Below are 57671 nucleotides of genomic sequence, written 5' to 3'. Positions count from 1 at the left end.
ATTTCATCGCCCTTATTAAAGCTATCACCCTCTTTAATCAACCATTGGGCGATCGTGCCTTCTTCCATGGATAATCCCCATTTCGGGATCTCCAGCGTTTTAATTTCGCTCATCCTAAGCCTCCAATGTTTTTCGCACAGCTTGCTCAATACGCTCTACACTTGGAATCCATTCTTTTTCTAAAACTGGAGAGAATGGAACAGGCGTATGTGGTGGCGTTACGAGTTCAACAGGTGCTTTCAAATAGTGGAAACCTTTTTGGGCGATCAGCGCAGCCACATCATGACCAAAGCCACAGCGTGCTGCTGATTCATCCACAATAACTACACGCCCAGTTGATGCAACAGACTCTAAAATTCCTTCTTCATCCAGAGGTGAAATTGTGCGAGGGTCGACCACTTCAACCGAAATGCCATCTTTTGCTAGTTTATCTGCTACTTCATTGGCACGGTGTACCATCAAGCCTAAAGCAATAATGGTCACGTTTGTCCCTTCACGGGTGTAATTTGCTACACCAAAAGGAATGGTATAGGCATCATCTGGAACTTCGCCTTTAATGTCATAGAGCATTTTATGCTCACAGAACACCACAGGGTCGTCATCACGAATGGCCTGAATTAATAGCCCTTTCACATCATATGGGCTAGATGGAACCACAACTTTTAAGCCCGGAACCGCGGCAAATACGTTATATGGTGACTGAGAATGCTGAGCTGCCGCAGAAAAACCTGCGCCAATCATGCCACGTACAACCATTGGCGCTTTTGCTTTCCCGCCAAACATATAACGGAATTTAGCGGCTTGGTTATAAAGCATGTCATGACACACGCCATAGAAATCCATAAACATTAAATCAGCAACAGGACGTAAACCTGTTGCAGCCGCACCGGCGGCCATACCGATAATTGCAGACTCGGTAATTGGGGTATCAATAACACGTTCCGAACCAAACTCTGTCCATAAACCTTTGGTTACGCCCAATACACCACCGAAACCTTCTAACTGATTTTCTTCAGTGTTCTTACCACCGTGCCCACCGCGAACATCTTCACCAACAACAAATACAGTTGGGTCACGACGCATTTCTGATTCAATGGCTTCTTTAATTGCATTACGAAAACTTTTATTTGGCATCTTTACTATTCCTTTAGTAAGAGACATAGACGTCAGTAAGGAGTTGTTCTGGTTTTGGGTATGCCGCAGCACGAGCTTTAGCAACGGCATCATCAACATTTGCCTTAGAAGATGCATCAATCTCGTCTAGTTTGGCTTCATCAATTTTGCCTTTGACTTTTTCGCGGAAAATTTTCAAAGGATCTTTATTTTCCTTGATGAACTCGACTTCTTCTTTAGAACGAATCAAGCCAGGGTCACCTTCGAAGTGGCCATAAAAACGGTTTGTAATGGTTTCAATTACACTTGGACCTTCACCACGACGTGCACGTTCAATGGCAGTTTGAGCGGCTTCATAGACGGCAAAGAAATCGGTACCATCAACTTTAACTGCAGGTAAACCAAAACCTGCTGCACGACCAGCAATGTCCTTACTTCCTACAGCGTAATCATGCCCTGTTCCTTCACCAAAGCCGTTATTTTCGAAAACGAAAATTACTGGAAGTTTAAGTACAACAGCCATATTCATCGCTTCAAAAGTAAGGCCTTGGTTTGAGCCACCGTCACCTGTAAAAGACAGTCCGACCCCACCAGTCTTTAAGGTTTTCGCTGTCAACGCCGCACCAATTGCTAAAGGAGGTCCACCACCCACAATCCCGTTGGCACCGAGCATACCTTTATCTAAATCGGCAATATGCATAGAACCGCCTTTTCCACGGCATAGCCCGTCATCTTTACCGAAAATTTCCAGCATCATGGCGTGAATGTCACAACCTTTTGCAATACAGTGTCCATGTCCACGGTGTGTTGAAGTGATATAGTCTTTGTCGGTTAAATTTTCGCAAATCCCGACTGCTACAGCTTCTTCACCACTGTATAAGTGAATAAAGCCTGGAATATCACCATTGGTATTTTCTTCGTGAAGTCGATCCTCAAATTCACGAATATCACGCATGCGTTTATATGCTGCGAGTAATTGCTCTTCCGTTAATTGCATATCCTTTTCCTTTATTATCTTGATTATTAAAAATCAACCAAGTTTCAGCGAGAGTTATATATTTCGCTATAAATAATAAAGCTCAATTTAATTTAATATGCTATTAGACTAAAAAGTTTTAAATAGTTTTTATAGCTATTATTTTTTATTTTTCAAAAACTTGAACAGCAAAAATAAAATTAAAAAATTTTAATACATTTCATTGGCTTGTGAAACAAACCTTTAACCAACCTTTATTAATTTATAATATTAGCTGTGTACTACGCTCATTAATAAACTCCATGTACTTTATTTAAATTATAAGGATTTTTATTATATAGAGTTTAGTTGAAAATTATTTAATATAAAATGGAATTTTATATATGGACTTAAAAAGGCAAATAGAAACTGGTATTAAATTAAGAGGAGCGGATAAAGTTGCTCGCATTCCGATTAAAATTTTACCTACAGAAGAGTTACCGACTAAACCTGACTGGATTAGAGCAAAAATAACCGATTTTGAAGAAATTAAACGCATAAAAAATTTGCTGCGCCAACAGAAGTTACACAGTGTTTGCGAAGAAGCGGCGTGTCCAAATTTACCGGAATGTTTTGGTGGAGGTACGGCAACATTTATGATTATGGGCGATATTTGTACTCGTCGCTGCCCATTTTGTGATGTCGCTCATGGTCGCCCAAAACCGCTAGATGAAGATGAACCTAAGCATTTGGCAGAAACAGTCGCAAATCTAAACTTAAAGTATGTCGTGATTACCTCTGTAGACCGCGACGATCTACATGATGGCGGTGCTGCACATTTTGTAAAGTGTATTGAAGAAATTAGAAAACATTGTCCAGAAACATTGATTGAGATTTTAGTACCAGATTTTCGCGGTCGTTTAGAGACAGCGCTTTCAACTCTAAGCTTATCTCCTCCAGATGTGTTTAACCATAATATTGAGACGGTTCCTCGTTTATATAAAGCGATGCGCCCCGGTTCAGATTATCAACATTCGCTTGAGTTACTTAAACGCTTTAAAGCATATTGTCCCGATATCAAAACCAAGTCTGGCCTGATGGTTGGATTAGGAGAAATAGAGGCTGAAGTGCTTGCCCTACTCAACGATTTAAAAGACTATCAAGTCGATCTTGTCACGATTGGTCAATATCTTCAGCCTTCAAAATCACATGCGCCTATTCATCGGTTTGTAAATTTACAAGAATTTGAACGATATACCCGACACGGTAAGCGATTAGGTTTTAAAAATATTTGGAGTGCACCTATGGTTCGTTCTAGCTATTTTGCTGATCGACAATATTTCGGAGAAGAAGTGCCAAAGCCTTTCAGCCGACAAGATGTCTTATCTTAATGATTAGGCAATTAACAAAACTTATCCAATAGGATAATGGTCAAGACTTATAAAATTATTTAAGGTAAGGAGATAACTAGGAAATAGTCACAATAAGAAAGTTATAACTGTTGAGCGGCTACGGATACGCCATTTCAATGATAAAGGAATTTCGATATGGATATGTCAGAACAATTATCATCGCCTTTAATAGACACTAGTCCGTCCTTATTTCGGTCGGAATCCTCATCTCATTCTAAACAATTAGGAAAAAAACCATCACTTGACCTTGAAGCAGCACCTTTGTTTGATCTGGGTGAGGAATGGGAACACTCATTATTTGGTCGTTCAATCCAAGAGTGTCATAGAAATTTGATGCATATTGCCGAAGATGCCGATATGGCCATTGGTGTGACTGATCCTCATGGTACTCTACTTTGGACATGGAGTAGTCACCCTATGCGCTCATCGGCTGAGCAAGTACACTTTGTTGAAGGTGGTCAGTGGTCTACTCAGGCAGTAGGTCAAAACGCCATTGGTCTAGCATTAAATACACATTCTGCAAGCTGTGTTTACTCACATGAAAACCAAATGAATAGTGTCAGAGACTGGGTCTGTTATGCAGCACCGATTACCGATACAAATACAGGTCAGTTTTATGGAATTATGAATTTATCGACTAAATATCAAAAACATAATTCACTTGGAGTTTTAGCAGTAGAGCGTTGTGCTGACATTGTTAAACAAGCAATTCAACTTCATCAGAAAAATATCCTATATATTAAAGCTTTCGGCACTCCTAAAGTTCAATATAACCAACACAGCCTTACATTGACTCAACGTCAAATTGAGATTCTGTGTATTTTAACTCTTTGTCCCGAAGGGATTAATCTTGAAGAACTTCACTATGCTTTATATGGTGATCGGCCTGTAAGTACTACCACTTTAAAAGCAGAACTTTCTCAACTCAGAAACTTAATACCTGACGTTATCGAGTCGCGACCATATAGACTTAACTGCGAAATTCAATGTGATTTTTTAATGGCCGAACAAGCATTAAACCTAGGCTTCACATCAACTACGCTTACACTCTATAGAGGAAGTTTCTTAGCTAAATCAGAAAGTCCTTTTTTATGCGCATGGAGAGATTGTTTTGACGCTCGTTTGAGTCATGTGATTTATCAAATTGAAGATATTGATCAATTATTGCGAGTAGTCAGTCGCGTACCAGACCGTGTAGATGCTGTTGAACGTTTACTTGAATTATTACCCGAAGAAACACCTTATCGAACTAAACTCTTAAAATTGCTCGAATAAAATAAAAGGGAGAATATCCATACAATATTCTCCCTTTTTAAGGCTAGATCAAGCAGAGGCTTGAAGCTGTACCCTATAGCAGTCGTCCAAAGCTAATTCATAATATCGCAGCCCTTCTTCAGCAGCATGAAATGCTTTTTGCTGCCAGTCAGGACGGTCATTACATAAGCGCTTAATCAATTCCATAGCTTCATATGGATGAAGATCATCGTAATGTGCATGAGCGCGCAACCAAGCTAAAGAACGTTTATCAATCGTGACTTCAGGATGATTAGTATAGGTATGAATACCTTTATACACCTGAATAGACCAATCTCCAGTTGCCCATTCAATCGCCAAATTTGTTGCAGCCAGACATTCTGCCAAATTACCTCGATGACTCATATTCCATAGAAAATGGTTTACAGCATTCATAGCAGCGGGTGGTCGTACATGATCAAGTTCTTCAACTGTTAAGCCAAAACCTCCAGCCCAATCGCGATACCATTTTAAGTGTCGCTCTTCTACCTTAATATTTTGAATTAACCAATCTCGCGCTTCAGTAACTCCCGGTTCAGAAAATCCAGTCGCTTTCCCCAAGGCTCCAGCCATATATGACGGGAAATGGGCGACTAATGGATAGAAATTAAGTAAAGCATAACGGAAACTATCTAGGCTCAATCCCCCATTGGCCATTTCCGTAAAAAACGGATGTTTACTCACCCGTTCTTTAGCTGGTAACAGGTCGTCCCAGAACCGTTGTGACCATCCATTATGCGGCGTAATTTCTAAATTCATTCCATATTGATTTAGAGCAGTCATTGCTAATTTTCCTATTTATATGACAGCAATCATCTGTATTTCACGCTATAAGTCTATCCGAAAATGATAAAGATACAATCGTTAATCGACCATTTGTAACTTTTTTCGATGGATTGGGGAACTTTAGATAATTATTAGGCTAATCATTGAAATGTCGTGATTTTTATCACATTTAACATAGATAAAAATCATTACTTTTTTAAAAAATCTGTATTATTATTTTGAATAAACCACACATTATATAATCAATATTTTTAGATGGAACTTTACTTAAAATAAGTCTCATTTTATGACAACTTCCAATATAGAGAGCATTAATTATGAAGTTGCAGGGTTCCAATATATTGGGACAGGAACAAATAGATTTATTAACCACACGAGGATTAAACTTTGTATGGTTTCCAAAGCAGCTTGAAACGATTTATCGTTTTCAATACCAAAACGGTGCTGCCTATGAGTTCCGCTACAGAGCGCCTATTATTTTAATATTATATATATTTTTAAGCTTTGGTATATATCAAGTTTTACCAAGTGAACAAGTTTTATCCTGGTTTAGCTATTATTCTTGGGTTGGTGTAATTGTTCTTATCGCTTGGATTTTATCATTTATTAAAAAATTAAATCAGTATTTTGATTATTATGTAGGAGTTGGCTCGGCTTTAGCGGTAGCAATTACTTTTATTTTAATTAACGTTATTGAGAATGGACAAGATAATGTTCTTTTTCATGCTGCGATGATGTATGCAATCGTTATTATTTATGGTGCTGTTGGTATGCGCTTCTATACAGCCATATTTGCTGGATGGATGGGAGGACTAGTTGGAATTTTAGTAAGTAACTACTTAAATGGTGTGATCGACTGGACATTCTTAAACCGAACTTACACTTTTAGTAGTTTTTTGGGAATGACCCTCGCCTATGCAACGGACCGTCAACATCGAGAAAACTATTTACAAAACTGTATGATTGAGCTGAACCGCATTGAGCTCATGCAACAAGCGCAGCAGTTATCCTTACTTTCGCAGCAAGATGCACTTACTGGTTTAGCCAATCGACGTTATCTAGATGAAACCTTGGATAATGAATGGCGCCGTGCATTACGACACGAAACCCCACTCACTATTATGATGGTCGATATCGATTATTTTAAAGCATACAATGACACGCTAGGACATCTCAAAGGTGATGAATGTTTAAAAGAAATCGCAATTGCTATTTCTTCTATTGCTGCTCGTAGTGGTGATTTAGTTGCTCGTTATGGTGGTGAAGAGTTCTTACTACTATTCCCAATGACAAATTCTCAGCAAGCTTTGATACAGGTCGAACGTTTAATGAATGCGATTAATAAAATTGCGATTAAACACCCATGTAGTGATGTTTCACCACATGTCACTATTAGTGTAGGCGTTGCGACCACAATTCCACGTCTAAACGATTCTATTTCTGCTTTTGTTGCACGAGCTGATCATGCATTATATAAAGCAAAAACCAATGGACGTAATCAATATAAGATTGCTGTAAACGAAGAACAAATTGTAGATTTAACTTAATAATAGCAAATAACAATTGAGGATATATTTTGGCTAGTGATTACATTATTTGTTTTTGATATTATCCTTTTGAATTAAAATAATGAAAGAATTCTCTATTTAGCTTTTCCATCCGTGGTAAAGCTAAAATGTAATCTAGATTTAATATATACAAAATATTGTTGTTTAGTTCTTAATATTAAATTAAGAATGGTTTAGTTAAGATTAATACATACCTACTCTAACCTAAAAAATTCCAGTTCATCAGAATTCTCCTTTTAACTTCTTCCAAAGTTTATTTATAAGATAGAGCAATAAGTTTTGCTCCATCCTTGGAGGTGTTGTCTGAACAACTTCATTTGAAAACGGCAATATCGAGACAATATTCTCATGTATAGTTTCATAGTTCGGATGAGCCTCTTTTTTAATAATCTCTATAATTTTTTGTATTTCATCTACAGATAAGTTCAAGAATTTTTTAATTTCTTGGACTGTCTTTGATTCAATAGATAATAAAGCACAAACTCTAGTGACATTAACAATCTGCTCTGCATGAATATTTTTAAAGTTTGGATAACAAACAAGTTTATATAGAATTTTTGTCTCAAATGGATCTGTAGCAGTTATATTTTCTATTCGTTCTCGATAAGATTTTTTAAAATATTCATTATTTTCAATTTCTAATAAAATTTTTAATAGTTCCTGATACCTTAAGGGTCTTTTTAGACCATATTGATAACCTTTTAAAAGCTCAGGATTATTACTTAATACAATTTTAATTTTTTTAGGAATAAGAATATTTGTATAGCCACTGTCTAAATCAATAATATATATATCTGGATTATCATCACTATATATCCAGTTTTCAGATAGTTGAGAGGATAAAGATAAGTCATGAATAACTTTTATCATTGCCTCTAAGTTTTTAGGCAATAGTTTATCCTTTGACATACAGCCAATTCTATATGTACATTGATTCATTGATATTTCCCCAATTTCAATGATGACTTTGAAAATTATTTGTTTAAAGTAATAAAATTTAAATATGTAATAAACTTATATAAAACTAATTTGAATAAAATTAGTTTTAAGATATAAATATCTTGTGCAAGTAAAAAATTAATAAGATTTTAATTTTTTACTTAAGCAGATAAATATATTCAGAAATAAATCGCGGGTATTATATTTATATAGAGATTATAAGACAAGGAAATAATTTAAAATTTAATAGAGCCGAATGTGATAAAAAATTAAAGCCCCCAAGTTTAAGTTAAATATGGGGGCTTAATTTACTACAGTCAAAATTATGACTATGGTTCAATTGGTGCAAACGGTGAAACAACATCTGCATTTTGTGCACGATGGCGTAGGAAGTGATCCATTAGGACAATAGCCAACATTGCTTCTGCAATTGGAGTTGCTCGCACACCTACACATGGGTCATGACGACCTTTAGTCAATACATCAGTATCTTCACGGCTTAAATTAATCGTTTTACCTGGTGTTGTAATACTTGCAGTAGGTTTTAATGCAATGGCAACTCGAATCGTCTGACCACTCGAAATACCGCCCAAAATACCACCTGCATGGTTCGCTAAGAAGCCATTACTCGTCAACTCATCACGTGTTTCATGACCAAACTGCCCAGCAACTGCGAAACCATCTCCGATTTCAACACCTTTAACCGCATTAATGCTCATCATGGCATGAGCAATGTCAGCATCTAGACGGTCAAAAACAGGTTCACCCCAACCTACAGGAACTTTTTCAGCTAAAATTTCTAGCTTAGCCCCGCAGCTTGTGCCTTGTTCACGTAAAGACGTAACCAATGCTTCAAAACGAGGAACAGCATCTACATCACCACAGAAAAATGGATTATTTGGAACTTCATTCCAATCCAGTTTTTCAGCAACTTCATTACCAATTTGTGTGACGTGACCGCGAATCAATACACCAAATTTTTCTGCTAAATATTTTTTAGCAATAGCACCCGCTGCAACACGCATAGCAGTTTCACGTGCACTCGAACGACCGCCACCACGATAATCACGGAAACCATACTTTTGTGTATAGGTGTAGTCCGCATGACCCGGTCTAAAAGTCTGAGCAATATTGCCGTAATCTTTCGATTTTTGGTCAGTATTACGAATGAGTAAACCAATTGGCGTACCAGTAGTTTTGCCCTCAAACACACCAGAAATAATTTCAACCTGATCAGGTTCTTTGCGCTGAGTCGCAAATTTTGATGTACCCGGCTTACGGCGGTCCAGATCTTTTTGTAGATCTTCTTCGGTTAACTCAAGGCCAGGTGGCACACCATCAACAATTGCCATTAAGCCAACGCCATGAGACTCACCACATGTCGTTACACGAAAGAGTTGTCCAATACTGTTCCCTGCCATATGTACAACTCCTTATGCTTGTTGCTGTTCAAATAGTTTTCTATAACGACGACATTGTTCTGCGGTTAAAGCAAAAATGCCAGAACCACCTTTTTGGAAAGTAAGCCAGTTGAAATCAATCGTATTGAAGTTTTGGCGCATAGCCCATTCAGAGTTACCCACTTCAATGACAATTAAACCATCTTCAGTTAAATAATCTGCCGCTTGAGCAAGCATTTTACGCACGAGGTCTAAACCATCTTGGCCTGCTGCCAATGCAAGCTCAGGTTCGTGTAAAAACTCTTCTGGTAAGTCAGCCATATCTTCAGCATCAACATACGGAGGGTTACTTACAATTAAATCGTACTGGTTTTCAGCTGGAATCTTGGCAAATAAATCAGATTCAAGTAACGCAACTTGATATTGCTTATTGTGGTGTTCAACATTAATCGATGCTACTTCTAAAGCTTCTTTAGAGATGTCCGTTGCATCCACTTCCGCATCTGGATATGCATAAGCCAAAGCTACAGCAATACAGCCAGAACCTGTGCACATATCTAAAATACGTTGTGGAGTTTTAGGTTTTGCATTTTCTGGCAAATTATTGAGAGCTTCACGCATTTGACCATTTTCATCTAAACAATATGGTGCAAAACGTTGCTCAATTAATTCTGCAATTGGTGAACGCGGAATAAGTACGCGCTCATCCACATAAAATGGCTTATTAAAGAAGTAAGCTAAATTTAATAAATAAGAAGTCGGAATACGGTCATTAATACGACGTTCTAACAAACTTAAGAATTCTGCTTTTTCACTTGGCAAAAGCTTAGCATCTAAAATCTCTGAGTCTGCTGACCATTCAAGAGATAAGGTTTGTAAAACTAATGCAGAACTTTCTGCAAAATAATCTTCAGTACCTTGTCCTAAATGTGCATCATGTTGACGTAATGCTGATACCCCAAAGCGAATAAAATCTCGAATTGTAGATAAATTTTCAGCAGCTTCCTGTAAATGTTCAGGGCTAATCGTCGGTCGCTCCACTTAGGCGTCTCCAAAGGCAAATTTTGCAAAGTGACTATTCTACTGAGTGAGACAAAGCAACGCAACGCTTTGCCTTGTGAAGCAGTGTTTTACACACCTATCTCTAACAATCACAGCTTAAAATCAGAATACTTTGTTTTAATTAAGAAATAATGAACTTTTAATCAGGTATAGATTTCGTCTATGAAATAAAGAAGCGGTCAATATTTAAAGACCGCTTTTTGTGTTTAGTTGGTTTAAAGCTTAAGTTTTTCTGCCACATAATCTGAATCTTTGTCTCCACGACCAGAAAGATTAACCACAATCATGGTTTCTTTCGACAGCTTTGGTGCTTCTCGTATTGCCCATGCGACAGCGTGTGAGCTTTCAAGCGCAGGAACAATTCCTTCTACACGAGATAAGGTCATAAAAGCATTCAAACATTCTTGGTCAGTTGCAGTGCTATATTCCACACGGCCTAAATCTTTTAAGAAACTATGCTGTGGCCCAACACCAGGATAGTCCAATCCTGAAGCAATAGAATGCACGGGTAACGGTTCACCAGCTTCATTTTCAAGCACGTAACACGCCATACCATGAATTTGACTTGGTTTACCTAAGGTTAAAGTTGCCGAATGCATGTGAGTTTCTAAACCATGTCCTGCTGGTTCAACCCCAACCAATTTCACATCCGAATCATTTAGAAATGCTGTAAAGGCACCGATTGCATTTGAACCGCCACCAACACATGCGACAACATAATCTGGGTTTTTACCAAAACGATGATGCGTCTGCTCTTTAATTTCATTACCAATAATCGATTGAAAATCTCGAACCATTTTTGGAAATGGATGTGGTCCAACCACAGAACCAATTGCATAAATAAAGTTTTTAGGGTCTTTTAAATATTCTTCAAAAGCGCTATCAACTGCATCTTTTAAGGTTGCTGTACCACGTGTTACTGAAACTAAATGAGCACCCAAAATTTTCATTTTGACCACATTAGGGTGTTCTTTTTCAATATCGACTTGTCCCATATGAATTTCACATGGAATACCAACTAAAGCACAAGCCGTGGCTAAAGCAACGCCATGCTGTCCCGCACCTGTTTCAGCAATAACTTTCTTTTTGCCCATATATTTGGCAAGAAGAGCCTCACCTAAACAGTGATTAATTTTATGGGCACCCGTGTGATTTAAGTCTTCACGTTTTAAATAAATTTGTGCACCGCCTAACTGCTCAGAAAGACGTTTTGCGTGAAATAAAGGACTTGGACGACCTACATAATTTGTAAAGAGGTCTGATAGTTCATTTTGAAATTCTGGTGTATGGCGAATTTCCTCATAAGCAACATTAATTTCATCCATTGCTTCTTTTAAATGCGGAGGAATAAATTGGCCTCCATATTCACCAAAAAATCCCTGTTCATTTGGCAAAGCAATACCATTAATTTGATGTTGCATATCATCCCTCTTTTTAAATTATTAAAGTTATCAAGTTTATCGAGAAAGGTAGCGTGTTAAGTCCTCAATGCCTTTTAAGGTCATTGGATACATATGGTTTTCAAAAATCTCTTTAATCCAACCAATGGTTTGAGTGTAATGCCAATACCCTTCAGTTTCAGGGTTTAACCATGCTGTTTTATCAAAATATTGACGTAGGCGACGTAACCAAACCTCACCTGTTTCATCATTCATATATTCAACCGAGCCACCTACCGATTTCAGCTCATACGGTGCCATACTGGCATCACCTACGACAATTACACGATAGTCGCGTCCGTAAGTATGGAACAAATCCCACGTATTCATGCGGGTTGCTGTTCTTCGGTAGTTATCTTTCCAAACATAGTCATAGAGACAGTTATGAAAATAAAAGTATTCGAGTGTCTTAAACTCACTTTTAGCAGCACTAAAAAGTTTTTCACACTGGGCAATGTGCGCATCCATCGAACCACCCACATCAAACAACATGAGTACTTTTATTCGATTACGACGCTCTGGCACCATTTGAACATCCAAGATACCTTGTTTGGCTGTTTCTCGAATAGTTCCATCAACGTCTAACTCTTCAGCTGCGCCTTGGCGAGCAAATTTGCGTAAACGTCGTAACGCAATTTGCATCTGACGAGTTCCAAGAACTTGGTCGTCATCTAGATTTTGGTATTTCCGCTGTTCCCAGACTTTAACCGCCGAACGTTTACGCCCCGGCCCACCAATTCTGACGCCTTCTGGATGGTCACCAAAAGCTCCAAAAGGTGAAGTTCCACCTGTGCCAACCATACGGTTACCACCTTGGTGTTTCTTATGCTGTTCGCGTAAACGCTCTTCTAGCATTTTCATCAGTTCTTCTAAAGAACCTGCTTTCTGAAGTTCAGCTCTTTGCTCTGGGGTTAAATGCTTTTCGAGAAGTTCTAAATCGAACCAGTCTTTTGGTAATTTATGAACTTGCTTAAGCAACTCATCGATATCAAAAGTTTCAATGCCATCAAAGTAATCTTTCATGGCACGATCAAACTTATCAAAAAATCGCTCATCTTTAACTAAAATAGTTTTAGCAAGCTGATAGAACTCTTCTTGGTCGGCAAAAACCAAACCTTCACTCACCGCACGGTTTAGATCAATGAGTTCACGAGTGGTAACTGGAACACCATATTTACGTAAGGTGTAAAATAACCGCACAAACATGGGTTACTCCCTCCCTTAACGTCGAGACATGAAAGCCAAGCGTTCGAGAAGTTGTACATCTTGCTCGTTTTTGATGAGAGCACCATATAAAGGTGGAATAGCTTTAGAGGGATCTCGATTACGTAATACATCTTCAGGCATATCATCTGCCATGAGCAAGCTTAACCAATCAATTAACTCAGAGGTTGATGGTGGTTTCTTCAAGTTAGGAATTTCACGTAGTTTAAAGAAAACCTGTAAAGCTTCGTTTACTAGTGTTGCAGAGATATTTGGAAAATGAACCGCAATGATTTCTCGCATTGTGGCTTCATCTGGAAACTCAATATAATGGAAGAAGCAACGACGCAAGAATGCATCTGGTAATTCTTTTTCATTATTTGAAGTAATAATTACAATTGGGCGTTGCGTTGCCGTAATTGTTTCATTCGTTTCATAAACATAAAAAGACATTTTATCGAGTTCATGCAACAAGTCATTTGGAAACTCGATATCGGCCTTATCAATTTCATCAATTAATAATACGCAACGCTCTTCACTGGTGAAAGCTTCCCACAATTTACCGGGTTTAATATAGTTCTTAATATCGTAAACTCGGTCATCACCTAACTGGCTATCTCTTAAACGAGAAACTGCATCATATTCATACAACCCTTGCTGTGCTTTAGTTGTAGATTTGATATGCCAAGTAATCAATTTTAAACCTAAACTTTGTGCTACTTGTTCAGCAAGTAAAGTTTTACCCGTGCCCGGTTCACCCTTAATCAGTAAAGGCTTTTGCAAAGCACGAGCTGCTTTTACAGCAAGCTTAAGACTATCAGTCGCGATATATTGATCTGTACCGGTAAAATGTTGGGTATCAGCAGACATGTAAAGACCTTATTTTTCTATTTCAATGGTTAGATGGAACGCATGCTTTTGTTTGTTGAATATTTTGACCAACAATATCCAATTACCAAACCTAGACCAACTACAAACAGAATTAAAGATAAATTTGACCAAATCAACGGACTATCTTTAGTTAAAACACCAAAAAGGAGTCCAAAAATAGCAGGTGCTACAGATGCATTCGGTCCTTCAGACACTGTTGGTGTAACTAAAATAGCAAATACAATCAGCCAGCTAATTGCACCAAAGGTGGTAGGAAGACGGCGCATTAATCGCCACCAACACCACAAAGCAATAATAGCGCCTATTCCATAAGCTGTTAAAGCAATAACACCTTCAGGAATAACATCCAAAAAAGAAAATAATTGATTCATTATTCCAGTTTGATCTTCACGCACCACGTAAGCCCTCTGGTTCAACTGCATTCGGGTTAATTAACCCTTCTGGCGGCATCTGAATAAAGAAACCTTTTGTTTGTAATGAGTCTAAAACATGTAAAACATTAACACGCGCCAATTTACGTGTTGGAGCCAACTCTAAATGCATGACAAACGTTGCACGACCAAACGCTTGTAAAACAGCTTCAGGAACATTTTCAAACGGATCAGCTTGTTCCGTATTGTCAGGATAGTTTGGACGAGCAATATACATGTACATTTCATCTTTTTTGCTCGATCTATAAATATCACAGTGCATTTCAAATCAACTCTTGAACTAAGGACAGCATACATGAAAAAAAACGACACACACACGCAGGTTTGTTTACGCATCAGTCGTTTTTTTAATTCTTGAGAAATATTAACCTACAACATTGATTAAGGTCGATAATAACTTTGTTCCAAACAGGTGTTAGCTTTTGTAAAAACAATATAAGTTTATGATTTTAAATATTAAAATGCAAAATCTATTTTATTAAAATAAAACCGGTTTTAGGACTTTTAAAAAAGTATTCATCATCAAATACTTGATAATAGTGTTCTTGCAAGATTTATACTTAAGCTATCAAAATAATAAATTTCTTTTTCACCTATTTAAGAATACACACTTGAGTAAAACTTTTAACTACTTCACTACACATCACCAGATGTTACTTAACTCATTTAATAGCGAGATATGTTTCAATAATAAGTATCTTGTTCATAGATATGGAGGACAAAATTATGCCTCGTGGTGATAAAACTGCTTATACAGCCAAGCAAAAACGTCAGGCCAAACATATTGTTGAGAGTGAGGTTGATAGAGGCCATTCTCAAGAAGAAGCCGAACGAATCGCATGGTCTACCGTCAACAAACAAGATGGTGGCGGTAAGAAAAAGTCCCATTAATTTATAAAAATAAATACTTCTTTAGCCCAAACTAAAGAAGTATTTCTTATTTAAGAACGTGTTAATTTTTTTCTAAAAGACGCGAGTGCTTTTTATATAGTCATCGCTTACTTGATTTAAGGCACTCAAAATAGCGCTATCAACTTGACTTAATAAAGCTTCATTAAGACTTTCCATATAAGCAATGAGTTGGGTTTTAGAAGTATGGGCGAATTCGGTCGTTACAGCTTCATCTTCATATAAGATTACATAACTACGTGCAAAACCGTAGATTAGGTAAACTGCTGCTTTTTCTTTTGTATCTTGAGATTCTTTAAGAGACTGCTCACATGCATTTTTTAAGTCTTTAAATGCATCTGTACCAGTAGATTGATTTTTGAAAGATAAAAGTATTGTTTGGAAGTTCATATCCATATTCCACTCAAAAAGTAAAGCTACAGAAGAAGATGGAAGCTGTCAAATAATATCCTGATTAATATAAGTTTAATTGTAAATAAATTTATATTTAACTTCTTTTAGATCACGATAAATCATGTAATAAAAAACCACTCTTGCTTTAAGAATGGTTTAGTTAAAACCTATCAATGATTAGAAGCTTATTTCAATTGTGATCGTAGTACCTGAGTGCTCAATATCAGTTGAGACATTAAAACCTCTACTTTTAAGCTCCTCTTCAACCAATGTAAGATGATCAGGACTTATAGCATCAACAGGAAACCAGAAAGTTGCTTTTCGTTTCCCCTCCTTAGATTCAGACTCAGTACCAGTTAAAATTTTTTCCAATATGACGTCTTGATTTATTTTAAAGTTTTTAGCATTTTGACGAGCTTCTTCAGCATTAAAGTTGTTAAGCATATTTATCTCTCTAATTATTAATTTATCTAATTTTATATCATAAAAAGGCTATATAAGTTTTAGTGTTATGTAGTTAAAACTAATTAGAGATATAGGTTTATTGATTAAATAAACTTTCTATCCATTCAATAAATTTTCTGGTATTTCTATTTTTAAGATCTTCCTTATTTGGAATGTAGTAACACAGCTTTGATTGAACGGCTTTAGTTTTAAACTCCCGTAAAAGATTCGCCTTAACAAACCTTTGGGTAAGTGTAGTAGAGCAAAATACTAATCCATTGGCAGATAAAGCCTCGTGTATTCCAAAAATTTCCTGATCAAATTTCTTAATCGCCACCCTATCTTGGTTCCATTCATTTTCCTCAAGCCAAGCCTCTAGTGGTGGGCTTGGTAACGCCTTATTTTTCCATTCTGTCGTAAATAACGTTATTGGTTCACTAGAACATTTAAGCAGATCAAGTTTGGATGAACCAAATACATTAAAAGACTCATATTTAACGATATCTTGAGACTGGACCAAAGATACGTCACCATAACGAATAGGTAATGTATATAAGTGATTATCTAAAGTTTCACCTGTAGAAAACTCAACAGAGATATCGGGGTACAATTGATAAAATTCATTTATTGAAGGAATTAGCAGCATTGCAGCTAGTGAAGAAGTACTAGCGACTCTTACTATGTTTCCATTTACTGTTATTTCATCTAGTGCATCTTCAATTTTACGAAATCCTTCAGAAATTGCTCCAGCAAGTCTTTGCCCTGTCGTTGTAAGGGTTATTTTCCTTACCTGTCGATGAAACAAATCAACATTTAATCTGCTTTCTAGATTCGCAACATGATGTGAAATTGCAGTCGGTGTAAGCGAGAGTTCTTCAGCAGCCAATTTAAAACTACCCAATCGAGCGGCTGATTCAAATGCTTTAAGTGCTTGCAAAGAAACTTGCATGTCTCCTCCCCATTTACAATTATAGATGAACTAAAATCATCTATAATTGTAATTTTCTCGTTTGTCTACTTATGTTTTAAAACTCAAAATAAATTAAATCCTAACCTTTCTGGAATTAATGATGAGTAAAATATTACATATAGATGCTAGTGTCAGAGCTGCAATTAACGCTAATCCAAATCATAATTCTATTTCAAAAAATATTGCCAGTCGTTTGATCAACTCTTGGAAACAACAATTGCCTATAGATGAGTATATCTATCGTGATGTAGGAATGAATCCACCACCCTTTATTAATCAAAATTGGATTGATGCTGTATTCACATCTAAAGATAAAAGAACTCAAGCTCAATGTGATGTTTTATCTATATCAGATCAGTTAATAGCAGAAGTTTCGAGCTCAGATATTCTTGTAATTTCTTCACCTATGTACAATTACGGCATGCCTGCTCAACTGAAAGCATGGTTTGATCAAATTATTCGTATCAATAAAACCTTTGATTTTGACCTAGCTCGTGGAGACTTTCCCTTACAACCTCTTTTAGCTGGAAAAATTTTAATTATTATCACTTCCAGCGGTGAATTTGGCTTTGAGAAAGATGGGATTCGGCATGATATGAGTCATCTTGTACCCCACATTCGCACACTGAGCAAATATTTAGGCGTAGAAAAAATTTATGAAATTACTTGTGAGTATCAAGAGTTTGGAGATCAAAGGCATAGAGAGTCATTAGAAAATGCTTTTCGAAAAACTGAAGAAGTTGTGTCTAAACTTGCTGATTCATTTAGGTAATATCTGTAGATTTTAATACTCATTTTTAAATTTCATAAATTAAGTCACTTTAACTGATCCATATCATTAAAAATAAAAAAGCCTACCCAATTGGGTAGGCTTTTCATTTCTGCACCGAAACAAACTTATAGTTATATATTATATAAATTGAAGTTGTTTTTCTTAAATCCAAGAATATACAGACCTGTATGTTTAATCAATTGAATTTTTCTCATTATATAAGTTAATTTAATTCATTATTGAAATTTCAAATTATATTTACTTTATTACATTATTTTATGAATTTTATTAGACTAAATAATTCTTTAGATAAACTACAGAAAATCTATTTTTTGTATACTTAGATATTATAATTAGCTCATTTTAAATAGTAATTAATTAAAAATTTAACAGAATGGTTATGCTTTAGTTAAAAAGGCTCATCATATGATGAGCCTTTAAATTTCTAATTATTTATTCATTTTAAATAGATAAACTTTGTTTTTCCTCTTGAAACAACTGGATTAATGGTTGCGTTAATAACTCATAACGCCATCCTAACAGATAGTCGGGTAAATCCTGTTCATCCCCTTGACATAGAACATGTTGATGAATGGCGTTTAACCATTTTTTTCTCAACAACACTTCTTTAGGAATAGAAGTCTCATTTATTGCATGAGCAAGCACCATATCCATTTTATTTAAAGTCTCTTTAGACGTAATCTTAAATGGTTTTGCAATCTTTGATGGCCATCTGCTTTCGACTGGCAAATCTTTAAGAAGTTCTAAAATCGTTTTGCCGTACTCGCGAACCACATTTGGACGAATATCTTTCACTTGCGACAGTTGAAAGCTATTGCGTGGGTTCTTTTCAACCATATCAATCATAGTTGAGTTTCTAAGAATAAAACTACGTGGCTGATTCGTTGCTTTCACAATGTATTCACGCCATTCGCTTAAATTTTGTAGCTGCATTAGCTGACGACGTGAGTGACGATAATTTCCCACATCGGTATATAGTAATTCGTTAGGGGTTTCTCTAATGATTTCTTTAGTTAGACTACTACAGTCCTCAAGAACATAATTATAAAGCCCTTTCTGCTTAAGCTGCTCTTGAATATGATGAGCTAACTTCATTAGATACAAAACATCATTAGCAGCATAACAAAGTTGTTGAGGCGATAACGGTCTAGCTAACCAATCAGATCTGGTTTGATCTTTTTCAATATCAATATCAAGACAAAGTTTTAAAGCACCTTGATAACTCACTTGCAGGCCATGACCTAAAAAAGAAAGCCCCACTTGAGTATCAAACACATTAAGCAAATCTTCTTGATCAGCATAATGATAGATTAAATCAATATCTTCTCCACATGCATGAAAAATGTTTTGCTGCGCGAGGAAAATCTTTTTCCAAAACTGACTTAGATCTAATGAAACACCATCCAACAGATAGACATCACCATTTACATTGACTTGGCATACTCCAAGTTTAGGCCAGAGTGTGTCAACCTTAATAAATTCTGTATCAAGTCCATATATTGAACATTGATCCATTTTTTGAAGAACATCAACCAATTCGGTTTGCTGTTGGATAAACTGAAACATGCTTTCTCAAGTATTGCAAAGAGTGCTTTAAACTCTGGTATATATAACATAGAAGCAGAAAAATGCCACTTAAACCTTTATGAATACTCTATTTTTGAACAATTTTTCGAAAATAGATAATTTTTTGATCTTTTATTTGTACTTTTTAAATTTATCTCCAAATGTTCTTTATTTAAAATTTATAAGATCTTTTTCATTCTTATATTCATATTTTATTTAAACTATCTTTAATAATAAAAGACAGAATAATATTTATGTTTAATAACTGAATTTAATTAATAAATTTAATCAAATTGATAGTACATTCATTAATGAAATAAGCATCGGAATGCTTATTTCATTCTCATGCGGTTATGCACTGCCTGACTTAAAGTATGGCTATCTACGTATTCGAGTTCACCACCCTGCGGGACACCTTGAGCAATACGCGTCATTTGTATTGGTAAATGTTTAGTCGCCTCTACCAAATAATGGGCTGTCGCTTGTCCTTCTACCGTCGCATTGGTTGCCAAAATGACTTCTTCAATAGTACCTTGGCTTAGACGCTGAATGAGATAAGGAATACCAATTTCTTCCGGACCAATACCATCTAATGGGGAAAGATGGCCACCTAAAACATGGTATTTTCCACGAAAGCTACCGCTTTGCTCAATCGCCATCACATCCGCTGGTGATTCAACCACACACAATAACTGATCATCTCGGTCAGTTGAGGCGCAAATATCACAAATTTCATGTTCAGTCAGAGAATGGCAGACACTACATTCATGTATATAACTTGAAGCCTCATGTAAAGCATGCGCTAATGCAAATGCCCCTTCTCGGTTTTTCATCAAAAGATGTAAAGCCATACGTTGAGCCGACTTCGGACCAACGCTTGGCAATATACGTAAAGCTTGAACGAGTTGTTCAAATCTATCGCTAAACACTGAATTTCCTTAGAACATGCCCGCTAAGCCAGGTGGTAAACCCATACCAGAATTTGCTTTTTGCATTTTTTCTTCAGAAATCACTTCTGCTTGACGCACAGCATCATTTACTGCAGCAGCAATTAAGTCTTCAATCATGTCTGGTTCATCTTGAAGTAATTCTGGATTAATTTCGATACGTTTTACGATATAACGGCCAGTCATTGTGACTTTAACCAAACCACCGCCCGCTTCAGCATGTACTTCAGTTTGAGCAAGCTCTTCTTTAGCCTTTTTTATATTTGATTCCATATCTTTTTGCATGCGCTGCGCTTGCTGCATAAGCATATTGATATTCATAAACCTAACTCCGTATCTCTATCAAATATTTCAAGTATTATTGATAGTCACATAACACTGCAAAACTTAAACTCTTTCTATTCCCCTATAGATCATCAAGATCATTGAGGTTAGTACGTTTAAATCAAAATTAATCCGTAATTCTGACACAATAAATCAATGTTTTCTATTGGTATCTATGAAACTATTTTCTATGGTCAATCCACTATAAAGCTTTTATGTAGAAAACTTTTGATGAGTAGAAAAAAGTAAAATTTAGAAAAGTTACTGGGCAGCCTGTAGACTTTTATTGTTTGTTTTATATTCACTTAAGGGAACTTTTTTGAACGAAGTATTGGCTTTTTCTATTGAAAGATCAGCATCTTGAACAGATTTGTTTGCATCATTAATTAATAATACAGTTTCACTCATCTGTGTTGGTTCATCTTTTTGGGCAAATACTCTATATCCAACCAGACCAATTGCCCCTATCGTAACTAAAATAATTATTGGTTTAAGCATGACTAAAGACTCTCTTTGTTATTTTTATTAAATTTAGAACTTTTATACGTTGAAATTTTAGACTGATTTATAACAAAACGTAGACTTTTTATTGCTATTGTTGTTTATAAGTAACAGAAAAGCCACATTAAAATCTATGTGGCTTTTCCATAACAAACATAACTTAATTAGATTAAATCTAACCCACGCGAGATATCGCCAATAATATCATTAATATCTTCTAGACCAACAGAAACACGAATTAGACCTTCTTGTATACCAGCTGCTTCTTTTGCTTCAACAGAAAGTTTGCCATGAGTTGTGGTTGCTGGATGGGTAATTGTCGATTTCACATCACCTAGATTACCAGTAATCGAGATAAACTTAGTATTATCAATAACCTTCCACGCACCTTCACGCTCGCCTTTAACAACGAAGGATACAATACCGCCAAATCCATTTTGCTGTTTAGCAGCAAGTTCATGACCTTCATGAGCTGGTAAACCAGCGTAGTAAACCTTCTCTACCTTTTCATGAGTAGATAACCATTCTGCAAGAATTTGAGCACTCTCACAGTGTGCTTTCATACGTAAACGTAAAGTTTCTAGACCTTTTAAGAAAACCCATGCATTAAATGGGCTCATTGATGGTCCAAGCGTACGAACAACACCAAAAACTTCTTCTAACAACTGATGATTGCCAACAACAGCACCGCCTAATGCACGGCCTTGGCCATCTAGGTATTTAGTCGCAGAGTAAATCACAAGATCCGCACCAAACTTGAGTGGTTGCTGCAAAACAGGTGTACAGAAACTGTTATCAACCGCAAGTAATGCGCCATTCGCATGGGCGATATCTGCTAGCGCTTGTATATCTGCAATCTCAGCTAGAGGGTTAGAAGGTGACTCAACAAAGAAAAGTTTGGTTTCAGGACGTACAGCATTTTTCCACTCGTCTAAATCACACAAATCAACAAATGTAATGTCTACACCAAACTTAGCTATATATTTTTCAAACAAAGCAACAACTGAACCAAAAACTGCTCTTGAACAAATAACATGATCACCCGCTTTTAGGTATGCCATAGCAACTGACAAAATTGCGCCCATTCCAGAGCTCGTCGCTACAGCTCGTTCAGCACCATCTAAAGCTGCTAAACGTTTTTCGAACATCGATACAGTCGGATTAGTAAAACGAGAATAGATATTTCCTTGAACCTGACCAGAAAATTTTGCTGCAGCTTCAGCCGCATTTTCATATACAAATGATGAAGTCAAAAAAATCGGTTCGCCATGTTCGCCTTCAAAACTACGAGTATGTCCGGTACGAATGGCTAAAGTATCAAGTTGGTATTCTAAATCATCAGACTGGTTCATTAAATGTTCGCCTTTACTGGTCATGTACTAAAAAACTATCATCATTTTGAGTGTCTAGGGTATTTAAGGTCAAGGTAAACCTTAAAATTATCGCTTAGACTTTATTCAACTTTAGTAAATAGTTGGTAAAAGCAAGATGAAACGCTTAAAGTCCCTTGTCTCTGAACAAAGTCAAATCAAGCACCTCTCTACCCGACTATTTCGTCCTCAAACATTAGTATTGTCACAAAGCACTCCCTTTGAAGTGATTGGTGAATTCAATCAAACCCGTATTCGTTATTACGCAGCTACCCAAAAACAATTTAAAGAACCTTTGGTATTTGTTGCACCACTCGCTATTAATATGGCGATATATGATTTATATCCTTATCGTTCTCTTATTAAATACTTCCAAAATGCTGGTTTTGATGTCTATTTGGTAGATTGGGGCCGTTTAAAGTTTAAGGACAGACATCTTAACTTTTTATCATTTATTGAAGATTTCATTCCTAAAGCCATACAACTTGTCAGAACACACTCCAGAAGTGAACAAATCTCGCTTCACGGATGGAGTATGGCAGGTATATTCGTCACTTTATATACAGCGCATAATCATCCAAATTATGTTAAAAATCTTATTGTTCTTGGTAGTCCAATAGACAGTTATGCTTCTGGTTATATTGGAAAACTCTACCGAGCCATAAACAACGCGATTGGTCGCAATAAAAAAATTCAAGAACGTATTTACTCTGGACTACCAAAACGTTTGATTCATAGCCCAGGAATTTTAAATTCTTTAGGTTTCAAAATTCTCGACCCTAAAGGCTGGCTCGATAGTCATATTCAATTACTTAAAAACCTTAATGATCTTCAGTTCGTACAAGAACATGCCACACTAAGTAGCTTTTTAAATAATATGATTGATTACCCGGGTGGAATTAATCAGGACATGTTGTTCAATGTTTGGTTGCAAAATCCATTGAAGCGCGGCTTTATTGAGTTAAAAGATAAAAAAATTGAATTAAAAAATATCGACTGCTCTCTCTTAGTAGGCGCGGGTCGTAGTGATCAATTGGTTACCGCTGATGCAGCTCAACCATTAAGCCAGTTAACCAGTAGCCAAGATGTTACGTTTACTCTCATCCCTGGCGGACATTTGGGCCTCATGTCGAGTCAGGCAAGTGCATTGGAGTTCTGGCCACAACTAGCAAAATGGCTCACCGAACGATCAACGCAAATTTAAGAATGAGGCCATAATTCAATCCATTGCTTTTATTGGCTTGGCTACAATAAGCCCTCGTGTACTGGTGCATTTACCAAAAATATTATTGTTTTAATAGAAAATTATTATTTTCCCTATGAAGGCACTTTATTAACTTTTTTATAATCAGATGATTTAAAGTAATTTACAATCATCTGTGCACTTTTTTCAGAAGAGGTCTTGGCCTGCTCCAGTTTTGTTACATAAGGATTAGTCACTATACAGCTCGGAAGTAAACTATTTGTAAGCGGTGGAAACTTTTCTCTTCCACCTAGAGTAATTTTTTCGATAAAACTCGCTAACCACATAATGTACTCACTTTTATTCTTATAAATTGGCATTAAGCTGATATCGAGTTTAACTGAACATTCCTTTGCAGGTTTATTTAAACATTCTTCAAAATCAATAAAGTTATATTTTAATTTGTATGAAGTGTCTTTTATCTCTTGCCGTATAATACTAACTAAGCTATTCAAGTGCCCAATTACATCCTCGGAGAAAAGCTTTTCTTCTTCGAACTTTTTATAAACTTTTTCAGCAATTAGTAAAAATTGTGACATCACCTATTCCTTTAATATTTAGTCTTAACGAACGACTGATCCTTTAAGGAAGTATGATGAATATACTATTACTATGTGTAAGGGTATGAGGGTAGAAAGTAACTATCAGGGCAATTATGAAAGCAACATTTATACCATATCACAAAATCCAAATATAAGGCGAACTTATTCTCAATATAAAATACTAAATTTTAATGATTCGAAATAACTTTAATAAAAAAAGCCCATTTCATTTGGAGAAATGGGCTATAAAAAACAAAAACTATCAAACGCAGCAATTATGGGCCATATAATAAGACTTTAAATATGTAAAATCAATGCATCTTTCAGGTCAATTTTAATCTTAAATAAAAGTCCAAAATAATTTTATCTCTGTTTAAGTAAGAGAAGCCCATTTCCGTCTAAAATAAATGGGCCTAGTGAATTCCACCTAATCCTAAAGTACAAAATGTGATAATTATCACGCTTTTTTTTGATCATGGTATTAATATCTTTCTTTTCCATTGACCAAAATTCAAACTAAAACTGTCTTTTCAGCAAAAGATGAGTCATGAATATGGCTTTTCTACGAACTTTTTGTTTTTTTATTTAATAGAAGCAAGCTTCCTATTTTCTTCATTATGAGCAATTACAAGGTATTAGATAGTAGTTAAATTATGGAAAGATATATAAAAATTTAGTTAAGTTTTTGTTTTTATTGTTTATTTTTAAAACATTGATATATAAAGATTTTATTCATTTTTTGCCCAAAATTCAAACCAAAATGACACTTGAGTAATTAATAGTCATTGAAATATTGGTAAGAAACCTTATATTGAGTACAGGTTCATACCTTTAACTGAGGAAAAGCTCATGAATAAATTTATGGTTGCAGTCTTTACTGGCATGGTGAGCATTGCTAGTTTAGGCGTACAAGCTGCAACACCTGAGCAAGAATGTCAAAAATTGCAAGATGATTACAATTTGATTTATGCATCAAAAGGCTTTTGTTTTAAAGATCCTGATGCTAAAGAAAAATATGGTAATGAAAACTGTCATACGACAAAACCAAAGTTTTCTGACAAAGAGCAACAACGTCTTGACGCTATTAAAGAACGTCAAAAAGAATTGAAATGTAAATAATTTTAAAGGAATAATACATGGCATATGATGATCAAAATATCTTCGCAAAAATTTTACGTGGAGAACTTCCAGCGATAAAAGTCTATGAAGATGATCAAGTTCTAGCTTTTATGGATATTATGCCTCAAGCCGATGGTCATACATTAGTTATTCCAAAAACACCTGCTGTAACACTGCTGGACTTACCTGCTGAAGCAGCAGCCTATACTATACAAATTGTTCAAAAGATTGCTAAGGCAATGGAAAAAGCACTCAATTTGGAAGGTATTGTATTGATGCAACTTTCTGGAGCAGCAGCAGGACAAACTGTTCCACATGTTCATTTTCATCTAATTCCAACAAATGTGCATCATCTTGGACGCCATGCTGTTGAGTTAGGGGATCAAGAAAAAATTAAAGAATTAGCTGAAAAAATTAAAGCAGCTCTTTGATTTTTAGAGGGTTAAAGCGGAGTTTAGGCTCCGCTTTTTTTCGTCTAAAAACTATAAAAAATGAAAATAACTAATTTATTTCTAAATTTTAAACGTCATAAAACTGTCATTTATTCTTCACTTCTCTGTCACAAAATTTGCCGATACTGCTTAGCAAGTTGGTGAGCTTTTGTAACTTTTTGTACATAAGTCAACTACAAAATAAATAGTTAGCTAGGCATACGCCATTTTTAAATACCTTTTGGAGAAATCTCAATGAAGAAATTGCTACTCGCTGCCGCAGTTGCAACTTTGAGCGTAAACGCGGTGCAAGCAGCGCCAACTTTGTATGGCAAACTAAATGTTTCTATTAACCAAGTTGATAATAAAAATTTCGATGGTAAAAGTGACGTTACCGAAGTTAACTCAAACTCTTCTCGTATTGGGGTAAAAGGCGAAGAGAAATTAACTGACAAGTTATCTGCTGTTTATTTAGCTGAATGGGCAATTTCTACTGATGGTTCAGGTTCTGATACTGACCTTAGTGCTCGTAACCGTTTTATCGGTTTAAAAACTGAAGGTGTTGGTACATTAAAAGTAGGTAAGTATGATTCTTACTTTAAAACAGCTGCTGGTGGTAACCAAGACATCTTTAATGACGATACACGTTTAGATATTACTAATATCATGTACGGTGAAAACCGTTTAGACAACGTGATCGGTTTTGAATTAGACCCTAAATTATTAGCTGGTTTAACATTCAATATCATGGCTCAAACTGGTGAAAGCACCTCTGATAGCAAACAAGGTGAAACTGGTAAAGACAGCAAAAATGATAGCTTTGACTCTGTATCAACTTCGCTTGGTTACGAAAACAAAGATATCGGTTTAGCAATTGCTGCTGCTGGTGACTTTGGTATTAAAGGTAAATATGCAGCTTACGGTCTAAAAGATGTCTATACAGATGCTTACCGTGTAACTGGTTCTTATGACATTGCTAAATCTGGTTTTGTAGTAGGTGCTTTATGGCAACACGCTGAACCTACTGATGACTTGACTGCATATGGTCAATCATATAAATCAGATGGTTCAATCGATAAAGCTGGTAAAGCTTACCGTGGTTTAGAAGAAGAAGCATATGCAGTCACAGCTGCTTATAAAATTCCTAACACTAAACTAAAAGTGAAAGCAGAATATGCTTCAGCTGAAACACAAGTAAGTGGTCAATCAGATCGTAAAATCGACTTGTACGGTTTAGGTCTTGATTACCAAATCAACAAACAAGCTCGCTTCTACGGTATCGTTGCTCAACAAAAACGCGACTGGATTAAAGAAGACGACAAACAAACTGTTGTAGGTACTGGTATCGAATATAACTTCTAATCGGTTATGTTTGATTCAGATCTAAAATAAAAGGGCTTATGTTATTACTAGTTGGTAATAATATATAAAACCCCTAAAAAAGATCCCTAACAGGGATCTTTTTTACTATTTATAGATTATTTCTTACTTTTAATGTAAATTTTTCAATGAATATTACTAGTAAAAATTATATAAATATAAAATCTACACACAAGTAATTACTACCCTAGTAATTATGAAATAATAAATCTAATTTAATATTTAAAAAATAATAATTAAAAATATAAACAAAACAATTAATAAATATTATATTTAAATAAAACTAATCATTTAATTAATATTAATTATCTTGACTTAAATAATTATATTCGATATTTTTTGATCAAATTTATTCAGAGTTTATCTAAAATGCTCAAATCTATTAAGCAAGTAAAAGATGATTTTTTAATTTCAGGAAAATCTATTGCCGAGTGGTCAAGAGAAAATAACTTTTCTCCTGACCTTGTTTATCGGATTCTAAAAAATAATAGAATCCCACGGCGTGGTGAAAGTCACAAAATTGCTGTACAACTTGGTATCAAGTGTCAGAAAGCTATAGATTAGTTTTTGATGCAGAAAGTATAAAGACCCATGCGCCAACATGAGTCTTTATAGGTTTGTCTTTTTACGTGCCGTAGCAAGACATTTCTATTCTATGAGACATTAATAACTTTATCAATGTTTACGTACTTTCTGCTTTTTTTCTTAACTTTTAGTTTAAGTGGATAAGTATATAGATGGTAAAAATAATCGCTAAAATAGTAGAGGATAATTCTGGTGTTTATCTTGAAATACCAGTTCTGTTGGACGAAAATCAACAAGTTCTCATGCCACTTTTAGAATATATTCTTACATTAAAAAGAAATGGCAAAAGTTATGCAACTCTTTCGCAATATGTAAATGCATCAAAACTTTTGTTGGAATATATGAATGCAAATATTAATTGTTTTGCTACTCCCCTGTCTTTATTCGAAGGTTTTAGTAGTCGATTATATACTGGAACTATTGGGAACGATGGCTTAGACCCCTCGGGCCTGTATTGGTTACCTCATAGTAAACAAGTCTCTAGAACATATATCACTGCATTAACGAAAATAACTGATTGGCTGTCTGCTAAATATGGTGAAATCCCAGTAAATCCTTTAATTGAAGCTGACAGTTTAGAGAAACGCCTTAATTACGCAGCATGGTTTCGCAAAAATCAACACAACTTTTTGGGGCATATTAAAGATAAATATATTAATTCTACTGTTCTTTACGTTCGACAAATTCAAGGAAAACGCCCTTTAGGAAAGCAATTTCAGGATGCTATAGAATTTCCTGAAAAATATTTTGAAGCTTTCTATTGTCAAGGGATTGGTGGAGCTGTAGATGCAAGAGTTGCTATACGTGATCAACTTATTGTATTACTCATGCATGGTGGTGGATTGAGAGAATCTGAAGCTTTTCACTTATGGATTGAAGATGTCCTCATTGACCAACTTAATCCTTCAAGTGTTAAAGTTCGAATTTATCATCCAGCAGACGGAAAAGCTCCCCACAACTGGCGTGGACGTTCTGGTAAAACAACCCGAGCAGCATATTTAAAAGAAATATATGCTTTAAGCCCGCGAAATGACCTAATCGGAAAAAAACATGTCGGTTGGAAAAGTCGAGTAACTGACAGTAAAGATGAATACCTAGAGGTACATTGGTTTCCTCTTATTTTTGGTGAGGTTTTTGCCAAACTGTGGCAAAACTATACAAGATTTCTTGCAAAAATTGATCGTAATCATCCATATGCATTTATTAGTTTCCATCGGAAACATATAGGAATGCCTTATACTTTGAATGCATTTCATGACAATTATCGTCAAGCATTAAAGCGTATTGGACTTAAAACATCTAAAGCGGATGGATTATCTCCGCACTCACATCGTCATAGTTATGGAAGACGTTTAAGAAGAGCTGAAGTGCCAGAAGTTATAATTAAAAAATGCTTACATCATTCTGCTTTAGAATCACAAAGAGTTTATACGACGCCCACCATAAAAGAAATAAATAATAAACTTAATGCGGCAACTGAGCGTCTGCTAAACCCTTCTGAATTAGAGGAAAAAAATTTTTCTTGCAGCTGGGAAATGTTATCCGAATATAGTTCAACCATTTTAGGTTCAACTGATTATTTACACAAATGGATTTAAAATTAGGGCAAAATAATGGTTAATAAAATGGTATTTAAAAGAAAGAACAATGATGGTCGTAGTAGTGATTTAACTTTACAATGGCTTGTAAAAAATCGCGGAAATGAGTGGGAAATATGGCGACAATTTGCTGAAGAGTGGATTAAAAAACAAGATGCTGCTGTTAGTGGTAAGTTAAAAGCTTTGTGTAACTTTTTTGATGTTTATCTTGTCGATACATTGCCCTTTACAGCTGATGTTGTGAGTTTCTTTAATAAGAATAATTATAGAAAACCATCAACTGCTGATTTTAAAAGCGCTTTACTAAAAAAAACGAATAAAGGTGATAATAGACAAACAGCAGCATTATTAATCTATACGAAGCATTTTATTGATTGGCTGATAGATACACATTTTAGTGTAAAAAATGATTATGGTGTAACAGTTCGTTTATACACCAATCCATTCGAGAGTGTAAAAGTTCAAAATAATACTCATGAAACAGTATATAACCCACTGCCGTATCGTTACATTTGCAATTTACGCCATATTATATGCCCCAACCCAAGAGGATTCTTTTCAGATTGGTTATGGGCACAAGCGAATGGTAGTGGTTGGTTTGAGGTTAATAAGAATCAGATTGATGAAAATGATAAGGATTGTGTCTGGAGAATTAAAAAAGTTACTCGCAATGGTAAAGTAACAAACATTTATCAATTATGGTCACCTATAACAAGCATGGTATTGCTTATTAAATTACACTTACCTCTACGTTCATATCAGATACGTATGCTTGACTCTGGCGAATCAGATTCAATGAGATATGAAAATGGTAACTGGATTAAAAATACACATTCTTTTGCTCGTATCAACCACCGCAAAGGTGTATTTCGTCTATTTAGAGATAATGCATCTGGATTAGAATCGACCGGATTTTATATCAACACAAATAAAACTGCAGATCAGAATAAAAATGAATTTGAGCGCGGTTATGAAATTCCATGGCAAAATGACGAGGTTTTATATTGGCTTGAAAAATTACGTAATTGGCAAGAAAAATATAATCCAATCAATAAGGCTACTGACTGCTTAACGCTTGAAATGAAGCACACTATTATACTAAAAACAAAAGCTAACTTGAAAGAAATGGGACATATTTGCTTTTTATTTCGTGATGCTAGGGCAAAGAATGTTGCAGATCGCAGTAAGCCAATTCAAGAAATTTTAGTTCAGAGATTCTGGTATAAATTATTACATCAGTTAGAAAAAAATCTTTTCATTTCTGGTGATACTTTGTCAAATGGTCACCCACTTAATCTAGTTCATAAATATAGCAATACTCCTGAATTAGTAAAAACGAAAACTGAATTTCCATTACACAGCCTTCGTGTATCACTTATCACCAGCTATGTTCTTGATGCCAAGCTTCCATTACCTATTGTATCGAAGATACTAGCAGGTCATTCGCGTCTAATCATGACCCTTTATTATACGAAACTCACCCCAACAATTATGAAGGATAAAATGAACGAGGCGGAGAAGCTTCTCGATAGCAAAGCACAGGAGAGTGTTAAAGTATTTCTGCAAGATGCTGAAATACGACAAATTGAGCACAAAATGGCCTATCACGATAATCTATCTATTGAGGCGGCATTAGTTAAACGAAATCCCATCGGCTGGGAATATCGTCATCATGGACTATGCCTAGCGGGCGGAAATACTGTTCGCTCAAACGAAAGTCAAACAATACCTGGCTGCTGGAATGGTGGAGCACTACTCAAAGATTCAACTGATATATTACGAAAAGTTTATGATTCGGTTCCGCATGGCTTAGAAAATTGTGTGCGGTGTCGTTGGTTCATTACTGATGCAAGTTATCTCCCAGCACTTAATGCGCATCTTAACTTTATGAGTTACAAAGCACATGAAGCTGCTAATTTAGCAATTAAATTAGAATATGAGATTGAAAAAATAGAAGAGTCCAAATATGAAGCTGAATATGCAGGTCAATTATTTAAAAAACACGATGAACTACAAGCACTTCAGCGCCGATACGAAAAACAGTTAGTCGAAGCTGATGAATGCGCAAAAGACTGGATTGCAACTTTTAAGTTAATTCGTCGTATCATTGAAATCGAGCAAAAACGAACGGAAAATGATGTCGTCAATAAATTAATAGCTGTCGGTACAGAAAGTGATATTAAAGTCGATTTTATAGAAACTAAATCAGAGTTGCTTCATCTTTCATTGCTTTGCGATGATGCAGAAATCTATCCAGACATGCTCGATGAAATAAGAAAAACATCAGCCATTGAGCGCTTGACTCAAAGTCTTAGTCGATTAATGATGCGTAAAAACTATACACCTCATCTCTTAATGCTTGATCCGGAACAACAACTTATTGCAACGAATGCTATGTTCCGTCAAATGGCATTACTAGCTGACCCGAATAATAAGCTTGATGGGTATAAAAAAGTTGCAAATTATTTAGAACTTGAACAATACATGCAAGATAGCAATTTATTAGATGTCGGAATCAAAGCTCTAGAAAATAATATGAACCAAAAAATTTTAAAGTTATCAACTCTCGGTTTAAAACAAAAAAAGTATTTTAAGGAATAATCATATGAACATTGATATAAATGTTTTATTAGAAAATTTAAAATTAGATAAAAGTCCTCGGACGGAAAAATCATTAGATCAACTCAATTCTTTATTGAAAGCTCGCTATAATTCAGGAGAGAAAGATTTCTCAATTGCAACTATAGGGCGAATATCAAAAGCAAATAATGGCGTAGGTACTGTCAGTATTCGTAATAAAACAGGTGTGCATTTTCGTTTACTGATCGAAGCGTGGGCGACGAAAGCCAATACCACTTTGAAAAAACCGCATGTAACCCAATCAAGAGTACTTAATATACCAACTGATTTACAGTTATTAACAAGATTAGATGATCCCGCATTGAGAGCAGTTTTTGGCCAAATTATTGCTGAAAAAAATAAGCTTAAAGTAGAAAACAATATTCTTAAAAAAAATGCAGAAGTCATTGTAGACATGCGACCAAAACAAATTATGAGATCAAACAGTGAAAATCAATCAATAGAAGTCTTACCAGCGTTAAATGATATTTTTCTTCCCAGTGAAATTGAGGCTTTAAAAGATGCTATTGATAAGAAAAAAATGGAATTCCGCGGACTGACTCCTTCTGAATCTGGAGCAGTAAAAGATGAAAATGGTCGTATATTATTTAAAACAGGTTTTATATTTGCAATACGGAAAATATTAATGCACATTTCTGCCTAACTTGAATAGAACCACCTTATTGCTCTTTCAATTTAAAAAATGAGATTCTGATGAATTATAATTATATATTTCATATAGAATATATATATCCAATGATCTATACCCTCTTGAGGTATAGATCATTGGATAATTAAATTAAATTTTTAACCACTTCTAGTAATACATTGGCACCATTTATAAGCTGATTTGGCTCTGTAAACTCGCGAGGATTATGACTAACTCCTCCTTTACTTGGAACAAAGATCATGGCTGTAGGAGTAATCCGAGCAATCATTTGAGCATCATGACCAGCACCAGAAGTCATACGGCGGTAGCTAAAACCTAATTTATTAGCAGTGCTTTCAATGAGCTGAACAATCTTTTCATTAAAAATTGCTAAAGTTCGTAAATGGCTATTTGATCAGTTCAATTGAAAATAAAATATTTCATTTATAACTTTATTCTTAATAAGGACTTTCAAATTAATTTTTTCTTTTAAAATTATTTCACAATCAACTATATGTTTGATAAATTTAGTTTTATATTGCTCAAAAAGCCACCAATATGAAGCTAAAACAACTACAGCAAATTAGCAATACTGATATAAAGCTTTTAAAGATTTTTAAAACTGTTTGTGAATGTGGCAGCTTTACCTCTGCTGAAAGTATGTTGGGTATTAGCCGATCTGCAATTAGCTTACATGTAAGTGACTTAGAACAAAGAGTGGGATTCAGATTATGCCAACGAGGTAGAGCTGGCTTTGCTCTGACAGAAGAAGGAAAGGAACTATTAGAATATATTGAGATACTTTTGGTATCTATTGAAGATTTCCGCGTACAGGTCAACCAAATCCATAATAAGCTCAAAGGTGAATTTAATATTGGCATTATCAATAACTTAGTTACAATGCCAAATTGTAATGTTACTCATACATTAAGGCAGTTAAGTAATGAACATCCTGATGTAAAAATAAATATTAGTATGAGTACTCTTTCAGATATTGAGAGTAAAGTATTAGATGGTCGTCTACATGTTGGAGCTATTCCATTTGTTGCTTCCCTATCTGGACTCAATTACTTTGATCTATATGAAGAGAAGTCTTTTCTCTATTGTGGTAATAAACATCCTCTATTTTCTTCAACCACTTTATTATTAAAAAATGATTTGAAGAAATGGGATGCTGTAACACCTAACTATAATATAACCGCAGAAGCTATTAATTTACATCAACTTCTTAACTGTAAGGCAACTGCTACAGACAGAGAAGGCATAGCATTTTTAATTTTGACAGGAAACTTCCTTGGATTTCTTCCAGATCATTATGCTTCTAAATGGGTACAAGAACAGAAAATGAAACCTATATTTAAATCAGAAATTACTTACAACACTAAAATTTGTTTAATTACTAAAAAGAGTAAAGCGAATAATATTATTCTTAATTACTTTTTAGAGAGAATTCGTCTTAATGCTAAATGACTATATATTTCAACCTATTTCTGGGAGTTCTAGTGTAACTTTTACTCGATCAAGTACAACAGTAGTTTTAAACCACTCAACATTAGAATTATTGTGAAATAAGTCATCACAAATTTTTTGGAAACGGTTCATACTAGGCACTAATAATACCAGCATAAAATCAGCCTCACCAGTAACGTAGTAACATTGTTGGACTTCTGGACCAGAAAAGCTTTCTTTCAAAGCGTTTAAATCTGTAACATGAGTTTTATTAACTCGTATTTCTACAAGTATTGTAATTACCTGATTTAATTTATCGGGATCCAAAACAGCAATATTTCCAACTATATAGCCGTTTTCACGTAGTTTTTGGATACGGCGTTGTACAGATGCTGTAGACAAATGAACAATATCTGCTAGTTCACGCAAAGGAATAAGACAATCTTTTTGTAAAATTTCAAGTAAAGCTGAATCAAATTTATCTAATGACATTCTAAATAATACTGTGAGAAATTTTCTCATTTATGGTAAGAAAAACAAGGCTAATTATCAATCCAAATGAAATAAAATATTTGCATGGATTTCTTAAAGATTTAATTATGTTGAATAATTCGAAAACATCACTTGGTATAACATTGAATGTGATTGCTTCAATTTTATTTGCTTCTATGTTTGGCTATACATCTTTGCTAGATACTTTGAAGGGCAATGAAATGTATGGTTGGAGAATATTACTGACTTTACCTTGTTTAACGTTGTTCATTATTTTAAAAGGAAATTGGTATCAAATTAATAGTATATACAAGCGCCTATTTCAAGACCGCTATTTCTTTTTAACACGCATATTTTCCTCATTTCTCATTGGAATACAACTTTGGTTGTTCATGTGGGCGCCGACAAATGGTTATGGAATAGATGTATCTCTTGGTTATTTTATAATGCCAATCGTCATGGTTATTGTAGGCCGAATCGCATTTAAAGAAAAAATGACAAAATTGCAAAATATAGCGTGTATCTTTGCAATACTTGGAATTATCAATATGGTATTGGTAGCAAAGACATTTACTTGGCCAACTTTACTTATATGCCTGGGTTATCCGATTTACTTCTGGTTAAGACAGAAGACACAAACCAATAATATTGGTGGCCTATGGTTTGACATGCTTTTGAGTTTACCAATTAGTCTATACTTTATTTTTAATGGAAATATTGGTTCAGCTGAATTGATAAGTGATCCCGAAATAATTTGGCTAATATTAGGGCTTGGCTTAATTAGTGCACTTGCATTAGGTTTTCAATCTCTTTCAGCCCCATATTTGAATTTAACTCTTTTTGGCCTTTTAGTATATGTTGAGCCAGTGTTCTTATTAGCTGTATCAATCTTACTTGGATATTCAATTCAAACTGCTGAATGGCCTACTTACATAGCGATATGGCTGGCTGTATTGGTACTCATAATTGAAGGAATACTACAATTAAAGAAATTTAAGAAAGTAGAAGTCTGAAAAATTAATTCTATACTATAAATACTATTCATTATTATCGGTAGATAACAAATCATTGTTATCTACACCCACCCCTACTTTTTCATCAGTCAAAGATTTTAATTGAGCTTAATTTTGGTCAGGTCTTTTAATAAAATCAAAAGATTTTCCATTTTTTCCTCACCATATTGTTCTTGGATTTTTTTATAAGAAGCTTCCATTTTTACTGCTTGAGTTTTAAAACATTCAAGACCACTTTCAGTAAGACTAATCAAACTAATCCTTTGATCATCATAATCTTTACGCTTTTGAACCAGTTTTTGTTCAATCATGCGATTTAGAATTCCAGTTAAACTTGGTTTCAATATACATGCCAACTCAGCTAACTGATTACTCTCCAACTCTTCATATTGATATAAAATTCGAATAATACGCCATTGCTGTTCGGTTAATCCAACTTCATTGAGTGCTGGGCGAAAATGAGACATGATAGCTTCACGAGCTTCTAATAGTGCTAATGTTAAAGATGGACGAATTGGTTTCATTATTTTCCAAAAAAACAAATTTGTGAATATGTTAACTTATTTTTGTTCAGTATTAAATCAGTATAATACTGAAATGTATTTTATTAGTTTTACAAGCCAAGATAAAAAAATGAAGGGACCTTCTCCCTTCATTTCATAATATTTTCAGATCTTTATTAAATTCCAATCAGATCTTTAAGCATACTTTTAAATAGCTTTCGTTCATTATCTGTATATTTTGCAAAAACATCTTCTTGGTGACTTTCTGCAATTTTATAGAGCATATGAGCGCACTGATTACCTTCTTCAGTTAATTCGTAGTGTTCGCCTTTATCAATTAATAACCCTTTTTCAGATAAGATTTTAGTAGCTTCTTCTATTTCACGTATAGGCATCGCTACTTCACGCTGCAAATCACATTTACTAGATGCGGTTTTGCTTTCTAAAACTAACAACAAACGAGCTTCACTGGTGCGAAAACCACTCGCTAATTGCTTTGGTTGATAGTCATTTTGATAGGCTCGTACAGCTTGAGTCAATAAATAATACATATTGTCATATAAACGACCAGGGAAAACACCTTCGGCAGTTTCAGACTTCATATTTAAACTTGGATGTGGCAAAACTGCTGAATAAGCACCTTGGTGATAGAGTAGTGGTGAACGTCCATGATCATGAAACTTCACTACTCGGCCTATAATAATCCAATGATCACCACCTTCGACAATATTATACCGCTCACATTCAAAAGCTGCAGAGCAGTTTTTGAAAAGTGGTACATTGCCAGTCCCTAACTCAAAATCAATATTGGCAAATTTATCTTCACCTCGGCGTGCAAAACGATTAGATAATTCAATTTGAGCAGCTGATAAAATATTAACTCCGAAATGGGTAGCTTCTTCAAAAACTTGATAACTTGAAGAATTTTTATCGATACTCCATAAAACTAAAGCTGGATCTAGTGAAACAGAGTTAAAACTATTTGCAGTTACCCCTACTCGCTCACCTGATGAATTTTGAGCAGTCATAATGGTAACACCTGTTGCGAAATTACCTAAAGCACGACGAAAGGCTTTCGGATCAATAATTTCATTTTCCCCAACATTCGTATTTACTTGATTCATTGCATTCATATTCCTTTATCCCCGCATTTAAACCATTGTTGGATCCGGTTCCATACCCATTAATTCACGCCCCAAAATCTGTGCACACACATCATAATCAGTGTAAGCATGTGCACCAGTCATATGAGAATCACGGAATAGACGTTGAAGTTCACTGTTGTCCATAAAACTTGTTGCACCAGCAGCAGCCATTAAACGATCAACAGCTTCAATACACATTTTGACTGCATAAGCTTGATTTGTTCTCCAAAAAGCTAGCGTTTCTTTATTGGGATATTGATGATTTATTCCATGAATACGGTGGTCTTCCCAAGTTTTTTCAAGTAATGCACGTGCAGCAGCAACTTGATGTGTGGATTCTGCAATGCGCATTAAAGCAGGAGTAGCAAGACCAACGTTTACACCCGTATATGCGCGAACACGATTTCTTTGTTTTTCTTTAAATGCTTCAACCATACGTTCTGCAATTCCTAGGCTCACAGCTGAAAACCCACTTGCGAAATACGGACGATATGGTGAGTAGAAAATATTTGAATCAGGGTATAAGCCAAAGCCAGCTGACTTCCCTTCCATCATATCTTTAGCTTTAGAAATACGATATTCAGGAATAAAAACATTCACAAGCTTTAGCATTTTTGAACCACTACTCTTAATAGCTTGAGCATACCAATTATCTACGATTTCGTAGTCACTACGAGGAATAACTCCAAAGCTATAAATTTTATTGCCTTCAGTGTCAAAGCGGTTAAAACCAACAATTGCATATTCAGCATGATCACAACCGCTACTCCAGCCATAATCACCATTTAAAATTATTCCACCATCTACTTCTTCAACTTTTCCAAAAGGTGCGATTGAACTACTTGCAGTTGCATTAGGATCTTTTAACCAAATCTCATCCTGAAGTTGTTTACTAAACATTGCGATTTGATGGCTATGGGTACAAAGAAGACTAAAAGCCCAAGCCGTACCTGCACATGCACCAGCCAAGGTAACAATACAATTTGCAAAATCTGGTAAGCTCATTTCTAAGCCACCATATACTTTTGGCTGAAACGCTCTATGAAAATTAATCTCTTTAAGGAGTTTTATATTCTCATCTGGAACACGGCGTAATTGCTCAGCTGTTTCAGCATTCTGTGCAATTTGCGGAAGAATTTGCTGAATTTTCTCAAGCATTGACATTCCATTAACAGCTGGTGTTTGCGCTTGAGTATATACAAGGCGAATTGGCTGGAAATTTTCTTCGAAATTATGAGTTACATCAGAATTCAGATTTAAAACTGTATTTTCCATAATGTTGTTTCCATTCAATTAAAAGTCATTCCTAAATAGACTTCTTGTCTACATATGATGTTTGCTTCTCTTTAATCCATTATTAAGAAAATTATTTAAATGATTAATGCACTTTTAAAAGTTAAAACGGTACTTTTCATAGTTTCAAAGACGACTATTTATTTATTGTGTATTTAGATGTTTTATTCATTTCTAAACAAATAAAGCACCAATGAAAATTGATGCTTTATCTTTATAAAAATATATTATTTTATTGATTGTGATGCCATATCACGGGAGATTCTGATTGTTCTTTCTCATGGTTTGGCCCTAACGGTATACCAGTACGATCTCTTAATGAAATTGTGGAAAGAAAAGCTATACTTGTCATTAATAATAAATAGATGGTTACTGCATACGTTGATCCAGTCACGTTAATGAGCCAAGCCCCAATCATGGGAGCAAACGCTCCTCCTAGAATAGCTCCAAGAGCATAAGATATTGAAATCCCGGAAAAACGAATAGATGCTGGAAAAAGTTCAGAATAGAAGGCTGATTGCACGCCGTAGGTAAGACCAATTCCAAGTGCTAGAAAACATAATGCCAAAGCAATTAATGGAATTGAAGCAGTATTAACAAGTGGAAATAAAGTTAGAACAGCGAATAATTGTACAATCCATCCAAAAATATAGGTTTTCTTTCGTCCAATATTATCGGATAAAACTCCCGAAAACCATGTTGAAATTAACCATATTATTGAAGCTAACGTTACACATATTAGAATTGGGGTTCTCGGTAAGGCCAGCGGTCCGTCAGGATTAGTTGCATAATTTTGAATGAAACCTCCTGTAGTCATATAACCACAAGCACTATTTCCTGCAAAAACAAGCGCAGCTAAAATAACAAGAAGAGCATGGTTTTTAAAGAGATCACGAATAGGCGTAGTTGAAGTGCTTTTACGTTGTTTTATCTCTTCAAATACAGGGCTTTCTTCAACGGTACGGCGTATCCAGTGCCCTACAAATAGTAAAACAATACTGAATAAGAAAGGAATTCGCCATCCCCATTCTATAAATGCGTCTCCAGGAGAGATAAACCCTGTCATTAATGCGAACATTACTGAGGCCAAAATAAGCCCTAAAGGAACACCTATCTGCGGAAAAGCCCCAAAACGTCCTCGCTTGTGATTTGGTGCATGCTCGACAGCCATTAAAACAGCACCTCCCCATTCACCGCCAGCTGCTAAACCCTGTAATATTCTTAAGATAAGTAAAAGTACAGGTGCCCAAATACCAATAGAATCATAAGTAGGTAATAGTCCAATACTTGTGGTGGCAAGACCCATGAGAATTAAAGTTATTACAAGTACAAAACGACGCCCATATCTATCTCCAATATAGCCTGCCAAGAAAGCTCCTAATGGTCGAAAAAGAAAGCTTAGTCCTACAGTTGCAAAAGTTAGTATTGTTCCTAATGAGTCACCTGCTGGAGAAAAGAAAAGGTCTTTAAAAACTAGACCAGCGGCTGCCGCATAGATAAAAAAGTCATACCACTCCACTGTGGTACCGATAATTGTGGCTAAAGCAACTTTCCTTTCCTCCACACTTAAATTTTCCTTATCAAAAGTTGTAATCGTGTCACTCATTGCTTGCTCCTTGCATGATGAAATCTTATTTCTATACTTTTTTCAAAATAGTTAATATATTAACCATTTATTTAATACTTCTTCTGTAGTGACTAAAAGATATGCCTCATTCCACATAGTTAACATATTAACTATGTGGATATTTTTTTAAATTAATTAGGGAAATTAGATTCCCATACACATATATTTGAGTTCTTGATAGTCTTCTAAGCCATATTTTGAGCCTTCTCGGCCTGTACCAGACTCTTTGATTCCACCAAATGGAGCAACTTCAGTTGAAATAATGCCTTCATTGATGCCAACCATACCATATTCCAAAGCTTCGCCTACTCTCCAAGCACGGCTTAAGTTTTGCGTATAGACGTATGAAGCTAGACCAAACTCAGTGTCATTTGCCATCTCAACAGCTTGTTCTTCTGTCTCAAACTTGAATACAGGAGCTAATGGTCCAAAGGTTTCATCATTGGCTACTAACATATCAGGCGTTACATTAGCTAAAACTGTTGGTTCAAAAAAAGTCTGCCCCAAAGCATGTCGATGACCACCATAAATAATTTTTGCACCTTTTGAGGTAGCGTCTAAAATATGTTCTTGAATTTTCTCAACCGCCTTTTCATTGATTAGAGGACCTTGCTCTGCTCCATTTTCGAAAGCTGGTGCCACTTTCAGTTTTGCAACCGCAATGCTTAATTTTTCAATAAATACATCGTAAACAGAAGCCTGAACTAATAAGCGATTGGTACATACACATGTTTGTCCACTATTGCGGAATTTAGATGCAATCGCACCTTCAACAGCACGATCAAGATCAGCATCTTCAAACACAATAAATGGTGCATTACCGCCAAGCTCCATACTGACTTTTTTCATTGTTGAAGAGCATTGTTCCATCAACAACTTGCCAATTTGAGTAGAACCAGTAAAAGATACTTTCCGTACTGATGGGTGTTTAGTCAGTACCGCACCGATCATTCGTGCACTACCAGTTACCACATTAATAACACCTTTCGGAATACCTGCACGCTCAGCCAATACAGCTAGGGCAAATGCTGATAATGGTGTTTCTGATGCTGGTTTTATAATTACTGTGCAGCCAGCAGCTAAAGCTGGACCAACCTTACGCGTAATCATGGCATTTGGGAAATTCCAAGGGGTAATAGCTGCAACAACACCTACAGGTTGACGAATAACAACTAAACGTCGACCTTGCTTATCATGAGGAATAATATCGCCATATGCACGCTTTGCTTCTTCAGCAAACCATTCAATAAAACTCGCACCATACACAATCTCACCACGGCTTTCAGTCAATGGCTTACCTTGTTCAAGGCTAAGTAATGTTGCAAGATCTTCCTGATTTTCAATGATCAGTTGATACCATTTTTTTAAAAGAAGTGATCGCTCTTTTGCTGTAGTTAGCTTCCATGTAATCAAGGCTTGTTCAGCTGCATTGACTGCATGTTCGACCTGCTGTTCGGTTGCAGATGAAACATTAGCAATAGTTTCGCCTGTGGCAGGATTAGTAACAGCAAATATTTGTTGATCCGTAGCCGCTAACCATTCACCATTAATAAAAACCTGTTGTTTTAATAATGATGTATCTTTTAATTGCATGATTCTTTAATCCTTTAATAGACACTTGGTAATGTCGATACCGGTTCATCAACATTTTTGAATTTTGAGAGCAGTTGCTTCATCGACTTCATGAGTAAGCTAGTGTCTACACCAACAGCAACAAACTCAGTTCCTAGCTCAAGATATTGTTTCGCTAGCATTTCATCAGCTGATAGAATGCCAGCCGCCTTGCCTGCTGCACGGATTTTTTGAATGGTCTGTACAATAATGTTTTGGACATATTCATGGCCTGGATTACCTCGGTAGCCCAGTGCTGCCGACAAGTCGGCAGGACCAATAAAGACTCCATCGATACCATCGACTTTTAATATCTCATCTAGATTGTCTAAACCTTTTTTAGATTCAACCTGTACTAAGACACAGATTTGTTCATCGGCTGTCTGTAAATAGTCTGGAATATTATTCCATCGTGAAGCTCTGGCAAGTGCAGCTCCAACTCCCCGAATCCCTTCTGGTGGATAACGAGTTGCTTTCACCATCAATTCAGCCTGTTCAGCAGATTCAACCATTGGAATAAGTAGGGTTTGTGCACCAATATCCAGTAATTGCTTAATAAGAGGTACATCACCTGAAACAGGCCGCACGACCGCTTGGCTTGGATAAGCTGCGAGACTTTGCAATTGGGCTAAAATACTGCGCACATCATTTGGGGCATGCTCACCATCAATAAGCAACCAGTCATAGCCAGCATTTGCCGCAATTTCTGCACAGTAACCATCAGCTAAGCCAACCCACATGCCTATCTGTTGCTCGTTTTTAAGCTTTTGCTTAAAGTAATTAACAGTATTCACCATGATTTTATCCCTTTATACAAAGCGAAAAGCGATTGAACCAAGTTGATCATAATCAATATGGAATGTATCACCTGCACGAGCTGCTACAGGACGGGTAAATGAACCACCTAAAATAATTTGTCCTGGTTGCAACGTAACACCATGTGGATGCAGTTTATTGGCAAGCCAAGCAACACCTTTTGCTGGATGATTGAGTACAGCAGCGGCAACACCAGATTCTTCAATAACGCCATTACGGTATAAAACTGCTGAAATGCGGCGTAAGTCGAGGTTATTCGGTTTGATTGGGCGGCCACCCATAACAATGCCGGCATTGGCAGCATTATCAGAAATAGTGTCAAAAACTTTACGGGTTATTTGAGTTTCCGGATCAATGTTGTGTAAACGTGCATCAATGATTTCAATAGTCGGAATCACGTAACGAGTCGCATCCAGTACATCGAAAATAGTGCAGTTTGGCCCAGTCAGTGGTTTATCTAAAATAAACGCCAATTCAACTTCAACACGAGGCACAATAAAACGTGACATTGGAATATCTGAGCCTTCTTCAAATACCATGTCATCTAGCAATGCACCATAATCAGGTTCAGTAATATTTGAAGAAACCTGCATGGCACGTGAGGTTAGACCAATCTTATGACCAACTAATTTTCGTCCTTCAGCAATTTTATGCTCTACCCATGCCTTTTGAACTGCATATGCATCATCAATTGTAATTTCGGGATATTGCAGTGAAAATTGGCGTATTTGCTGACCAGTTTTTTCAGCTTCATCGAGTTGAATTGCTAACTCTTGGATTTTAGCTTTATCTAACATACGACTTCCCTGCCTTAAGCCTGATTTTTTAAAAACTGATGGATATTGTTTGATTTGAAATTAAGAACCGGATCAAGTTCTGTCATTTCAAATGAAATTGCTAAAAGCCGTTGCTCTTTCAAGGGTTGAAAAAATTGCTCAATTAAAGCGAAGAGCTCATTTGCAACTTTTTGACGTGTGTCTAAGTCGCGCCCAGATCCAACTTTTAAGCTCATATGTACAAATGCATAGTCATATTGACCATCTGCCACACGATATTTGTCTAAACGAATGGCACGACTGCGGATTCCCCCTAAAGGAAATACACCAGTATTTCCTAAAAAGTCATTTACGGTTTTAAACAAGCCCTGAAAGTCTACGGTATCTTCAAGGTTGGCACTGTATTCAGCAATAAAGTGTGGCATCTTTCACTCCTTGATTATGCGTCGGGCATTAATGGAAAAATTGCATTAATTTGCCCTGTTCCTGAGCTTGGAAAAGCTGGTGTGATAATTTCTGCTGGCTGGTTATATTTATCCCACCCCATTGCACCTAAGAGCATTGCTGTATCGTGCATGCCGCCCTCACCAAAACAATATTCGGCATATTCAGGTAACATCTCGCAGAACTCTGCCCATTCAGCGTTTTCCCACATTTTCACGACATGTTTATCGACTTGACGATCCCATTCACGTGTATATGTATCCATTCCACGTTGTGCTTCCCAATCCCAAATAAAGCGATGTGATAATGAACCACTTGCAAAAATGGCTACATTACCGTCATAACGCTCAATTGCTTTAATTAAACCTTCACCAAATTTACGACTATCCTGCAATGAATGAGATGTACAAAAAGCAGAGACTGAAACGACTTTAAAACGGCGATCTTGATTCATATAACGCATCGGGACTAAAGTACCGTATTCCAGCTCAAGGCTTTTGATATTGTGAGCTTGTACACGCACACCTGTTTTTGCAATTTCTTCTTGCATCAACTGGCCTAGTACCGGATTACCGTCATATTCAAATTCCATATCTTTAATAAAATGTGGAAGTTCATTGCTCGTATAAATCCCTTGGAAATGTTCGCCGCAGTTAATATGAAAAGCACTATTGACTAACCAGTGGCTATCAAACACCACGATAGTATCGACATTCAAGTCACGACAACGTTGACCAATTTCCTTATGCCCATCAATGGCTGCTTGACGGCAGCCTTGATGAGGACCAGGTAGTTCAGACAAATACATTGATGGAACATGTGTAATTTTTGCTGCAAGAACTAACTTACCCATAATATTTCTTCCCTAAACTAGTATTTAAAAATTACATGCCCCAACGAGGTATATGATGAGAACCCATTGAAATACATACATTTTTAACTTCTGTAAATACTTCAAAACTGTATTCACCACCTTCACGTCCTGTACCGGATGCTTTCACACCACCAAATGGTTGACGCAAGTCACGTACGTTTTGGCTATTAATAAAGACCATGCCAGATTCAATACCTGCAGCAAGGCGGTGTGCTTTACCAATATCTTGAGTCCAGATATATGACGCCAATCCATATTCAACATCATTTGCAAGGCGTAATGCTTCTGCTTCATCTTTGAATTTTAATAAGCACACCACTGGTCCGAAGATTTCCTCTTGGGCAATACGCATACGGTTATCAACATCGGCAAATACTGTTGGCTGAATAAACTGACCATTTTTCAAATGCTCAGGTAAGTTTGCTGGGCGCTCTAGACCACCAGCAACTAGATTTGCACCTTCCTCAATCCCGATTTTGATGTAGCCTGTGACTTTGTTGTAATGTGCTTGCGTAATCATTGAACCGACTTGCGTGTTTGGATCTTGAGGATCCCCGACAATGATATTTTTTGCACGACGAGCAAACTCGGCCACAAATTCATCGTATACAGATTCTTGAATAAAGATACGACTGCCTGCGGTGCAACGTTCACCATTTAACGAAAAGATCGTAAACAAAGCTGCATCTAAAGCACGTTCTAAATCGGCATCAGCAAAAATAACAACGGGAGATTTACCACCAAGCTCCATTGAATATTTTTTCAAACCCGCATTGGCCATGATTTTACGACCAGTAGCTGTACCACCAGTAAATGAAATTGCACGGATATCAGGGTGTTTCACCAGTGCATCCCCAGCATTTGCGCCAAAGCCCTGAACGACGTTGAATACACCTTCTGGAATACCAGCTTCTAACGCTAAACGTCCAAGTTCATTTGCAGTTAAAGGCGACAGCTCAGACATTTTAAGTACCGCAGTATTACCTAATGCCAAACATGGCGCTGTTTTCCATGTTGCTGTCATAAACGGTACATTCCAAGGCGAAACTAATGCACATACACCTACTGGTTGATGCAGTGTATAGTTCAACATTTGGTCATCAACTGGATAAGTATGACCATCCATGCGGGTACACACTTCTGCAAAGAAATTGAAGTTATGTGATGCACGAGGAATCAAAACATTCTTGGTCTGGTGGATAGGTAAACCTGTATCTAAAGTTTCTAATTCCGCAATTTTGCCAACATTTTGATCAATCAGATCACCCAAACGGCGCATTAAACGTGCACGTTCTTTTGCCGGTGTTTTAGACCATTGTGGAAAAGCTTTTTTCGCAGCTGCCACTGCTAAATCAATTTCTCTTTGTCCACCACTTGCTACTTCACCAATAGCTTGGTTGGTAGCTGGGTTAAAGTTTGTAAATGTCTCGTCACTAGCGACTTCTTTACCATCAATCCAATGCTTAATCATGGAAAATTCCTTTATTTCACAGTATTAAAAAATTCAGTTTCTGAAACGATGTAGTTCCGGAGCTTGCCTATGCCTTCGATTTCAACGACAACTTCATCTCCCGGAACAACATCCGATAATCCTTCCGGTGTTCCAGTTGCAATCATGTCCCCTGGTTGCAAAGTCATAAATGATGAGATGTACTCAATTAGGAATGGCACATTAAAAATCATGTCTGCAGTAGTGCCTTCTTGACGTAGCTCTCCATTAACCCATGTTTTTAATACAAGATTGTTTGGCTCAGGAACTTGTGTACGGTCAATAATGTATGGCCCAACTGGTGTGGTTGCCTGACGGTTTTTAACGCGTAAATTTGGACGATAATAATTTTCTAGATAATCTCGAATCGCGTAGTCATTGCATAACGTATAGCCTTTTACATATTCCAAGGCATTTTCACGTTTTACATTTTTGGCAGTTTTACCAATAACAGCCACAAGCTCACACTCATAATGCATATATTCAACATGATCTGGACGCCAGGTTTGTTTGTTATGCCCTGTATAAGTATTATTGGCTTTAATAAAAATCAAAGGTTCTTTTGGGGGTTCAAATGCTAGTTCACGTGCGTGATCTGCATAGTTTAAGCCAAGTGCAAACATGGTCCCATTTGCAGGAGGTAACCATTCAATTTGCTCTTCCTTAAGAGTTTGGCCAGAAGGTAACTTAACGCTTAAGTCATCATTTACATGAACATCCAAAACTTGTCCTTCGTATTTAATTTTAGCTGTCTTCATGACTGTGCCCCTTGTTCCTGAACTATGTTTGTGACTTTGCCGATTTGTTCAATTTCAACAGTCACCGTATCTCCATCATGAAGATCAGCTCGGCCCAATGGGGTGCCTGTCAAAATAATATCCCCTTTATTAAGCGTCATATATTCACTAATTTCCTGAATAAGCTGTTCTGGAGTACGAACCCAATTTGAAGTTGTCCCTTCCTGTACAACTTCATTGTTCACATACACGCGCAGGGTTAAGGCATTGATATTTTGTACTTGATCTTTCGCCACAACAGGACCTATAGCGCAAAAACCGTCACGGCATTTCGCTTTTATTGCTGGACGATAATAACTATCTTCTGGAAGGCTAAACTCATTAATAACAACATAACCAGCAATATAGTCAACAGCTTCACTTTCCTTTACGCGACTGGTACTTTTCCCGATCACTACACCTAGGGTTGGGCCAGCCTGTAAAATTTCGTTTTTTGGTTTTATAATTACTCCACCGTTACTATTACGAGTATTCGGTGTTTTAATAAATAAAACAGGTTTAACTGGTTCTTTTATATAAGGCTTATCATTAAAACTTTTTTGGAGTTTTTCATATAAGCATTTATAATTCAAAGCAATACCAAAAATATTACCGTCTATTTTGATTTCATTTGAGTGATCCATCAGGTACCTACTCCATCTTTTTTCAGTTTAGCCAGAATTAGACTTTCTAACGATTAGTTAATATGTTAACTTTATAGTTAATATGTTAACTAATTTCAAGTGTTTTTTCATGTATTGTAGTAAAAGATACTTTCCAAGGAATGATTAGTATGAAAAATGGAATGATTCCTAATTTAAAAATGGGTGAAGTCTATGATCAACGCTATGCTGATGCCGAAATACATTATGAGGCTTTAAGTAAGCTCGCTTTGTTCTTCGGAATGCAAATGCCAGCACACCGGCATGATCGATTCTTTCAAATACATTTTTTGACTAAAGGTTCTGTTAGGATCTTTTTGGATGATGTGAAATACATCTGTCATGCACCTGTTTTCTTTTTTACACCCCCCTCAGTTGCTCATTCATTTATTACCGATCCTAACTGTGAAGGCCATGTACTCACTGTTCAACAAAATATTGTCTGGTCACTTCTAGAAGATGGTTTTCAAATACAAAATTTTATTCCGATTTGTTTACAAAGAAGCGTTTTAGAACCTAAATTTCAAGACATAATGGATCAAATTGAAAAATATTTACATCTACTTAAGCTTGAATTTGAAGCCAATCAAGAAGGCAAAAACTTAGCCCTAAAGAGTTTGATTAATTTGATCTTTCTCAATGTATTAAGATTAAGCGATGCTGCACCACTTAGAATAAAAAACTGTAAAAATGAGTTATCTATTTTTAGAAAATTTAATGAATTAATTGAAGATCATTTTATGGAACATTGGTCTTTGACTGAGTATGCAAGCCACTTAGCAGTTACTGAAGCGAGATTGAATGAAATCTGTAAGCGCTTAGCAGATATTTCATCGAAAAAACTTATTTATGACCGTCAAATGCAAGAAGCTAAAAGACTCTTAATTTTTACGGATGACTCAATAAATGAAATTTGTTATCAACTCGGCTTTAAAGATCCAGCTTATTTCAGCCGTTTCTTTCAAAGACATGCAGGAATTCGTCCCTCAGATTTTCGTAATCAACATATTCAGCAGTAATTAACATGATAGCTAAAAAATATGCATTAATTGGGCTTTTGGGAGCATTAGTTGCTTTTGGTCCCTTATCAATTGACATGTATTTACCAAGCCTACCCCAAATGTCTTTAGATTTAGTCGTCTCTGCCCAACAGATCCAAAAAACAATTACTGTGTTTTTAATTGGATTTAGTATTGGCATGTTATTTTATGGACCTCTATCAGACATATATGGTCGAAAAAAGATCCTTATTATAGGTATTTCAATTTATATAATTGCATCTATTGGCTGTACGTTTTCCAACTCGGTTGAACATCTTACTCTTTTTCGTTTTTTACAAGCAATTGGTGGAGCTAGTGCATCTGTAATTTCAAGAGCTTTAGTAAAAGATTTGTTCGAACAAAAACAGATACCCCAAATATTATCTTTAATGCATATCATTACAATGATTGCTACTCTTCTTGCCCCCACTCTTGGTGGATTATTATCCCAATATTTCGGTTGGAATTCTATTTTTAAAGTTTTATCTTTATTTTCTACTATTATTTTATTAGGGGTTTTACTCCGTATTCCAAATGAATCTCCAAAAAACAGCAGACCTCATTTTATAAAAAATTATATAATAGTAATTAAAGATAGTAGAGCATGGAGTTTTATTTTTGCTTTAAGCGGAACATTTGCTGGAATGTTTGCATATATCACCGCTTCTTCATTTATATTCGTAGATCAAATAGGCTTTAGCCAATTACAATATGCATTTTTATTCGGATTTAATATTACAGGTATTATCATATTTACGCTTTTGAATAGTTATTTTTTAAGAAAATATTCATCTTACACACTTCTTAAAGTATTTACATTAATTGCCTGTGTTTCAGGTTTTTTTCTTGTAACCATTAGCTTGTTAAATATTTCTCATCCTATCTATCTCATTATTGGATTACTTATGTTTGTAGGAGTAACAGGAGCTATTGGGGCAAATGCGATCGCAAATTTATTAAATATTTTTCCTCAGTCGGCAGGCACAGTTTCTGGACTTGCAGTATCTTTTCAATTTGGATTCGGTGCCTTAGCAAGTTATTCTACAATCTTACTTTATCGCCCTGATTCTTCACTGGCCATGACGCTCATCATGGCAATTTGTGGATTTATAAGCTTCTTAAGTTTAAGAATAAATAAACAGCTCAAAAATTATTTATAGTGACATTTAAAATAAATAGAGTGAAGCAATTATAATTACCGAACAATTGCTTCACGTATACTATTAGAGGTGACTGAGCCTTAATCTACAAAAGTTACTTTAGTAATTGCCTTTTTACTACTTTGTATAATAAGGGTTCCATTCTTTTTTACAGAATATGTGGAATCTACTTTTTCCCAATCAACTTTTACAGCACCGCTATTCAATGCATCTTTAGCTTGAGCTGCATTTGTAGTTAAACCGGCTTTTCTTAAAATAGAAGTAATAAATACTTCACCTCCAAATTCGCTACGTGAGATGACAACTTCTGAAATATCTGCCGGGATTTCTCCATGGGTAATAATATTACCTGTGCTTTTATTAGCAATTGCAGCAGCCTCAGGGCTATGAAAACGCTCTACCAATTCCAAGGCTAGAATACGTTTAACTTCTTGTGGATTACGGCCTTCAGACATTTCTTGAAGTATGACTTTAATTTCATCTATTGTTTTAAAACTAAGCAAGTCAAAGTAGCGTTCAATTAATGAATCTGGAAGTGAAAGAATTTTTTGGTACATCGTACCAGGTGTGTCAAATACACCAATATAATTTCCTAAAGATTTAGACATTTTATTTACCCCATCTAAACCTTCTAAAAGAGGTACAGTAATACACACTTGGGAAGTTTGTTGATAACGCTCCTGTAATGTACGCCCCATTAATAAGTTGAAGGTTTGATCAGTTCCGCCCATCTCAACATCAGCCTCAAGTGCAATTGAGTCATAACCTTGAATTAATGGATATAAAAATTCATGAATTGCGATAGGCTGGTGTTGCTTATAGCGGTTATTAAAATCATCACGCTCTAGCATACGTGCAACAGTTTGTTGTGAAGCCAGTTGAATAAGATCAGCAGCCGTTTTTTGTGAAAACCACTCGGAATTAAAAACAATTTTGGTTTTTGACGGATCAAGAATCTTAAAAACCTGTTCTTGATAAGTCTTTGCATTTTGGAGAACCTGTTCGCGTGATAATGGAGGTCGTGTTGTGCTTTTACCAGAAGGGTCTCCAATTCTAGCGGTATAATCACCAATAAGAAAAAATACCTGATGACCTAAGTCTTGGAATACCTTAAGTTTATTAAGAAGAACCGTATGACCAAAATGCAAATCTGGAGCGGTCGGATCAAACCCAGCTTTAATTCTTAAGGGGCGATTTTCTCTTAACTTTTTTAGAAGATCATCTTTTGAAATGATCTCATGTGTACCACGCTGTATGAGAGCAAGTTGTTCTTCAGGAGCCAAGAAATTCATCATTCAAATATCCACATCATTCATTAAATAAAGGGTTGTTCAACAACCCTGCTTACTTCCAAAGGAAACTTAAATTCATTAATTTTTAAAATGAGAGATTTAAAACCAGTTGCGCATAAAGATTGGTTTTATCATCTCCATTTTGTAAACCGTTATGTGCTAAATCATATTTCGGTTTATAAATACCAAGTAATGGAGATACTGTGAGGTTGGGTTTCACAAACCATAAAGCATATAAATCAAGTTCTTGACCTGATAAATCAGTATTATTTTCTTTCTTTAAAGTATCAAAATCATAGGCTTGCAATCCTAATGTTACTTTTTCATGAGGACTGACACTAAAACCTATATTTGAAATTTGTGTATTGGCATTAAATGGTCCTGAATAGTTATATGCCACTTCTCCCTGAAACCATTTTCCATATTCCAAAGCACCAACGAACAAGTTGTCCCATTTTTCCGAAAAACGGCTATATCTCAAAGTAAAAGAAGGCTTCCATGTAGTATCGAAGGTATAACCAGTTTTTATATACCAAGCATTTTCAGTATCGGCATCACGTTTGTCTTGAACCGCATATTCAAAACCAAAAAGTGTATTTTCGATGCCTAAGCTACCTAGACCACGTAAGCTATATACATTCATTCCTTCCCGTTCAGATAAAATTTGGGAAACCTGTTTTGCAAATTCCTGATCAATAGAGTCATTATGCAAATAAGTGAAACCTAGAGTACCTTTCTTGACATCGGTGTAATCTAAAGTGGCGGCATAGAATTTTGAATAAGCTTGGATTGCGTTATTTGATTTAAAAGTTGATAGACTGCCATGTAGACCTTCTTGATTACCTATTTTGATTAAAATAGTATCTTTAAAATCTCGATGTCCCGCTAAGTAGTAAGTACCTCCGCCTTTCCGGTTAAAAGAAGCTCCTAACAGAGGTGAATTTCCGACATTAGGCGCATCTGCACATATAAGAAAACCGTCTCCAAAACAGATATTTTGCCGACCAAAAGAAATATCTAAACCATTAGTTCCGAGCCATGGAATTAATTCACCAGATTTCCAACCAATAAAAGCATTTTCAATTTTTGTTGCTCGTTCAGAACCATCAGTAAAACCAGCAGCATCACCATCCCCCCAGGTCCCTGCACTCACCAAATTAACTTTGCCGTAGATAGCACCAAACTCACCAATTTTTTGATCTGCACTTAAGCCATATTGAAGATAACCTTCTTGCCAGCTATAACTTTCATTTTCAGCATTTGGGATATAATTTTTCTTACTATAAAAGGTTCCTACAGTTGCAATTATATTTGCTGAAATCTGCGTATCTTCAGTTTTATATAATTCAATATCTGCATGTGTTTTAAATGCAGCCATTAATATCCCTGAGAATGTAATAAAACGGTATAAACTTTTATTCATCACTTTTATTTCCCTATAAATGAATTGATAAATGCATTCTGTGCAGTTAACTTTTAACAAAGTAAGAATGGCTAAAGATTGTAAAAAAACGACTTTTGAATAATTAATTTTGATTTTTTCTTAAATTAAAATGTCGATGCATAAGAGCTTATGCATCGTATTTTCTAACTAGATTTTTTTAACTAAGCTGTAAATATTATTATAGAGATCATTATGTTTTCTTTTTAAAATAGCTCCTATAATTAATCCGCCTATAATGCTCACCAATAAAATAATAGGCATAATATAAATTACAGGGTTATTAGAGCCACTCATAATATCTAAATTTTTTATGACTAGATAAAGGATAAAAGCCATTCCTATGCTTGAAATAGCTGGAGCAATCAAACGACTCCACATGCTAACCTTAAGGTCTTTATTTTTAATAAAATATGAAATTACTGCCAAGCTTACGCCAAACTGTAAAGCCAAAATTGACATACTTCCAAAAGCTGAACACCATGAGAAAATATCAATCATCGGATCGAAATGCATAACTGCAAATATAACAATACACATCATCATAATAATGCCTTGAACAATACTGGCGATATATGGTGTTTGATGTTTAGTGTGAGTCTTTGAAAGCTTTGACCAAAATAAGCCATCACGACTAATAGTGTACATATAACGTGCAAGTGAATTATGAAACGCCTGTGTAGCTGCAAATAGACTCGTTAATAATAAAATAGACATTACATCAACTGACCATTTACCCAAAACAGCAGTAGCTACATCATAGACATACATTCCTGGATCTTTGCTTGCAATTGCTACAACAGCTCCTGATGAGCTGTAGAGAATAAAGCTCCAAGAGGTGAATACGAAAAATATAGCGATTAAACCTACTGCAATAAACGTAGCTCTTGACACCACTTTTTTAGGATTTACGCATTCTTCTGAATAAATTGCCGCTGCCTCAAATCCTATAAATGAACAGATGGCAAACACCATGGAAATACCAAAATGACTAGTAAAAATTGTGCTTGGTTGAAAAGATGTAAATTCAAAGGTAAGAGGTTTCTGGAATATGGCAAGATCTATCAATAAAATAATACCTACTTCAAGAATCATTAAGAGTCCTAGAATTTTTCCTCCAATTTCAACTCTTGCTATACCAAGAAACATCACTACAACTTGCATAGCCAATGCATAAAACCACCAAGGTATATCAATTCCCAAATGAGAAATAACCAAATGTTGAGTAAAGAAACCAAACATTGCTGTAACTGATAGCTGAATTGCCGTATACGCCAAAATGGCAACGCTCAAACCTGAAATACCTGGTCCGACCCCTAGTCCTTGTACGATATAAGTATAAAAGGCTCCTGCATTGACAACGTATTTACTCATAGCTATAAAACCAAAACTGAAAATAATCAGTAATAAGGCGGCTACAATAAAGGAACCTGGTACACCAGCTCCATTTCCTAACATAAAATTTAGCGGCATTGCACCAACTACCCCTGTCAGTGGGGATGCTGCAGCAACGACAAAAAATACGACTGTCCATAGTCCTAGACTGCCTTTCTTTAGATTATTTCCATTATTCATAAAAGCTCCTCGCGAACGAGAATAAAACACTAAGGCTCTGTCTCTTTTTGCTCGTCATTACTTAAATAGATAAGACTTCAAAATCGACCTGTCTTGCATACAGCAAAATAATAAATTCAGAAGAAATCTCATTATTTAGAATTTTCTAGAAAATAGGATTGCTGTATTAAGCTTTAAATTAAAGGAAAAAACCGAAGTTCACTTGTAAAAAAACGACATTCTCTTTATTTTCATAAGTTATTAATTTATATAAAAAAGCCATTTAAAATAATTTAAATGGCCAAGGCACAACTTTTTATTAATTTAAAATCAAGCTTCTGTTAAATGGATTGATTGTTTATGAGTATATTGCAACAAACCACCTAGCCCAAAAGAATAGCCTAGACCTGAAAGCTTCCATCCACCAAACGCAGCTTCTGGTGATAAATCAGCATGGCTATTAATCCAAACAGTGCCAGTTTCCATTCTTTCCGCAATTTTTTGTGCTTTTTCCAAATCTTTGGTCCAGACAGATCCCCCTAAGCCAAATTCGCTTTGGTTAGTCGATTCAAGCACTTTATCAACATCGCTGAAACGTATTATTGGTAATACTGGTCCAAACTGTTCCTGTTCAACAACAGCTGTATCTTCACTTGCATCTAAAACCAATGTCGGCGGAATGAAGTAACCTTTTTCAGGTTTCGTTTGTATAGATTGAATAACTGTAGCACCTTGTTCTATAGCATCTTCAATCAAGCGCTGTACTTTATCGAACTGCATTTTGTTTTGTACAGGTCCAAAAGTTGTTGTACTAGCCATCCCCTCACCAATGACTTGAGCATTGATAATTTCAGTCAGTTTCTGAACGACTTGATCATATATTTTATCATGTACATATAATCTTTTGAGACATGCACAAGTTTGGCCAGCATTTAAAAAAGCAGACATGAAAAGCTTCTGGCAGGTAATCTCGATATCTACATCATCCAGAACAATTCCTACATCATTACCACCTAACTCAAGTACAACACTTTTTAAAGTATTGATAGAATTTTGTAGAATTCGTTGTCCAGTACTTGTCGAACCAGTAAAGGTTACTTTTTCTATATCAGGATGTGCTGTAAGTGCACTACCGATTTGACCATCGCCAAGAACAACACTACAAACACCAGCTGGTAAGTGCTTGTTAATAATCTCAATAAATCTGATAGTACTTAGCGGAGTATATTCAGAGGGCTTATTGATCACACAATTTTTAGTTTTAATGGCAGGAAATAAATGCCAAGCCGCAATCATAAATGGCCAGTTCCACGGGGTAATGGATGCAATTACACCTAGTGGTCGATTATAAACCGTAATCTTTTTTCCATTAATATCTTGAAACTTGTCAACAGGAATGGTTAATCCAGCAATGTAATTTATCCATTGAACTGTAAGGTCGACTTCAACTTCTGCTAGAAATAGCGGTTTGCCCTGTTCTAAGGTAATCAACTGTGCCAATTCGTATTTATACGATAAAACATCCTCAGCAATTGCATAGAATGCCTGTACGATTTCTTGATCATCTACGTTTTTCCATGATGTAAAAGCATGTTTTGCTTGAGCAACACACTCATCTAGCTGTTCTGGTGTTGTTGATGGAACACTTGCAATCACATCCAAGGATGCCGGATTGATTACATCAATGGTTTTCCCTGTTCCTAAAACTTTATGACCATTTATATACATAGAGGTATTCATGCAATTTTCCTGCGTTAATGTATATAAAGCGACCAAATGGAACTATTTTTAAATTAGTCGCTTTAATTAAAATTAGAGAATAAAAACAACAAATCAAGGACATCTTTTTAATGGGAAAAAGCTCACTGATTTGATGTTTAAACGATTTATACAACAGCAAAGTAATGTTTGATAAAGAAGTCTGATTTGACTTCCCATACAGTTGAAGTTCCTTTTTCGACTACCCAGAAGTCACCTGCTTTAAACGTTGTTGTAATCCCCGTCGACTCATCAGTAATAGCAACTTCACCAACAATGATGACAGCTTGCTCACTAAATGGATAAACCAGACGGTACTTACCTTTATCTGTGCCAAAATAACCAGAGCTGATTGCATCTGTTGGTGCGCCTAAAGACATTTTCCCAAATACATTCACATTTGGGGAACCATCCAGAACTTCACCATCTAGATCAGTAATTTTTCCCCAAGCATCTAAGTTTTCGAGCTGGGTTAATTTTTCAATACTTGTTAAAGCCATGTGTCTACCTCTATGTTTATTTCGATATATACATGAGTAATTTCTTTTCAAGATGTTTACTGCATGCCTGACTTGGTATTAATAACAAACTAGAATTTGCTAATCTTGTAAAAAAACGACATATGTTAAATTGATGTATTTAAATAAATAATTGTCGTATTACTTCAACTTAAAAGCTTTTTCCGACACTAAAATAGAATGTGCTTTGCATGTTTTTATTTGGTGTATCGATCGTTGTATCAATCCAAGACAGTTCGGTATCTAGCCCCATAACTGCTGCACGAACTCCGACTTTATAGTCCAGATATCCTTTTTGAGAACCGTCACCACCAAATACTTGCAGGAACTTTTCTTTATTTTCAAGTAAGGTATAACCCAAAGAACCAAACAAGTTAAATGTATTGTTTAAAGGGTAAGTGTATGAAATATTGGTATAATATTCTTTACCTGAACTGGTTGTATAATCTGGTGAAAAATAAAGTGCTGCGCTAAACCTATCTTTATCAGTAAATAGATTAGCTTGGTTGTAGATTAAATTGAACTCATTAAAGTCTGCATTTAATTCACTTGGCGCACCGATATAGTTAACATCTACAACACCTATATCTAAATATGATTGTTCGCTTAAGGTCCAGATATATCCCAAAAAGGCGTCAGCTTCTATTGAGCTTTCAGGGTATGCATTTTGATTGGATGCCCATAAATTCAAATAAGCGCCAGATTTATGCGAGAAATTAATGCCGCCTTGCACAGTCGGTCTTCTATTGGTCATTGAAACACCACGAAAATTATATTGCGTTGCAAACAATACATTTCCACTTACATTAAAAAGATCTGAAGTTTGCGTTTCTGCATAACTATATGTTGCATACCCCATAAGTAAACCACCTAAAAATAAGTAAGGTATCTTCTTATAAATATCCATCTCAATTCTCCATATTGATAATTTTTGTCTAGCATCCTCTGCATAACAATCATCCCTGTTCTGTATTCATAAAAAATCACCCGTTCGGGTGATTTTTAAAAATTAATTTGCAGTTTAAATAAGTAAACAATCTATTAAACGGAATTAAAGATGTTG

59 protein-coding genes (2 of these 59 running past the window's edge) are annotated in these 57671 nt (G+C 35.7%); 18 read left to right on the top strand and 41 right to left on the bottom strand.

All coding sequences use genetic code 11. The features are described from left to right. The 3 genes in view from MKL33_RS14355 to MKL33_RS14345 are tightly spaced (at most 13 nt apart) and all read right to left on the bottom strand, a layout consistent with a single transcriptional unit that may run on beyond the window. Window positions 1–113, bottom strand: partial view of a 2-oxo acid dehydrogenase subunit E2 gene (locus tag MKL33_RS14355; protein ID WP_270907216.1) — the 5' end (the start) only. It extends 1426 nt beyond the left edge of the window; 113 of the gene's 1539 nt are visible here — the first part of the coding sequence; its start codon is at window positions 111–113; its stop codon lies beyond the left edge, outside the window. Between the two features lies 1 nt (window position 114). Then, complete coding sequence (locus MKL33_RS14350; RefSeq protein WP_270907215.1) at window positions 115–1134, bottom strand: alpha-ketoacid dehydrogenase subunit beta; 1020 nt, start codon at window positions 1132–1134, stop codon at window positions 115–117. A gap of 13 nt (window positions 1135–1147) precedes the next feature. Next, a complete protein-coding gene (locus MKL33_RS14345) occupies window positions 1148–2110 on the bottom strand; it encodes a thiamine pyrophosphate-dependent dehydrogenase E1 component subunit alpha (RefSeq protein ID WP_001177519.1) in 963 nt (320 codons plus the stop codon). A 362-nt stretch (window positions 2111–2472) separates the two neighbouring features. On the opposite strand from MKL33_RS14345, the gene lipA reads away from it, so the two are divergent. Next, window positions 2473–3459 (top strand): lipoyl synthase, encoded by a 987-nt coding sequence (lipA, locus tag MKL33_RS14340; RefSeq protein ID WP_039761389.1) that lies wholly within the window; start codon window positions 2473–2475, stop codon window positions 3457–3459. Between the two features lie 156 nt (window positions 3460–3615). Continuing rightward, a complete protein-coding gene (locus MKL33_RS14335) occupies window positions 3616–4755 on the top strand; it encodes a transcriptional regulator (protein ID WP_270907214.1) in 1140 nt (379 codons plus the stop codon). A 48-nt stretch (window positions 4756–4803) separates the two neighbouring features. On the opposite strand, the gene MKL33_RS14330 is transcribed toward MKL33_RS14335, so the two are convergent. After that, on the bottom strand, window positions 4804–5556 hold the full coding sequence (locus MKL33_RS14330; protein ID WP_002113940.1) for a TenA family transcriptional regulator: 753 nt from the start codon (window positions 5554–5556) through the stop codon (window positions 4804–4806). Window positions 5557–5876: 320 nt separating this feature from the next. Between MKL33_RS14330 and MKL33_RS14325 the strand changes: the two genes are divergently transcribed. Beyond that, entirely contained in the window at window positions 5877–7106 is a 1230-nt protein-coding gene (locus MKL33_RS14325) for a GGDEF domain-containing protein (protein ID WP_017386898.1), read from the top strand. 243 nt (window positions 7107–7349) lie between these two features. Here MKL33_RS14325 and MKL33_RS14320 read toward each other — a convergent pair whose 3' ends face one another. From MKL33_RS14320 to MKL33_RS14285, 8 genes are all read right to left on the bottom strand, one after another. After that, window positions 7350–8066 carry a hypothetical protein gene (locus tag MKL33_RS14320; protein ID WP_025468409.1) on the bottom strand — a complete coding sequence of 239 codons (717 nt, stop codon included), beginning with the start codon at window positions 8064–8066 and terminating at the stop codon, window positions 7350–7352. A gap of 329 nt (window positions 8067–8395) precedes the next feature. Further along, window positions 8396–9487: a chorismate synthase gene (gene aroC / locus MKL33_RS14315; RefSeq protein WP_270907213.1), complete on the bottom strand. Its 1092-nt coding sequence runs from the start codon at window positions 9485–9487 to the stop codon at window positions 8396–8398. A 12-nt stretch (window positions 9488–9499) separates the two neighbouring features. Then, window positions 9500–10507 (bottom strand): 50S ribosomal protein L3 N(5)-glutamine methyltransferase, encoded by a 1008-nt coding sequence (gene prmB / locus MKL33_RS14310; RefSeq protein WP_002113580.1) that lies wholly within the window; start codon window positions 10505–10507, stop codon window positions 9500–9502. A 236-nt stretch (window positions 10508–10743) separates the two neighbouring features. Further along, window positions 10744–11949 carry a tryptophan synthase subunit beta gene (trpB, locus tag MKL33_RS14305; RefSeq protein ID WP_270907212.1) on the bottom strand — a complete coding sequence of 402 codons (1206 nt, stop codon included), beginning with the start codon at window positions 11947–11949 and terminating at the stop codon, window positions 10744–10746. Between the two features lie 36 nt (window positions 11950–11985). Beyond that, window positions 11986–13173 (bottom strand): vWA domain-containing protein, encoded by a 1188-nt coding sequence (locus MKL33_RS14300; protein WP_270907211.1) that lies wholly within the window; start codon window positions 13171–13173, stop codon window positions 11986–11988. Between the two features lie 15 nt (window positions 13174–13188). Further along, window positions 13189–14040: an AAA family ATPase gene (locus MKL33_RS14295; protein WP_270907210.1), complete on the bottom strand. Its 852-nt coding sequence runs from the start codon at window positions 14038–14040 to the stop codon at window positions 13189–13191. Window positions 14041–14069: 29 nt separating this feature from the next. Then, window positions 14070–14456 (bottom strand): hypothetical protein, encoded by a 387-nt coding sequence (locus tag MKL33_RS14290; protein ID WP_002113949.1) that lies wholly within the window; start codon window positions 14454–14456, stop codon window positions 14070–14072. Next, the gene (locus MKL33_RS14285) at window positions 14449–14754 is read right to left on the bottom strand and encodes a YcgL domain-containing protein (RefSeq protein WP_005069366.1); all 306 of its coding nucleotides are present in this window, start codon (window positions 14752–14754) and stop codon (window positions 14449–14451) included. The genes MKL33_RS14290 and MKL33_RS14285 overlap by 8 nt, the downstream gene beginning before the upstream one ends. Window positions 14755–15218: 464 nt before the next feature. On the opposite strand from MKL33_RS14285, the gene MKL33_RS14280 reads away from it, so the two are divergent. Next, complete coding sequence (locus tag MKL33_RS14280) at window positions 15219–15383, top strand: hypothetical protein (RefSeq protein WP_002113596.1); 165 nt, start codon at window positions 15219–15221, stop codon at window positions 15381–15383. 72 nt (window positions 15384–15455) lie between these two features. Here MKL33_RS14280 and MKL33_RS14275 read toward each other — a convergent pair whose 3' ends face one another. The 3 genes from MKL33_RS14275 to MKL33_RS14265 form a co-directional block, all read right to left on the bottom strand. Beyond that, window positions 15456–15791, bottom strand: a complete 336-nt coding sequence (locus MKL33_RS14275) for a hypothetical protein (RefSeq protein ID WP_270907209.1) — start codon at window positions 15789–15791, stop codon at window positions 15456–15458. 180 nt (window positions 15792–15971) lie between these two features. After that, window positions 15972–16238 carry a hypothetical protein gene (locus tag MKL33_RS14270; RefSeq protein WP_068612229.1) on the bottom strand — a complete coding sequence of 89 codons (267 nt, stop codon included), beginning with the start codon at window positions 16236–16238 and terminating at the stop codon, window positions 15972–15974. Window positions 16239–16335: 97 nt separating this feature from the next. Continuing rightward, complete coding sequence (locus MKL33_RS14265) at window positions 16336–17187, bottom strand: LysR family transcriptional regulator (protein WP_270907208.1); 852 nt, start codon at window positions 17185–17187, stop codon at window positions 16336–16338. Between the two features lie 118 nt (window positions 17188–17305). On the opposite strand from MKL33_RS14265, the gene MKL33_RS14260 reads away from it, so the two are divergent. Continuing rightward, window positions 17306–17980: an FMN-dependent NADH-azoreductase gene (locus tag MKL33_RS14260; protein ID WP_270907207.1), complete on the top strand. Its 675-nt coding sequence runs from the start codon at window positions 17306–17308 to the stop codon at window positions 17978–17980. Between the two features lie 462 nt (window positions 17981–18442). Here MKL33_RS14260 and MKL33_RS14255 read toward each other — a convergent pair whose 3' ends face one another. The 5 genes from MKL33_RS14255 to MKL33_RS14235 form a co-directional block, all read right to left on the bottom strand. Further along, the gene (locus MKL33_RS14255; RefSeq protein WP_202744141.1) at window positions 18443–19567 is read right to left on the bottom strand and encodes a ribonuclease D; all 1125 of its coding nucleotides are present in this window, start codon (window positions 19565–19567) and stop codon (window positions 18443–18445) included. Window positions 19568–19899: 332 nt separating this feature from the next. After that, on the bottom strand, window positions 19900–20496 hold the full coding sequence (gene recR, locus MKL33_RS14250; protein ID WP_002113756.1) for a recombination mediator RecR: 597 nt from the start codon (window positions 20494–20496) through the stop codon (window positions 19900–19902). A 9-nt stretch (window positions 20497–20505) separates the two neighbouring features. Next, window positions 20506–20835, bottom strand: a complete 330-nt coding sequence (locus tag MKL33_RS14245; protein ID WP_002113538.1) for a YbaB/EbfC family nucleoid-associated protein — start codon at window positions 20833–20835, stop codon at window positions 20506–20508. A gap of 264 nt (window positions 20836–21099) precedes the next feature. Continuing rightward, complete coding sequence (locus tag MKL33_RS14240) at window positions 21100–21336, bottom strand: hypothetical protein (protein WP_032006132.1); 237 nt, start codon at window positions 21334–21336, stop codon at window positions 21100–21102. Window positions 21337–21503: 167 nt separating this feature from the next. Beyond that, complete coding sequence (locus tag MKL33_RS14235) at window positions 21504–22691, bottom strand: O-succinylhomoserine sulfhydrylase (RefSeq protein WP_005069382.1); 1188 nt, start codon at window positions 22689–22691, stop codon at window positions 21504–21506. Between the two features lie 136 nt (window positions 22692–22827). On the opposite strand from MKL33_RS14235, the gene MKL33_RS14230 reads away from it, so the two are divergent. Continuing rightward, on the top strand, window positions 22828–23913 hold the full coding sequence (locus MKL33_RS14230) for an alpha/beta fold hydrolase (protein WP_270907206.1): 1086 nt from the start codon (window positions 22828–22830) through the stop codon (window positions 23911–23913). Between the two features lie 113 nt (window positions 23914–24026). Here the strand turns inward: MKL33_RS14230 and MKL33_RS14225 are convergent, their stop codons facing one another. Continuing rightward, window positions 24027–24491, bottom strand: a complete 465-nt coding sequence (locus MKL33_RS14225; protein WP_057061810.1) for a hypothetical protein — start codon at window positions 24489–24491, stop codon at window positions 24027–24029. 852 nt (window positions 24492–25343) lie between these two features. On the opposite strand from MKL33_RS14225, the gene MKL33_RS14220 reads away from it, so the two are divergent. From MKL33_RS14220 to gmtX, 7 genes are all read left to right on the top strand, one after another. Beyond that, window positions 25344–25613 (top strand): YARHG domain-containing protein, encoded by a 270-nt coding sequence (locus MKL33_RS14220; RefSeq protein ID WP_002122146.1) that lies wholly within the window; start codon window positions 25344–25346, stop codon window positions 25611–25613. 17 nt (window positions 25614–25630) lie between these two features. Further along, complete coding sequence (locus MKL33_RS14215) at window positions 25631–26044, top strand: HIT family protein (protein WP_005069390.1); 414 nt, start codon at window positions 25631–25633, stop codon at window positions 26042–26044. A gap of 255 nt (window positions 26045–26299) precedes the next feature. After that, on the top strand, window positions 26300–27406 hold the full coding sequence (locus tag MKL33_RS14210; protein ID WP_068611319.1) for a porin: 1107 nt from the start codon (window positions 26300–26302) through the stop codon (window positions 27404–27406). A gap of 387 nt (window positions 27407–27793) precedes the next feature. Continuing rightward, entirely contained in the window at window positions 27794–27988 is a 195-nt protein-coding gene (locus MKL33_RS14205) for a DNA-binding protein (RefSeq protein WP_270907205.1), read from the top strand. A 173-nt stretch (window positions 27989–28161) separates the two neighbouring features. After that, a complete protein-coding gene (gene gmtY / locus MKL33_RS14200) occupies window positions 28162–29607 on the top strand; it encodes a gamma-mobile-trio recombinase GmtY (protein WP_270907204.1) in 1446 nt (481 codons plus the stop codon). A 15-nt stretch (window positions 29608–29622) separates the two neighbouring features. After that, window positions 29623–32208 (top strand): gamma-mobile-trio integrase GmtZ, encoded by a 2586-nt coding sequence (gene gmtZ / locus MKL33_RS14195; RefSeq protein WP_270907203.1) that lies wholly within the window; start codon window positions 29623–29625, stop codon window positions 32206–32208. Between the two features lie 4 nt (window positions 32209–32212). Continuing rightward, window positions 32213–32890: a gamma-mobile-trio protein GmtX gene (gmtX, locus tag MKL33_RS14190; RefSeq protein ID WP_270907202.1), complete on the top strand. Its 678-nt coding sequence runs from the start codon at window positions 32213–32215 to the stop codon at window positions 32888–32890. A 130-nt stretch (window positions 32891–33020) separates the two neighbouring features. Here gmtX and MKL33_RS14185 read toward each other — a convergent pair whose 3' ends face one another. After that, entirely contained in the window at window positions 33021–33248 is a 228-nt protein-coding gene (locus MKL33_RS14185) for a M20/M25/M40 family metallo-hydrolase (protein WP_270907288.1), read from the bottom strand. 185 nt (window positions 33249–33433) lie between these two features. Here MKL33_RS14185 and MKL33_RS14180 point away from each other — a divergent pair, with 185 nt between their 5' ends. Next, a complete protein-coding gene (locus tag MKL33_RS14180) occupies window positions 33434–34345 on the top strand; it encodes a LysR family transcriptional regulator (protein WP_270907201.1) in 912 nt (303 codons plus the stop codon). A 9-nt stretch (window positions 34346–34354) separates the two neighbouring features. Here the strand turns inward: MKL33_RS14180 and MKL33_RS14175 are convergent, their stop codons facing one another. Beyond that, complete coding sequence (locus MKL33_RS14175) at window positions 34355–34816, bottom strand: Lrp/AsnC family transcriptional regulator (protein ID WP_270907200.1); 462 nt, start codon at window positions 34814–34816, stop codon at window positions 34355–34357. A 107-nt stretch (window positions 34817–34923) separates the two neighbouring features. Here MKL33_RS14175 and rarD point away from each other — a divergent pair, with 107 nt between their 5' ends. After that, window positions 34924–35829 carry an EamA family transporter RarD gene (gene rarD / locus MKL33_RS14170; RefSeq protein WP_270907199.1) on the top strand — a complete coding sequence of 302 codons (906 nt, stop codon included), beginning with the start codon at window positions 34924–34926 and terminating at the stop codon, window positions 35827–35829. 98 nt (window positions 35830–35927) lie between these two features. Here the strand turns inward: rarD and hpaR are convergent, their stop codons facing one another. The 12 genes from hpaR to MKL33_RS14110 form a co-directional block, all read right to left on the bottom strand. Then, window positions 35928–36353 (bottom strand): homoprotocatechuate degradation operon regulator HpaR, encoded by a 426-nt coding sequence (hpaR, locus tag MKL33_RS14165; protein WP_270907198.1) that lies wholly within the window; start codon window positions 36351–36353, stop codon window positions 35928–35930. A gap of 155 nt (window positions 36354–36508) precedes the next feature. After that, complete coding sequence (locus MKL33_RS14160; protein WP_270907287.1) at window positions 36509–37456, bottom strand: p-hydroxyphenylacetate 3-hydroxylase reductase component; 948 nt, start codon at window positions 37454–37456, stop codon at window positions 36509–36511. Window positions 37457–37483: 27 nt separating this feature from the next. Beyond that, on the bottom strand, window positions 37484–38752 hold the full coding sequence (locus MKL33_RS14155) for a p-hydroxyphenylacetate 3-hydroxylase oxygenase component (protein WP_270907197.1): 1269 nt from the start codon (window positions 38750–38752) through the stop codon (window positions 37484–37486). 250 nt (window positions 38753–39002) lie between these two features. Further along, the gene (locus MKL33_RS14150) at window positions 39003–40376 is read right to left on the bottom strand and encodes an MFS transporter (RefSeq protein ID WP_270907196.1); all 1374 of its coding nucleotides are present in this window, start codon (window positions 40374–40376) and stop codon (window positions 39003–39005) included. A gap of 165 nt (window positions 40377–40541) precedes the next feature. Next, window positions 40542–41990, bottom strand: coding sequence for an NAD-dependent succinate-semialdehyde dehydrogenase (locus MKL33_RS14145; protein ID WP_270907195.1), 1449 nt, complete (start codon window positions 41988–41990; stop codon window positions 40542–40544). A gap of 14 nt (window positions 41991–42004) precedes the next feature. Next, complete coding sequence (hpaI, locus tag MKL33_RS14140; protein ID WP_270907194.1) at window positions 42005–42805, bottom strand: 4-hydroxy-2-oxoheptanedioate aldolase; 801 nt, start codon at window positions 42803–42805, stop codon at window positions 42005–42007. Between the two features lie 12 nt (window positions 42806–42817). Next, complete coding sequence (hpaH, locus tag MKL33_RS14135; RefSeq protein ID WP_270907193.1) at window positions 42818–43621, bottom strand: 2-oxo-hept-4-ene-1,7-dioate hydratase; 804 nt, start codon at window positions 43619–43621, stop codon at window positions 42818–42820. Window positions 43622–43635: 14 nt separating this feature from the next. Continuing rightward, window positions 43636–44025, bottom strand: a complete 390-nt coding sequence (locus MKL33_RS14130) for a 5-carboxymethyl-2-hydroxymuconate Delta-isomerase (RefSeq protein WP_270907192.1) — start codon at window positions 44023–44025, stop codon at window positions 43636–43638. Window positions 44026–44039: 14 nt separating this feature from the next. Next, the gene (hpaD, locus tag MKL33_RS14125) at window positions 44040–44897 is read right to left on the bottom strand and encodes a 3,4-dihydroxyphenylacetate 2,3-dioxygenase (protein WP_270907191.1); all 858 of its coding nucleotides are present in this window, start codon (window positions 44895–44897) and stop codon (window positions 44040–44042) included. A 31-nt stretch (window positions 44898–44928) separates the two neighbouring features. Further along, window positions 44929–46389, bottom strand: coding sequence for a 5-carboxymethyl-2-hydroxymuconate semialdehyde dehydrogenase (gene hpaE / locus MKL33_RS14120; RefSeq protein ID WP_270907190.1), 1461 nt, complete (start codon window positions 46387–46389; stop codon window positions 44929–44931). 11 nt (window positions 46390–46400) lie between these two features. Beyond that, the gene (locus MKL33_RS14115) at window positions 46401–47165 is read right to left on the bottom strand and encodes a fumarylacetoacetate hydrolase family protein (protein ID WP_270907189.1); all 765 of its coding nucleotides are present in this window, start codon (window positions 47163–47165) and stop codon (window positions 46401–46403) included. Further along, window positions 47162–47827: a fumarylacetoacetate hydrolase family protein gene (locus MKL33_RS14110; protein ID WP_270907188.1), complete on the bottom strand. Its 666-nt coding sequence runs from the start codon at window positions 47825–47827 to the stop codon at window positions 47162–47164. The genes MKL33_RS14115 and MKL33_RS14110 overlap by 4 nt, the downstream gene beginning before the upstream one ends. 149 nt (window positions 47828–47976) lie before the next feature. Here MKL33_RS14110 and hpaA point away from each other — a divergent pair, with 149 nt between their 5' ends. Further along, on the top strand, window positions 47977–48864 hold the full coding sequence (gene hpaA / locus MKL33_RS14105) for a 4-hydroxyphenylacetate catabolism regulatory protein HpaA (protein WP_270907187.1): 888 nt from the start codon (window positions 47977–47979) through the stop codon (window positions 48862–48864). Window positions 48865–48869: 5 nt separating this feature from the next. Beyond that, window positions 48870–50045 carry a Bcr/CflA family multidrug efflux MFS transporter gene (locus tag MKL33_RS14100; RefSeq protein ID WP_270907186.1) on the top strand — a complete coding sequence of 392 codons (1176 nt, stop codon included), beginning with the start codon at window positions 48870–48872 and terminating at the stop codon, window positions 50043–50045. A gap of 80 nt (window positions 50046–50125) precedes the next feature. On the opposite strand, the gene tyrS is transcribed toward MKL33_RS14100, so the two are convergent. The 6 genes from tyrS to MKL33_RS14070 all read right to left on the bottom strand — a co-directional run bounded on the left by tyrS (window position 50126) and on the right by MKL33_RS14070 (window position 57515). Continuing rightward, on the bottom strand, window positions 50126–51340 hold the full coding sequence (tyrS, locus tag MKL33_RS14095) for a tyrosine--tRNA ligase (protein ID WP_270907185.1): 1215 nt from the start codon (window positions 51338–51340) through the stop codon (window positions 50126–50128). 82 nt (window positions 51341–51422) lie between these two features. Beyond that, window positions 51423–52760, bottom strand: coding sequence for a hypothetical protein (locus MKL33_RS14090; RefSeq protein ID WP_270907184.1), 1338 nt, complete (start codon window positions 52758–52760; stop codon window positions 51423–51425). 168 nt (window positions 52761–52928) lie between these two features. Beyond that, the gene (locus tag MKL33_RS14085; RefSeq protein ID WP_270907183.1) at window positions 52929–54353 is read right to left on the bottom strand and encodes an APC family permease; all 1425 of its coding nucleotides are present in this window, start codon (window positions 54351–54353) and stop codon (window positions 52929–52931) included. Between the two features lie 309 nt (window positions 54354–54662). Beyond that, complete coding sequence (locus MKL33_RS14080; RefSeq protein ID WP_270907182.1) at window positions 54663–56072, bottom strand: aldehyde dehydrogenase family protein; 1410 nt, start codon at window positions 56070–56072, stop codon at window positions 54663–54665. Window positions 56073–56218: 146 nt separating this feature from the next. Then, window positions 56219–56590 carry a cupin domain-containing protein gene (locus MKL33_RS14075; protein WP_270907181.1) on the bottom strand — a complete coding sequence of 124 codons (372 nt, stop codon included), beginning with the start codon at window positions 56588–56590 and terminating at the stop codon, window positions 56219–56221. Between the two features lie 169 nt (window positions 56591–56759). After that, window positions 56760–57515 carry a TorF family putative porin gene (locus tag MKL33_RS14070; RefSeq protein ID WP_270907180.1) on the bottom strand — a complete coding sequence of 252 codons (756 nt, stop codon included), beginning with the start codon at window positions 57513–57515 and terminating at the stop codon, window positions 56760–56762. 150 nt (window positions 57516–57665) lie between these two features. On the opposite strand from MKL33_RS14070, the gene MKL33_RS14065 reads away from it, so the two are divergent. After that, a protein-coding gene (locus MKL33_RS14065) for an APC family permease (RefSeq protein ID WP_270907179.1) crosses the window boundary here: on the top strand, window positions 57666–57671 show its start. Its footprint extends 1362 nt past the window's final position; only the first 6 of its 1368 coding nucleotides appear in the window; it begins with the start codon at window positions 57666–57668; the stop codon falls past the right edge of the window.

The organism is Acinetobacter sp. AOR43_HL, assembly GCF_027854635.1.
In the GTDB taxonomy this organism is placed as follows: domain Bacteria; phylum Pseudomonadota; class Gammaproteobacteria; order Pseudomonadales; family Moraxellaceae; genus Acinetobacter; species Acinetobacter pittii.
This window is presented reverse-complemented; position numbering and strand designations above follow the sequence as displayed.

What these genes read in the sequence shown, in the direction of transcription:
- MKL33_RS14070 (WP_270907180.1), bottom strand. Translation starts at nt 57,515, where the DNA reads ATGGATATTTATAAGAAGATACCTTACTTATTTTTAGGTGGTTTACTT.
- MKL33_RS14245 (WP_002113538.1), bottom strand. Translation starts at nt 20,835, where the DNA reads ATGAATATCAATATGCTTATGCAGCAAGCGCAGCGCATGCAAAAAGAT.
- MKL33_RS14085 (WP_270907183.1), bottom strand. Translation starts at nt 54,353, where the DNA reads ATGAATAATGGAAATAATCTAAAGAAAGGCAGTCTAGGACTATGGACA.
- hpaA (WP_270907187.1), top strand. Translation starts at nt 47,977, where the DNA reads ATGAAAAATGGAATGATTCCTAATTTAAAAATGGGTGAAGTCTATGAT.
- MKL33_RS14345 (WP_001177519.1), bottom strand. Translation starts at nt 2,110, where the DNA reads ATGCAATTAACGGAAGAGCAATTACTCGCAGCATATAAACGCATGCGT.
- MKL33_RS14255 (WP_202744141.1), bottom strand. Translation starts at nt 19,567, where the DNA reads ATGTTTCAGTTTATCCAACAGCAAACCGAATTGGTTGATGTTCTTCAA.
- MKL33_RS14220 (WP_002122146.1), top strand. Translation starts at nt 25,344, where the DNA reads ATGAATAAATTTATGGTTGCAGTCTTTACTGGCATGGTGAGCATTGCT.
- MKL33_RS14075 (WP_270907181.1), bottom strand. Translation starts at nt 56,590, where the DNA reads ATGGCTTTAACAAGTATTGAAAAATTAACCCAGCTCGAAAACTTAGAT.
- hpaE (WP_270907190.1), bottom strand. Translation starts at nt 46,389, where the DNA reads ATGATTAAGCATTGGATTGATGGTAAAGAAGTCGCTAGTGACGAGACA.
- MKL33_RS14285 (WP_005069366.1), bottom strand. Translation starts at nt 14,754, where the DNA reads ATGCACTGTGATATTTATAGATCGAGCAAAAAAGATGAAATGTACATG.
- MKL33_RS14335 (WP_270907214.1), top strand. Translation starts at nt 3,616, where the DNA reads ATGGATATGTCAGAACAATTATCATCGCCTTTAATAGACACTAGTCCG.
- MKL33_RS14175 (WP_270907200.1), bottom strand. Translation starts at nt 34,816, where the DNA reads ATGTCATTAGATAAATTTGATTCAGCTTTACTTGAAATTTTACAAAAA.
- MKL33_RS14110 (WP_270907188.1), bottom strand. Translation starts at nt 47,827, where the DNA reads ATGGATCACTCAAATGAAATCAAAATAGACGGTAATATTTTTGGTATT.
- MKL33_RS14300 (WP_270907211.1), bottom strand. Translation starts at nt 13,173, where the DNA reads ATGTTTGTGCGGTTATTTTACACCTTACGTAAATATGGTGTTCCAGTT.
- MKL33_RS14320 (WP_025468409.1), bottom strand. Translation starts at nt 8,066, where the DNA reads ATGAATCAATGTACATATAGAATTGGCTGTATGTCAAAGGATAAACTA.
- MKL33_RS14130 (WP_270907192.1), bottom strand. Translation starts at nt 44,025, where the DNA reads ATGCCACACTTTATTGCTGAATACAGTGCCAACCTTGAAGATACCGTA.
- MKL33_RS14230 (WP_270907206.1), top strand. Translation starts at nt 22,828, where the DNA reads ATGAAACGCTTAAAGTCCCTTGTCTCTGAACAAAGTCAAATCAAGCAC.
- MKL33_RS14295 (WP_270907210.1), bottom strand. Translation starts at nt 14,040, where the DNA reads ATGTCTGCTGATACCCAACATTTTACCGGTACAGATCAATATATCGCG.
- MKL33_RS14260 (WP_270907207.1), top strand. Translation starts at nt 17,306, where the DNA reads ATGATGAGTAAAATATTACATATAGATGCTAGTGTCAGAGCTGCAATT.
- MKL33_RS14215 (WP_005069390.1), top strand. Translation starts at nt 25,631, where the DNA reads ATGGCATATGATGATCAAAATATCTTCGCAAAAATTTTACGTGGAGAA.
- MKL33_RS14235 (WP_005069382.1), bottom strand. Translation starts at nt 22,691, where the DNA reads ATGAACCAGTCTGATGATTTAGAATACCAACTTGATACTTTAGCCATT.
- gmtZ (WP_270907203.1), top strand. Translation starts at nt 29,623, where the DNA reads ATGGTTAATAAAATGGTATTTAAAAGAAAGAACAATGATGGTCGTAGT.
- gmtY (WP_270907204.1), top strand. Translation starts at nt 28,162, where the DNA reads ATGGTAAAAATAATCGCTAAAATAGTAGAGGATAATTCTGGTGTTTAT.
- MKL33_RS14325 (WP_017386898.1), top strand. Translation starts at nt 5,877, where the DNA reads ATGAAGTTGCAGGGTTCCAATATATTGGGACAGGAACAAATAGATTTA.
- MKL33_RS14155 (WP_270907197.1), bottom strand. Translation starts at nt 38,752, where the DNA reads ATGGAAAATACAGTTTTAAATCTGAATTCTGATGTAACTCATAATTTC.
- MKL33_RS14280 (WP_002113596.1), top strand. Translation starts at nt 15,219, where the DNA reads ATGCCTCGTGGTGATAAAACTGCTTATACAGCCAAGCAAAAACGTCAG.
- gmtX (WP_270907202.1), top strand. Translation starts at nt 32,213, where the DNA reads ATGAACATTGATATAAATGTTTTATTAGAAAATTTAAAATTAGATAAA.
- hpaR (WP_270907198.1), bottom strand. Translation starts at nt 36,353, where the DNA reads ATGAAACCAATTCGTCCATCTTTAACATTAGCACTATTAGAAGCTCGT.
- trpB (WP_270907212.1), bottom strand. Translation starts at nt 11,949, where the DNA reads ATGCAACATCAAATTAATGGTATTGCTTTGCCAAATGAACAGGGATTT.
- MKL33_RS14100 (WP_270907186.1), top strand. Translation starts at nt 48,870, where the DNA reads ATGATAGCTAAAAAATATGCATTAATTGGGCTTTTGGGAGCATTAGTT.
- MKL33_RS14270 (WP_068612229.1), bottom strand. Translation starts at nt 16,238, where the DNA reads ATGCTTAACAACTTTAATGCTGAAGAAGCTCGTCAAAATGCTAAAAAC.
- hpaI (WP_270907194.1), bottom strand. Translation starts at nt 42,805, where the DNA reads ATGGTGAATACTGTTAATTACTTTAAGCAAAAGCTTAAAAACGAGCAA.
- hpaH (WP_270907193.1), bottom strand. Translation starts at nt 43,621, where the DNA reads ATGTTAGATAAAGCTAAAATCCAAGAGTTAGCAATTCAACTCGATGAA.
- MKL33_RS14090 (WP_270907184.1), bottom strand. Translation starts at nt 52,760, where the DNA reads ATGAATAAAAGTTTATACCGTTTTATTACATTCTCAGGGATATTAATG.
- MKL33_RS14180 (WP_270907201.1), top strand. Translation starts at nt 33,434, where the DNA reads ATGAAGCTAAAACAACTACAGCAAATTAGCAATACTGATATAAAGCTT.
- MKL33_RS14330 (WP_002113940.1), bottom strand. Translation starts at nt 5,556, where the DNA reads ATGACTGCTCTAAATCAATATGGAATGAATTTAGAAATTACGCCGCAT.
- MKL33_RS14160 (WP_270907287.1), bottom strand. Translation starts at nt 37,456, where the DNA reads ATGAATCAAGTAAATACGAATGTTGGGGAAAATGAAATTATTGATCCG.
- MKL33_RS14265 (WP_270907208.1), bottom strand. Translation starts at nt 17,187, where the DNA reads ATGCAAGTTTCTTTGCAAGCACTTAAAGCATTTGAATCAGCCGCTCGA.
- MKL33_RS14150 (WP_270907196.1), bottom strand. Translation starts at nt 40,376, where the DNA reads ATGAGTGACACGATTACAACTTTTGATAAGGAAAATTTAAGTGTGGAG.
- tyrS (WP_270907185.1), bottom strand. Translation starts at nt 51,340, where the DNA reads ATGATGAATTTCTTGGCTCCTGAAGAACAACTTGCTCTCATACAGCGT.
- MKL33_RS14350 (WP_270907215.1), bottom strand. Translation starts at nt 1,134, where the DNA reads ATGCCAAATAAAAGTTTTCGTAATGCAATTAAAGAAGCCATTGAATCA.
- MKL33_RS14080 (WP_270907182.1), bottom strand. Translation starts at nt 56,072, where the DNA reads ATGAATACCTCTATGTATATAAATGGTCATAAAGTTTTAGGAACAGGG.
- rarD (WP_270907199.1), top strand. Translation starts at nt 34,924, where the DNA reads ATGTTGAATAATTCGAAAACATCACTTGGTATAACATTGAATGTGATT.
- hpaD (WP_270907191.1), bottom strand. Translation starts at nt 44,897, where the DNA reads ATGGGTAAGTTAGTTCTTGCAGCAAAAATTACACATGTTCCATCAATG.
- MKL33_RS14225 (WP_057061810.1), bottom strand. Translation starts at nt 24,491, where the DNA reads ATGTCACAATTTTTACTAATTGCTGAAAAAGTTTATAAAAAGTTCGAA.
- MKL33_RS14240 (WP_032006132.1), bottom strand. Translation starts at nt 21,336, where the DNA reads ATGCTTAAACCAATAATTATTTTAGTTACGATAGGGGCAATTGGTCTG.
- aroC (WP_270907213.1), bottom strand. Translation starts at nt 9,487, where the DNA reads ATGGCAGGGAACAGTATTGGACAACTCTTTCGTGTAACGACATGTGGT.
- MKL33_RS14115 (WP_270907189.1), bottom strand. Translation starts at nt 47,165, where the DNA reads ATGAAGACAGCTAAAATTAAATACGAAGGACAAGTTTTGGATGTTCAT.
- MKL33_RS14205 (WP_270907205.1), top strand. Translation starts at nt 27,794, where the DNA reads ATGCTCAAATCTATTAAGCAAGTAAAAGATGATTTTTTAATTTCAGGA.
- MKL33_RS14145 (WP_270907195.1), bottom strand. Translation starts at nt 41,990, where the DNA reads ATGCAATTAAAAGATACATCATTATTAAAACAACAGGTTTTTATTAAT.
- MKL33_RS14275 (WP_270907209.1), bottom strand. Translation starts at nt 15,791, where the DNA reads ATGAACTTCCAAACAATACTTTTATCTTTCAAAAATCAATCTACTGGT.
- lipA (WP_039761389.1), top strand. Translation starts at nt 2,473, where the DNA reads ATGGACTTAAAAAGGCAAATAGAAACTGGTATTAAATTAAGAGGAGCG.
- MKL33_RS14210 (WP_068611319.1), top strand. Translation starts at nt 26,300, where the DNA reads ATGAAGAAATTGCTACTCGCTGCCGCAGTTGCAACTTTGAGCGTAAAC.